This is a genomic window from Streptomyces sp. NPDC030814, from assembly GCF_055572155.1.
In genome coordinates this window covers 249,794-306,409 of record NZ_JBVIDX010000004.1, presented here as the reverse complement: position 1 = coordinate 306,409, position 56,616 = coordinate 249,794, and the positions used below count along the sequence as shown (strand labels likewise).

49 protein-coding genes and 1 tRNA gene (2 of these 50 only partly in view) are annotated in these 56,616 nt (G+C 70.5%); 30 read left to right on the top strand and 20 right to left on the bottom strand.

The window, feature by feature from the left end:
* The 5 genes from ACZ43N_RS11600 to ACZ43N_RS11580 all read right to left on the bottom strand — a co-directional run.
* On the bottom strand, positions 1-60 hold the 5' portion of the coding sequence (locus ACZ43N_RS11600; protein WP_468096839.1) for a peptidoglycan D,D-transpeptidase FtsI family protein. 1,413 nt of this gene lie to the left of the window's left edge; the window shows 60 of its 1,473 coding nt (coding positions 1-60); it begins with the start codon at positions 58-60; its stop codon lies beyond the left edge, outside the window.
* Positions 57-1,496, bottom strand: a complete 1,440-nt coding sequence (locus ACZ43N_RS11595) for an FtsW/RodA/SpoVE family cell cycle protein (RefSeq protein ID WP_468096838.1) — start codon at positions 1,494-1,496, stop codon at positions 57-59. Before ACZ43N_RS11595 ends, ACZ43N_RS11600 begins: the two co-directional genes overlap by 4 nt.
* 27 nt (positions 1,497-1,523) lie before the next feature.
* Entirely contained in the window at positions 1,524-3,056 is a 1,533-nt protein-coding gene (locus ACZ43N_RS11590; protein WP_468096837.1) for a Stp1/IreP family PP2C-type Ser/Thr phosphatase, read from the bottom strand.
* A gap of 128 nt (positions 3,057-3,184) precedes the next feature.
* Positions 3,185-3,706, bottom strand: coding sequence for an FHA domain-containing protein FhaB/FipA (locus tag ACZ43N_RS11585; RefSeq protein WP_468096835.1), 522 nt, complete (start codon positions 3,704-3,706; stop codon positions 3,185-3,187).
* A 10-nt stretch (positions 3,707-3,716) separates the two neighbouring features.
* The gene (locus ACZ43N_RS11580; RefSeq protein WP_468096834.1) at positions 3,717-4,559 is read right to left on the bottom strand and encodes an FhaA domain-containing protein; all 843 of its coding nucleotides are present in this window, start codon (positions 4,557-4,559) and stop codon (positions 3,717-3,719) included.
* 484 nt (positions 4,560-5,043) lie between these two features.
* Between ACZ43N_RS11580 and ACZ43N_RS11575 the strand changes: the two genes are divergently transcribed.
* Positions 5,044-5,127, top strand: a tRNA-Leu gene (locus tag ACZ43N_RS11575).
* Between the two features lie 229 nt (positions 5,128-5,356).
* On the opposite strand, the gene ACZ43N_RS11570 is transcribed toward ACZ43N_RS11575, so the two are convergent.
* Positions 5,357-5,593 (bottom strand): hypothetical protein, encoded by a 237-nt coding sequence (locus ACZ43N_RS11570; protein ID WP_468096833.1) that lies wholly within the window; start codon positions 5,591-5,593, stop codon positions 5,357-5,359.
* Between the two features lie 338 nt (positions 5,594-5,931).
* Here ACZ43N_RS11570 and ACZ43N_RS11565 point away from each other — a divergent pair, with 338 nt between their 5' ends.
* Positions 5,932-8,745: a beta-L-arabinofuranosidase domain-containing protein gene (locus ACZ43N_RS11565; protein WP_468096831.1), complete on the top strand. Its 2,814-nt coding sequence runs from the start codon at positions 5,932-5,934 to the stop codon at positions 8,743-8,745.
* A gap of 119 nt (positions 8,746-8,864) precedes the next feature.
* Here ACZ43N_RS11565 and ACZ43N_RS11560 read toward each other — a convergent pair whose 3' ends face one another.
* Positions 8,865-9,518, bottom strand: a complete 654-nt coding sequence (locus tag ACZ43N_RS11560; protein ID WP_468096830.1) for an FMN-dependent NADH-azoreductase — start codon at positions 9,516-9,518, stop codon at positions 8,865-8,867.
* Positions 9,519-9,620: 102 nt separating this feature from the next.
* Here ACZ43N_RS11560 and ACZ43N_RS11555 point away from each other — a divergent pair, with 102 nt between their 5' ends.
* The 4 genes from ACZ43N_RS11555 (at position 9,621) to ACZ43N_RS11540 (ending at position 13,388) form a co-directional block, all read left to right on the top strand.
* A complete protein-coding gene (locus tag ACZ43N_RS11555; RefSeq protein WP_468096828.1) occupies positions 9,621-9,998 on the top strand; it encodes a winged helix-turn-helix transcriptional regulator in 378 nt (125 codons plus the stop codon).
* Between the two features lie 177 nt (positions 9,999-10,175).
* The gene (locus ACZ43N_RS11550) at positions 10,176-11,693 is read left to right on the top strand and encodes a DUF2252 domain-containing protein (RefSeq protein WP_468096827.1); all 1,518 of its coding nucleotides are present in this window, start codon (positions 10,176-10,178) and stop codon (positions 11,691-11,693) included.
* Between the two features lie 286 nt (positions 11,694-11,979).
* On the top strand, positions 11,980-12,990 hold the full coding sequence (locus ACZ43N_RS11545; RefSeq protein ID WP_468096825.1) for a J domain-containing protein: 1,011 nt from the start codon (positions 11,980-11,982) through the stop codon (positions 12,988-12,990).
* A gap of 68 nt (positions 12,991-13,058) precedes the next feature.
* Positions 13,059-13,388 carry a rhodanese-like domain-containing protein gene (locus ACZ43N_RS11540; protein ID WP_468097080.1) on the top strand — a complete coding sequence of 110 codons (330 nt, stop codon included), beginning with the start codon at positions 13,059-13,061 and terminating at the stop codon, positions 13,386-13,388.
* Positions 13,389-13,459: 71 nt separating this feature from the next.
* Here the strand turns inward: ACZ43N_RS11540 and ACZ43N_RS11535 are convergent, their stop codons facing one another.
* Complete coding sequence (locus tag ACZ43N_RS11535) at positions 13,460-14,662, bottom strand: acyl-CoA dehydrogenase family protein (RefSeq protein ID WP_468096824.1); 1,203 nt, start codon at positions 14,660-14,662, stop codon at positions 13,460-13,462.
* Positions 14,663-15,416: 754 nt separating this feature from the next.
* Between ACZ43N_RS11535 and ACZ43N_RS11530 the strand changes: the two genes are divergently transcribed.
* From ACZ43N_RS11530 to ACZ43N_RS11520, 3 genes are read left to right on the top strand one after another with little or no spacing between them, the layout of a single operon-like run.
* Complete coding sequence (locus ACZ43N_RS11530) at positions 15,417-16,037, top strand: DUF5819 family protein (protein WP_468096822.1); 621 nt, start codon at positions 15,417-15,419, stop codon at positions 16,035-16,037.
* Positions 16,038-16,042: 5 nt separating this feature from the next.
* Positions 16,043-17,350, top strand: a complete 1,308-nt coding sequence (locus tag ACZ43N_RS11525) for an HTTM domain-containing protein (protein WP_468097079.1) — start codon at positions 16,043-16,045, stop codon at positions 17,348-17,350.
* Between the two features lie 19 nt (positions 17,351-17,369).
* Complete coding sequence (locus ACZ43N_RS11520; protein WP_468096820.1) at positions 17,370-18,143, top strand: TrmH family RNA methyltransferase; 774 nt, start codon at positions 17,370-17,372, stop codon at positions 18,141-18,143.
* Positions 18,144-18,203: 60 nt separating this feature from the next.
* On the opposite strand, the gene paaN is transcribed toward ACZ43N_RS11520, so the two are convergent.
* Complete coding sequence (paaN, locus tag ACZ43N_RS11515) at positions 18,204-19,895, bottom strand: phenylacetic acid degradation protein PaaN (RefSeq protein WP_468096818.1); 1,692 nt, start codon at positions 19,893-19,895, stop codon at positions 18,204-18,206.
* Between the two features lie 147 nt (positions 19,896-20,042).
* On the opposite strand from paaN, the gene ACZ43N_RS11510 reads away from it, so the two are divergent.
* Positions 20,043-21,560 (top strand): 3-hydroxyacyl-CoA dehydrogenase, encoded by a 1,518-nt coding sequence (locus tag ACZ43N_RS11510; RefSeq protein ID WP_468096816.1) that lies wholly within the window; start codon positions 20,043-20,045, stop codon positions 21,558-21,560.
* Positions 21,557-22,147 carry a TetR/AcrR family transcriptional regulator gene (locus tag ACZ43N_RS11505; RefSeq protein ID WP_468096814.1) on the top strand — a complete coding sequence of 197 codons (591 nt, stop codon included), beginning with the start codon at positions 21,557-21,559 and terminating at the stop codon, positions 22,145-22,147. Before ACZ43N_RS11510 ends, ACZ43N_RS11505 begins: the two co-directional genes overlap by 4 nt.
* A gap of 131 nt (positions 22,148-22,278) precedes the next feature.
* Here the strand turns inward: ACZ43N_RS11505 and ACZ43N_RS11500 are convergent, their stop codons facing one another.
* A complete protein-coding gene (locus ACZ43N_RS11500; RefSeq protein ID WP_468097077.1) occupies positions 22,279-22,764 on the bottom strand; it encodes an Lrp/AsnC family transcriptional regulator in 486 nt (161 codons plus the stop codon).
* A gap of 189 nt (positions 22,765-22,953) precedes the next feature.
* Here ACZ43N_RS11500 and pdhA (ACZ43N_RS11495) point away from each other — a divergent pair, with 189 nt between their 5' ends.
* The 6 genes from pdhA (ACZ43N_RS11495) to ACZ43N_RS11470 all read left to right on the top strand — a co-directional run bounded on the left by pdhA (ACZ43N_RS11495) (position 22,954) and on the right by ACZ43N_RS11470 (position 30,260).
* Positions 22,954-24,087 carry a pyruvate dehydrogenase (acetyl-transferring) E1 component subunit alpha gene (gene pdhA, locus ACZ43N_RS11495; RefSeq protein WP_468096813.1) on the top strand — a complete coding sequence of 378 codons (1,134 nt, stop codon included), beginning with the start codon at positions 22,954-22,956 and terminating at the stop codon, positions 24,085-24,087.
* Positions 24,087-25,091 (top strand): alpha-ketoacid dehydrogenase subunit beta, encoded by a 1,005-nt coding sequence (locus tag ACZ43N_RS11490; RefSeq protein WP_468096811.1) that lies wholly within the window; start codon positions 24,087-24,089, stop codon positions 25,089-25,091. Before pdhA (ACZ43N_RS11495) ends, ACZ43N_RS11490 begins: the two co-directional genes overlap by 1 nt.
* The gene (locus ACZ43N_RS11485) at positions 25,091-26,566 is read left to right on the top strand and encodes a dihydrolipoamide acetyltransferase family protein (RefSeq protein ID WP_468096810.1); all 1,476 of its coding nucleotides are present in this window, start codon (positions 25,091-25,093) and stop codon (positions 26,564-26,566) included. The genes ACZ43N_RS11490 and ACZ43N_RS11485 overlap by 1 nt, the downstream gene beginning before the upstream one ends.
* Positions 26,567-26,741: 175 nt before the next feature.
* Positions 26,742-27,698, top strand: a complete 957-nt coding sequence (locus tag ACZ43N_RS11480; protein ID WP_468096809.1) for a DUF6457 domain-containing protein — start codon at positions 26,742-26,744, stop codon at positions 27,696-27,698.
* A complete protein-coding gene (locus ACZ43N_RS11475; protein WP_468096807.1) occupies positions 27,695-29,056 on the top strand; it encodes a molybdopterin molybdotransferase MoeA in 1,362 nt (453 codons plus the stop codon). Before ACZ43N_RS11480 ends, ACZ43N_RS11475 begins: the two co-directional genes overlap by 4 nt.
* Before the next feature lie 112 nt (positions 29,057-29,168).
* A complete protein-coding gene (locus ACZ43N_RS11470; RefSeq protein WP_468096806.1) occupies positions 29,169-30,260 on the top strand; it encodes a potassium channel family protein in 1,092 nt (363 codons plus the stop codon).
* 60 nt (positions 30,261-30,320) lie between these two features.
* Here the strand turns inward: ACZ43N_RS11470 and ACZ43N_RS11465 are convergent, their stop codons facing one another.
* Both ACZ43N_RS11465 and ACZ43N_RS11460 read right to left on the bottom strand, forming a co-directional pair.
* Entirely contained in the window at positions 30,321-31,169 is an 849-nt protein-coding gene (locus ACZ43N_RS11465) for an ABC transporter permease (protein ID WP_468096805.1), read from the bottom strand.
* Positions 31,166-32,188, bottom strand: a complete 1,023-nt coding sequence (locus ACZ43N_RS11460; RefSeq protein WP_468096803.1) for an ATP-binding cassette domain-containing protein — start codon at positions 32,186-32,188, stop codon at positions 31,166-31,168. Before ACZ43N_RS11460 ends, ACZ43N_RS11465 begins: the two co-directional genes overlap by 4 nt.
* A gap of 219 nt (positions 32,189-32,407) precedes the next feature.
* Here ACZ43N_RS11460 and ACZ43N_RS11455 point away from each other — a divergent pair, with 219 nt between their 5' ends.
* Positions 32,408-33,388, top strand: coding sequence for an NAD(P)H-quinone oxidoreductase (locus ACZ43N_RS11455; protein WP_468096801.1), 981 nt, complete (start codon positions 32,408-32,410; stop codon positions 33,386-33,388).
* A 163-nt stretch (positions 33,389-33,551) separates the two neighbouring features.
* Here the strand turns inward: ACZ43N_RS11455 and ACZ43N_RS11450 are convergent, their stop codons facing one another.
* Positions 33,552-33,971: a hypothetical protein gene (locus ACZ43N_RS11450; RefSeq protein WP_468096800.1), complete on the bottom strand. Its 420-nt coding sequence runs from the start codon at positions 33,969-33,971 to the stop codon at positions 33,552-33,554.
* A gap of 188 nt (positions 33,972-34,159) precedes the next feature.
* Here ACZ43N_RS11450 and ACZ43N_RS11445 point away from each other — a divergent pair, with 188 nt between their 5' ends.
* Positions 34,160-34,702 (top strand): bacterial proteasome activator family protein, encoded by a 543-nt coding sequence (locus tag ACZ43N_RS11445; protein ID WP_468097075.1) that lies wholly within the window; start codon positions 34,160-34,162, stop codon positions 34,700-34,702.
* A 467-nt stretch (positions 34,703-35,169) separates the two neighbouring features.
* Here the strand turns inward: ACZ43N_RS11445 and ACZ43N_RS11440 are convergent, their stop codons facing one another.
* Positions 35,170-36,813 (bottom strand): protein kinase domain-containing protein, encoded by a 1,644-nt coding sequence (locus tag ACZ43N_RS11440; RefSeq protein ID WP_468096798.1) that lies wholly within the window; start codon positions 36,811-36,813, stop codon positions 35,170-35,172.
* A 390-nt stretch (positions 36,814-37,203) separates the two neighbouring features.
* On the opposite strand from ACZ43N_RS11440, the gene ACZ43N_RS11435 reads away from it, so the two are divergent.
* The 4 genes from ACZ43N_RS11435 (at position 37,204) to ACZ43N_RS11420 (ending at position 42,917) form a co-directional block, all read left to right on the top strand.
* Positions 37,204-38,775 carry a protein kinase domain-containing protein gene (locus ACZ43N_RS11435; RefSeq protein WP_468096797.1) on the top strand — a complete coding sequence of 524 codons (1,572 nt, stop codon included), beginning with the start codon at positions 37,204-37,206 and terminating at the stop codon, positions 38,773-38,775.
* Positions 38,776-39,214: 439 nt separating this feature from the next.
* The gene (gene pdhA / locus ACZ43N_RS11430) at positions 39,215-40,438 is read left to right on the top strand and encodes a pyruvate dehydrogenase (acetyl-transferring) E1 component subunit alpha (RefSeq protein ID WP_468096795.1); all 1,224 of its coding nucleotides are present in this window, start codon (positions 39,215-39,217) and stop codon (positions 40,436-40,438) included.
* Positions 40,439-40,440: 2 nt separating this feature from the next.
* Positions 40,441-41,454, top strand: coding sequence for an alpha-ketoacid dehydrogenase subunit beta (locus tag ACZ43N_RS11425; protein WP_468096793.1), 1,014 nt, complete (start codon positions 40,441-40,443; stop codon positions 41,452-41,454).
* Between the two features lie 11 nt (positions 41,455-41,465).
* The gene (locus ACZ43N_RS11420; protein ID WP_468096792.1) at positions 41,466-42,917 is read left to right on the top strand and encodes a dihydrolipoamide acetyltransferase family protein; all 1,452 of its coding nucleotides are present in this window, start codon (positions 41,466-41,468) and stop codon (positions 42,915-42,917) included.
* Between the two features lie 94 nt (positions 42,918-43,011).
* Here the strand turns inward: ACZ43N_RS11420 and ACZ43N_RS11415 are convergent, their stop codons facing one another.
* The gene (locus ACZ43N_RS11415) at positions 43,012-44,058 is read right to left on the bottom strand and encodes a BRO-N domain-containing protein (protein WP_468096790.1); all 1,047 of its coding nucleotides are present in this window, start codon (positions 44,056-44,058) and stop codon (positions 43,012-43,014) included.
* Positions 44,059-44,222: 164 nt separating this feature from the next.
* Positions 44,223-45,056, bottom strand: coding sequence for a D-alanyl-D-alanine carboxypeptidase family protein (locus tag ACZ43N_RS11410; RefSeq protein ID WP_468096788.1), 834 nt, complete (start codon positions 45,054-45,056; stop codon positions 44,223-44,225).
* A 313-nt stretch (positions 45,057-45,369) separates the two neighbouring features.
* On the opposite strand from ACZ43N_RS11410, the gene ACZ43N_RS11405 reads away from it, so the two are divergent.
* From ACZ43N_RS11405 to ACZ43N_RS11395, 3 genes are all read left to right on the top strand, one after another.
* Positions 45,370-46,056, top strand: coding sequence for a GntR family transcriptional regulator (locus ACZ43N_RS11405; RefSeq protein ID WP_468096787.1), 687 nt, complete (start codon positions 45,370-45,372; stop codon positions 46,054-46,056).
* The gene (locus ACZ43N_RS11400) at positions 46,053-47,366 is read left to right on the top strand and encodes an MFS transporter (RefSeq protein ID WP_468096786.1); all 1,314 of its coding nucleotides are present in this window, start codon (positions 46,053-46,055) and stop codon (positions 47,364-47,366) included. Before ACZ43N_RS11405 ends, ACZ43N_RS11400 begins: the two co-directional genes overlap by 4 nt.
* A 164-nt stretch (positions 47,367-47,530) precedes the next feature.
* Complete coding sequence (locus tag ACZ43N_RS11395; protein WP_468096785.1) at positions 47,531-48,070, top strand: TSUP family transporter; 540 nt, start codon at positions 47,531-47,533, stop codon at positions 48,068-48,070.
* A gap of 62 nt (positions 48,071-48,132) precedes the next feature.
* On the opposite strand, the gene ACZ43N_RS11390 is transcribed toward ACZ43N_RS11395, so the two are convergent.
* Positions 48,133-48,957, bottom strand: a complete 825-nt coding sequence (locus ACZ43N_RS11390) for a maleylpyruvate isomerase family mycothiol-dependent enzyme (RefSeq protein ID WP_468096783.1) — start codon at positions 48,955-48,957, stop codon at positions 48,133-48,135.
* Between the two features lie 233 nt (positions 48,958-49,190).
* On the opposite strand from ACZ43N_RS11390, the gene ACZ43N_RS11385 reads away from it, so the two are divergent.
* Entirely contained in the window at positions 49,191-50,009 is an 819-nt protein-coding gene (locus tag ACZ43N_RS11385) for a carbon-nitrogen family hydrolase (RefSeq protein WP_468096782.1), read from the top strand.
* A gap of 136 nt (positions 50,010-50,145) precedes the next feature.
* Positions 50,146-52,002 (top strand): NHL domain-containing thioredoxin family protein, encoded by a 1,857-nt coding sequence (locus ACZ43N_RS11380; RefSeq protein WP_468096780.1) that lies wholly within the window; start codon positions 50,146-50,148, stop codon positions 52,000-52,002.
* A 42-nt stretch (positions 52,003-52,044) separates the two neighbouring features.
* Here the strand turns inward: ACZ43N_RS11380 and ACZ43N_RS11375 are convergent, their stop codons facing one another.
* The 3 genes from ACZ43N_RS11375 to ACZ43N_RS11365 form a co-directional block, all read right to left on the bottom strand.
* Positions 52,045-52,284: a DUF6458 family protein gene (locus ACZ43N_RS11375; protein WP_468096779.1), complete on the bottom strand. Its 240-nt coding sequence runs from the start codon at positions 52,282-52,284 to the stop codon at positions 52,045-52,047.
* Between the two features lie 119 nt (positions 52,285-52,403).
* Entirely contained in the window at positions 52,404-53,702 is a 1,299-nt protein-coding gene (locus ACZ43N_RS11370; protein WP_468096778.1) for a M18 family aminopeptidase, read from the bottom strand.
* Between the two features lie 176 nt (positions 53,703-53,878).
* A complete protein-coding gene (locus ACZ43N_RS11365; RefSeq protein ID WP_468097074.1) occupies positions 53,879-55,705 on the bottom strand; it encodes an acyl-CoA dehydrogenase in 1,827 nt (608 codons plus the stop codon).
* 150 nt (positions 55,706-55,855) lie between these two features.
* On the opposite strand from ACZ43N_RS11365, the gene ACZ43N_RS11360 reads away from it, so the two are divergent.
* Complete coding sequence (locus ACZ43N_RS11360) at positions 55,856-56,359, top strand: SseB family protein (protein WP_468096776.1); 504 nt, start codon at positions 55,856-55,858, stop codon at positions 56,357-56,359.
* Between the two features lie 143 nt (positions 56,360-56,502).
* Positions 56,503-56,616 carry the beginning of a pirin family protein gene (locus ACZ43N_RS11355; RefSeq protein WP_468096775.1) on the top strand. Its footprint extends 858 nt past the window's final position, so 114 of the gene's 972 nt are visible here — the first part of the coding sequence; its start codon is at positions 56,503-56,505; its stop codon lies beyond the right edge, outside the window.

Below are 56,616 nucleotides of genomic sequence, written 5' to 3'. Positions count from 1 at the left end.
GAGCAGGGCGAGGACCAGGAGCCCACAGAAGATCGCGATGCGGCGCAGGGGCTTGTTCATGACGGGCGGACCACCTGGGTCATCTCGGCGTCGGGGTTCGGTGCGGGCGCCGGCGCGGGCCGACGCGCGGTGTCGCTGATTCTGATCAGGATGCCGATGAGTGCCCAGTTGGCGATGACCGAGGAACCGCCGTAGGCCATGAATGGCATCGTCATACCGGTCAGAGGGATGAGGCCCATCACACCGCCGGCGACAACGAAGACCTGGAGGGCGAACGCGCCGGACAGACCGACGGCGAGCAGCTTGCCGAACGGGTCGCGGGCGGCGAGGGCGGTCCTGATGCCGCGCTCCACGATCAGACCGTAGATCAGCAAGATCGCCATCACGCCGCTCAGTCCCAGCTCCTCACCGAAGGTGGCGAGGATGAAGTCGGAGTTCGCGGCGAAGCGGATGAGCTCGGAGTGGCCCTGGCCCCAGCCGGTGCCGAGGGTGCCGCCGGAACCGAAGGCCCAAAGGGCCTCCATGGACTGCGCGGAATGGCCGGCGACGGTCTTGGAGAGCTCCCACTCGCCCATGGGGTCCAGCCAGGCCTGCACACGCTGCTGCACGTGGATCTCGAACGAAGCCACACCCACCGCGCCTGCCGCGGACATCAGCAGACCGAAGACGATCCAGCTGGTCCGCTCGGTCGCGACGTACAGCATGATCACGAACATGCCGAAGAACAGCAGCGAGGTACCGAGGTCGGTCTCGAAGACCAGGATGAGGATCGAGATCGCCCAGACGACGATGATGGGCCCGAGGTCGCGTCCGCGCGGGAGGTAGAGGCCAATGAAGCGGCGGCTGGCCAACGCGAGCGCGTCGCGCTTCACCATCAGGTAGCCGGCGAAGAAGACCGCCAGCACGATCTTGGCGAACTCGCCGGGCTGGATGGTGAAGCTGCCGACCTGGATCCAGATCTTGGCGCCGTAGGTGAGTTCCGCGCCGAGGCCCGGCACCAGAGGGAGCAGCAGGAGGACCAGCGCGCCGACCATGGAGATGTAGGTGTAGCGCTGGAGGGTGCGGTGATCCTTGAGGAAGATCAGTACGGCGATGAGGAGCGCGATGCCCATCGCTGTGTAGACCAGTTGATTGGTCGCCTTGCCGCCGGCCTGTCCGATCTGCTGGAGCAGTTTCGACTGGTCCAGTCGCCAGATCGCCACCAGCCCCAGCCCGTTCAGCAGGGTGGCCAACGGCAGCATCAGCGGGTCGGCGTACGGCGCGAACTTGCGGACGACGAGGTGGCCGATGCCGGCCAATACCCCGAGGCCGATGCCGTAGGCGGCCAGCCCGGCCGGTACCTCGTCGTTGAGTGCGAGCCCCACGTTGGCGTAGGCGAACACCGGAATGACGACCGCGAAAGCCAGCAACGCCAGTTCGGTGTTGCGGCGGCTCGGCGCGCCGATCGCGCCGATCGTGGACGTGTGCTGCGTCGACGTGTTGGTAGTACTGCTCATCGTGTGACTGGGCCCCTCGCGGCTTGCCTACTGCTCACCGCACCGCGAGACCAGCTTCTGCTCCTCCTCCGAGAGGCTGGGGCCGGCTGACGGTGTGGGTGTGGACTGGGTCGGGCTCGGGGACGTCGATGGCGTCGACGTCGGGGACGGTGTGGCCTTGGACGTGAGGGAGCTCTTTGTGGTTCCCGTGACGCCCCCGGCCTCGCCCTCGCCGGTCTTGGCGTTCTTGTCCGCCGCCTCGCGGCGCTCGGCGTTCTTCTTGCACGCCGACGCCTGGGTGGCCAGTTCGTCGATCTTCTTCGTGGCGTTGTCCAGACCGCCCTCGGCGATCGTGGCCTCGACGAGCTTCTGCTGGTACGGCGGCAGGTACTTGAGTTCGATCTCGGGGTGGTCCTTCTCCACCTTCGAGAGCGAGATCCAGGCCAGGTCCTGGCTGATGCCGCGGTACAGAGCGACATGGTCGTCGTTGGCGCCGACGTAGTACTGCGTCTGCGTCCAGCGGTACCCGCCGTAAAGGCCCCCGCCGAGCACGGCGAGGGTGAGGATGCCGAAGAAGGATCTCTTGAGCCACCTGCCCTGCTTGCGTGGCTTGACGAAGTCGGTGTCGGAGTAGTTCCCGAAGCTGCCCGTCGCCGGCAGGTACCCGGTGGTGTCGCCGGAGCCGGGCGGGCCGAACTCGCCGCCACCGCCCTGCCCGTGCCCCTGGCGGCCGAGCCCGGAGGCGCGGCCGGCGGGGGTCTGCATGATGCCGTTGTCGTGGAGATGGAGCTGGTTCTCGGCGACCGCGCCCACCACGACCGGGGTGTCGTGGAGCTGCCCGGCGAGGGTGTCGCCCGTGTCGAGGTCGAGGACGTCGGCGACGATGACCGTGATGTTGTCCGGGCCGCCGCCGCGCAGCGCGAGCTCGATCAGCTGCTGGACGGTCTCCTCGGGGCCCTGGTAGCTGGCGAGGGTGTCCTCCATCGTCTGGTGGGACACGACACCGGACAGGCCGTCGGAGCAGATCAGGTACCGGTCGCCGGCGCGGACCTCACGGATGGAGAGGTCGGGCTCGACGTGGTCGCCGCTGCCCAGCGCGCGCATCAGCAAGGAGCGCTGCGGGTGGGTCGTGGCCTCTTCCTCGGTGATGCGGCCCTCGTCGACCAGACGCTGCACCCAGGTGTGGTCCTGGGTGATCTGGGTGAGGACGCCGTCGCGAAGGAGGTACGCGCGGGAGTCGCCGACATGGACGAGACCGAGCCGCTGGCCGGTCCACAGGAGGGCGGTGAGCGTGGTGCCCATGCCCTCCAGCTGGGGGTCCTCCTCGACCATGGCGCGCAGTTGTTCGTTGGCGCGCTGCACGGCGGTGCCGAGGGAGGTCAGGATGTCGGAGCCGGGGATGTCGTCGTCGAGTGTGACGAGGGTGGAGATCACCTCGGAGGAGGCGACCTCGCCGGCGGCCTGGCCGCCCATGCCGTCGGCGATCGCGAGCAGCCGCGGGCCGGCGTAGCCGGAGTCCTCGTTGCCCTCACGGATCATGCCTTTGTGCGATCCGGCGGCGAAGCGCAGTGACAGACTCATGCGCACCTCGCCCGTCGGCTCCGGGTACATCCGCACGGTGCCCACCCTCCGGTCGGGAGCGCGCCGGGGCCCTGGGTGGGGACCGCCGCTGCGTGCTCGCTCCGCTCGCGCTCATTCATGATGTAGCACTACTTCCGCAGCTCGATGACGGTCTTGCCGATGCGGATCGGCGCGCCCAGCGGAATCGGCGTGGGGGTCGTCAGTCGGTTCCGGTCGAGATACGTGCCGTTGGTGGACCCCAGGTCCTCGACGATCCACTGGCCGTCGCGGTCCGGGTAGATCCGGGCATGCCGGCTGGAGGCGTAGTCGTCGTCCAGCACGATCGTCGAGTCGTGCGCACGGCCCAGGGTGATGGTCTGGCCCTGCAGCGCGACGGTCGTCCCCGTCAGCGTGCCCTCGCTGACGACGAGCTTGGTCGGGGCGTTACGCCCGCGGCGGCCGCCGCCGGCGGCGGGCTGCTGGCCGCGTTGCTGCGGGGGCGCGGCCTGCCGGGCGGCGGTCTGCGGCCGCGCGCTCTCCCGGCGCGACCCCCGCTGGGTGACGCGCGTACCGAACAGGTCGCTGCGGATGACCTGCACGGCCACGATCACGAACAGCCACAGTACGGCCAGGAACCCCAGCCGCATGACCGTGAGGGTCAGCTCTGACATTGCCCCCGCTTCACCCTTCGGCTTGCCGGTAAATGATGGTGGTGCTGCCCACGACGATCCGCGAGCCGTCGCGGAGCGTAGCGCGGGTGGTGTGTTGCCCGTCCACCACGATGCCGTTGGTGGACCCGAGATCCTGGATCGTCGAGGGCGTTCCGGTCCGGATCTCGCAGTGCCGGCGGGAGACGCCGGGGTCGTCGATCCGCACGTCGGCTTCGGTGCTGCGACCCAGCACCAGCGTCGGGCGGGAGATCTGATGGCGGGTGCCATTGATCTCGATCCAGTAGCGCGTGCGTCCAGCGGCGCCCGGGGCTGCCCCGGCGCGCTGGAGGTAGGGGGCCGAGCCGGGACGGCCGCCCGGCGGCGGTGTGGCGGGCATGGGCGGGGCACCTGCGGGCGCGGCGGGGGGCGGGTAGCCGTAGCCGCCGGGGCGGCCGCCGGCGGGGTTCGCCGGGGCGCCCCCGGGGGCCTGCTGGTTGGTGGAGGAGGCGAGTGTACGGCTGCGCACCCGGTACAGGCCGGTGTCGAGGTCGTCCGCCTTCTCCAGGTGGACCTTGATCGGGCCCATGAAGGTGTACCGCTGCTGCTTGGCGTAGTCGCGCACCATGCCGGCGAGCTCGTCGCCGAGCTGGCCGGAGTAGGGGCTGAGGCGCTCGTAGTCGGGCGTGCTCAGCTCGACGATGAAGTCATTGGGGACGACCGTCCGGTCGCGGTTCCAGATGGTCGCGTTGTTGTCGCACTCACGCTGGAGCGCTCCCGCGATCTCCACGGGCTGGACCTCGGACTTGAACACCTTGGCGAAGGTGCCGTTGACCAGACCTTCGAGACGCTGCTCGAACTTCTTCAGGACTCCCATGGGGCACCTCCTCCGTCGTCACCGCTCTGCGTACTGCGTCCGTACTGCTTACTGATCGTATCCACGCGCCGGGAAATCGGCTGGTTCCCCCGGTCGGCCGGTCGACCGGTGTCACCGGTGTCCATGCCCACTGAGGTCACCTCCCGGCTTCCCACCGGAGCTCCTCTTCGAACTACTCCCGTCCGAACTCTGCCAAGGATCGTAGAGGGGGCGCGAGACCAGTGTCCCGCACCTGACTGTGCACCTTGCCCTCCTCCCATGGAGATGGCCGGGACCGGTACGAGGTTGATACGTGAACCAGTACTCGTCGATACATCGCGGAAGAGGGCAGGTGTGCGGTGCCTGCTGGGCGGTCCGGGGCCGGTGAGCCGGGGCGGACGCGGCCATGGATAAGGGATGTGAACCCACCCTCTCCCGCGTGCTAATCTTCTGGATGTCGGAAGGCGCCAGCACCGAAAGGGCAGGGCCGGAGGACACACCCAATGCGCGGGTGGCGGAATAGGCAGACGCGCTGGATTCAGGTTCCAGTGCCCGCAAGGGCGTGGGGGTTCAACTCCCCCCTCGCGCACAGCGAAGCGGTCCCATCGTGATCACGATGGGACCGCTTCTTTTTGCGCTCTGCGGGTCCCTGGGCTCCGGCCGCCGAGCCCGTGAAGTGTGAGGAGTCTCTCAGGAGAGTCAGTAAGGGCTTTCGTCCTTTGGTGGCGCGGGACGGTGTGGGGGCGTGCCGAGTCTCTTGTGCGCGGGCGGAGCCATGTTTCACGTGAAACGTCATACAGCGGTGTATTGGTGATGTTCTACGTGAAGCAGTGCGGGACGTGACTGGTGAGGCGACGCGCGCGGGTCAGTAGATCCAGGTAGACGGGATGCTCGGCGATGGCCGGCTGTGGTCCGTGCGGGAAATGGGGCGGAACGCGGTCGGAGCCGGCGATCAGGCCGGCGCGGTTGGGCCGTATGACCGCGTGGAACTCCTGGCGCTCCCCCTCGGGGAGGGGGTGGGGCCGGAGGGTGCTGAACTCGATTGGGCTATCCATGGTTCGGACAGGATCGGCCGGTTGCTCTCCGCTCAGGCCGCCCGCCGCTGGCGTGGGAGTGCGGGTGAAGGGGTTGACCAGCGTGTATCGCGGTCATCTGCCGGTCGATTCCCCATGGCTCCTGGGGGCGCGCGACACCGGGTTCGCGCCGGTTCGCGGGGCGCGCGCGGGCAAAGGGATGCTCTCTGTCTGGGTGTGAGCCTGTGAAATCCCGTCAGTACCGTTGACGCTCGCTCGCCTCGTTCCTATCTTCTGGTCGGTAAATCGCACAACGTTCGTCATTTCGAATGATGTGGTGTCCGGTTCCCCTCCCCCCACAAGCAAGAGACGAGGCGCACATGGCTCCGCCCCTCTCCAGACGCCTTCTCCTCCAGTCCGCGATCGTCGCCGCGGCAGGACCCGGGATCTCCCTCGGGACGGGCGGCGGTCGCGCTGCCGCCGCCACCGTTCCGGTGCCGTCCACCTGGTCGGTGCGGCCCTTCGAGCTCAACGAGGTGACGCTCGGCCCGGGCGGTGTGTTCGCCGGCAAGCGGCAGCTGATGCTCGACCACGGCCGCGGCTACGACGTGGACCGGCTGCTCCAGGTGTTCCGTGCCAACGCGGGGCTCTCCACGAAGGGCGCGGTCGCCCCCGGCGGCTGGGAGGGCCTCGACGGCGAGGCCAACGGCAACCTCCGGGGCCACTACACCGGGCACTTCCTGACGATGCTCGCCCAGGCCTACGCCGGCACCGGGGACACGGCGTACGCCGACAGGATTCGGACCATGGTGGGTGCCCTGAGCGAGGTGCGCGAGGCGCTGCGCGGCGATCCCAAGATGCTCGCCGTCACCGGGAAGTGGGGCAGCGCGCACGAGAACGTCCGGGGCTCGTACCAGTACATCGACCTGCCGGCCGCGGTGCTCGGCGGTGCCTCGGCGATCACTCTGTCGGTGTGGGTGAAGCCCGCGCACAACGCCGACTGGCAGCGGGTCTTCGACTTCGGCGACAACACCACCCGGTACATGTACCTGGCGACCCGCAACGCCGGTGGGGTGCCCCGGTTCGCCGTCACCACCAACGGGCCTGGAGGGGAGCAGGGGCTCAACGGCACGGCCGCGCTGCCGCTGAACCAGTGGAGTCATCTGGCGGTGACCATCTCCGGCTCCACGGGCACCCTCTACGTCAACGGCACCGCCGTCGCCCAGAACCCCTCGATGACGCTCGCCCCGTCCGTCCTGGGCACCCTGACGAACAACTGGCTGGGCCGCTCCAACTTCTCCGGCGACCCGGTGTATGCCGGCGCCTTCGACGAGTTCAACGTCTGGTCACGTGCTCTGACGGCGGCCGAGATCACCTCGCTGCAGACGAACGAGGCCAAGGACTCCTCCGCGGGGCTCGGCGACCTGGCGTCCTACTCCTTCGCCGCCACCAACGGCGGCACGTTCGCCGACGCCTCCGGGCGCGGCCTCGCCGCCACCCTGCGCCGCACCTGGGGCGGGCCGAGCCATCCCGGCTTCCTCGCCGCGTACCCGGAGACGCAGTTCATCGCGCTGGAGTCGATGACCAGCGGTGACTACACGAAGGTGTGGGCGCCCTACTACACCGCGCACAAGATCCTGAAGGGGCTTGTCGACGCCTATCTGGCCACTGACGACGCCCGGGCGCTGGACCTCGCTTCCGGCATGTGCGACTGGATGTACTCCCGGCTGTCCAAACTGCCCCACGCCACGCTGCAGCGGATGTGGGGCATCTTCTCCAGCGGTGAGTTCGGCGGCATCGTCGAGACCATCGTCGACCTGTACACGATCACGGGCGAGGCCGGTCATCTCGCGCTGGCCAGGCTCTTCGACCTCGACCGGCTCATCGACGCCTGCGCCGCGAACACCGACACCCTCGACGGCCTGCACGCCAACCAGCACATCCCGATCTTCACCGGGTACGTCCGCCTGTACGACGCGACGGGCGAGATCCGCTATCTCACCGCCGCGAAGAACTTCTGGGACATGGTCGTCCCGCAGCGCATGTACGGCATCGGCGGGACGAGCACGGCCGAGTTCTGGAAGGCCCGCGGGGTCATCTCCGGCACGATCAGCGACACCAACGCCGAGACCTGCTGCGCGTACAACATGCTGAAGCTGAGCCGGATGCTGTTCTTCCACGAGCAGGACGCGAAGTACATGGACTACTACGAGCGGGCCCTGTTCAACCAGGTGCTCGGCTCCAAGCAGGACAAGGCCGACGCGGAGAAGCCGCTGGTCACGTACTTCATCGGCCTCAAGCCCGGCCATGTGCGCGACTACACGCCGAAGCAGGGCACGACCTGCTGCGAGGGCACCGGCATGGAGAGCGCGACCAAGTACCAGGACTCCGTGTACTTCGCGAAGGCCGACGGCAGCGCGCTGTACGTCAACCTGTACAGCGCCACGACGCTGCACTGGACCGCCAAGGGCGTGACGGTCGACCAGACCACCGACTACCCGCGCGAGCAAGGCTCCACGATCACCATCGGGGGCGGCAGCGGCACCTTCGAACTGAAGCTGCGCGTGCCGTCGTGGGCGACCGACGGGTTCCGGGTGACCGTCAACGGCGGCGCGGTGGGCGGGACGCCGACCGCCGGGAGCTACTTCACGGTCCCCTCCCGCACCTGGCGCAACGGGGACGTCGTACGCGTGACGGTCCCGTTCCGGCTGCGGGTGGAGAAGGCGCTCGACGACCCGTCGCTGCAGACCCTCTTCCACGGGCCGGTCAACCTGGTCGGCAGGAACACCAGCACGAGCTACTTGTCGTTCGGCCTGTACCGCAACGCCGGTCTCTCCGGTGACCTGCTGCCCTCCCTCACGCCCGTGAGCGGAAAGCCGCTCCACTACACGCTCGACGGGACCGAGTTCGCGCCTTTCCACGAGGGCACCGAGGATCCCACGCACGCGTACATCAGGCGCTCCGAGCCGAAGGTCGTCTTCGGCGACACCGACTCGGGCGTGGCCAATCCGGCGACGTCCGACGGTACGACCCTGCTCGACGAGGTCTGGGCGGGGGCGCCGTTCGCCGACAAGGGCGCGCTGGTCGCGTGCGTGCGGTCGACCGTGAACTCCTGGGTGTCGGCCGGACTGCTCAGCCAGGCCGACGGGCAGAAGGTGGTCACGACCGCGCAGCAGGCGTCCTATGAGGCCTGAGGGCTGCACGGTGGTGCGCCGGTCCTGAGGGGGCGGCGCTGATCCGCTGGTCTCGCCGTGGCGGGGCCGGTCGGCGCGCGGTCGGCAGGTGTGCCGCCGTGCACCGGCCGGCCGTCGGGTCACGCGGCCAGACGCTCGGCGAGGGCCTTCGCCTTGGTGGCCGCGTCGTCGAGGGCCTGGGCGCGGGAGGCCTCGGAGAGCGGGATCAGCTCGCTCATCGCCGGGTTGTGCGGGGCCATGGTGAGCTCCGGGACGATGAAGTCGACGTCCAGGCCGAGGGTGTCGGAGAGCAGCGCTTTCAGGTAGTTCTGCACGTACTCGTAGGGCTCGCGCGGTGTGCCCGGCGCGTAGGAGCCGCCGCGGCTGGCGACGACGGTGACCGGGGTGCCCTTCACCTTCGAGTTCTCGTTCATGGCGGTACGGCCGATGAGGACCACGTTGTCCAGCCAGGCCTTCAGGGTCGACGGGATCGAGAAGTTGTACATGGGGGCGCCGATCAGGATCGCGTCGGCCTCCTCCAGTTCGGCGATGAGCTTCTCGCGCTCGGCGAAGGCGGCGGCCTGCGCCGGGGTGTGCGTGGCCGGATCGGCGAAGCCCGCGGTGTGTGCGTCGGCGCTGATGTGCGGCACGGGCTCGGCATCGAGGTCGCGGTAGATGACCGTGCCGTCGGGGTGCTGCTCTTCCCATGCCGTGCGGAAGGCCTCCGTCACGGCGCGCGACGCCGAGGCGCCGACAGGGAAGACGGACGAATCCACGTGGAGGAGGGTGGCCATGGTGAACTCCAAATAAGTCGCTTCGTTTCCGTTCGGGACTATGAATAACACAGCCACTTACTTTTTTTCACCCCCGAACGGGAGCCCAGTACGCTGGACCGCATGGCGGAAAAGCAGCAGGGGCTCCATGGCGCCGGTCCGTGTCAGCCGGTCGGCGAGGGCATCACGCGTGTGTTCGCTCTGCTCGGGAAGCGATGGACGGGCCTGATCGTGGCCGCGCTGATGCCGCACCCCGCGCACTTCGTCGACCTGCGCAGGGCGATCCCCGGCATCAGCGAGCGCATGCTCTCCGACCGCCTCACGGAACTCGCCGCGGCCGGCCTCGTCCGGCGCGAGGTCAACGAGGGGCCGCCTCTGCGGGTCACCTACCGGCTGACGGAGGCGGGCACCGCGCTGGACCCGGCGCTCCAGGAACTCGCGTCCTGGGCCAAGATCCATCTGCCGCAGGGCCGGCCGTGCATGGAGGCGGGGCGGGAGTAGGGCGTCGGGCGCGGTCGGGGCCGGGGCCCTGGGCGGGTGGGGGGCCGGTGGTTTTCCACAGGTGAACGGAGAGCCGGCGCCGAGTTGTCCACAGGGTCTGACGGGTTTCGGCCACCGGCTGTACCGTCATCACGAGTTGATGTTCGTGCGGGGACGTGTGCGGGGGAGGCGGTCGCTGTGACCGAAGACGATGCGACGACGACGGGGGCCGAAGCCGGTTCGGCGGCGGAGACCGAGGCCGTCGCGACGGCCGCGCCCGTGGGCGGTGAGGGGTCCGCGCAGTCGGCGGGGTCGGCGGTCCGGGCGGGGCGGACGCGGGTGCCGTGGGTGCCCGGGTTCGCGCGGTGGTCCTCGCAGGGTTCGCCCAAGGAGGAGGGCAAGGTTCTTCGGGAGCGGGTGCCGCGCAGCGCGCACGCGGACCTGACGCTCACCACCGACCGGCCCGACGCGGTGACCGCGGTCGAGGAGTCCAACCGCGGCCGCATTCCGACTCTCACCCCGATACGGGTCGGCCGGATGGCGGCCACGCCGTTCGCCTTCCTGCGCGGCTCGGCCGGACTCATGGCTCACGACCTCGCCCGTACGCCGATGACCGGCATCGGCACCCAGATCTGCGGCGACGCCCACGCCGCGAACTTCGGCCTCTACGGGGACGCCCGCGGCGGCCTCGTCATCGACCTCAACGACTTCGACGAGACCGTGCACGGCCCCTGGGAGTGGGACCTCAAGCGCCTTGCCACCTCGCTCGTGCTCGCCGGCCGCGAGGCGGGGGCCGACGAGGACACCTGCCGCAAGGCGGCGCTCGACACGACCGGAGCCTACCGGCGCACGATGCGGCTCCTCGCCAAGCTCCCCGCCCTCGACGCGTGGAACGCCATCGCCGACGAGGAACTCGTCTCGCACACCGACGCGCACGATCTGCTCGGCACGCTGGAACGGGTCTCGGAGAAGGCGCGCGCCAACACGAGCGGACGTTTCGCGGCCAAGTCGACCGAGACGGTGGAGGGCGGCGGGTGCCGCTTCGTGGACGCCCCGCCGGTGCTGCGCCGGGTGGACGACGCGGAGGCCGCGGCGGTCGCCGCCTCTCTGGAGCAGTACCTGACCACGCTCTCGGAGGACCGTCACCCGCTGCTCGCCCGCTACGCCGTGCACGATGTGGCGTTCCGCGTGGTCGGCACCGGCAGCGTGGGCACCCGCTCGTATGTCGTGCTGCTTCTGGACCACCGGGGCGAGCCGCTCGTGCTCCAGGTGAAGGAAGCCCGCCCGTCGGCGCTCGAACCGCATCTCAGGACGGCTGGTTTCGATGTCCCGGACGTGGCGCACGAGGGCCGTCGTGTGGTCCTCGGTCAGAAGCGCATGCAGGTGGTCAGCGACATCCTGCTGGGCTGGACGACCGTGCACGACCACTCCTTCCAGGTACGGCAGTTCCGCAACCGCAAGGGCAGCGTCGACCCCGCGGCACTCGCGGCCGACCAGATCGACGACTACGGCCGCATGACCGGCGCTCTCCTGGCCCGTGCCCACGCCCACAACGCCGACCCGCGGCTCATCGCCGGCTACTGCGGCAAGAACGATGAGCTCGACGAGGCCGTCGCGACGTTCGCCGTCACCTACGCCGACCGCACGGAGGCGGACCACGCGGACCTGGTGGCGGCGATCCGGTCGGGGCGGATCGAGGCGGAGGTCGGGGTGTGACCGGAGACCTGGGTATGACAGGGGTCGGCGAGCGGTAACGGTGCGGCGGTCCTCGGGTGATGCAGGTTCGGGGCACGGGGCTTTCCGGTGTCGGACCGTGGCCGGCGGGGCGCGGGTGGCTCGCCCCGGTTCCGGGTGCGGTGGCGGATCGGGAACGGTCTGGTGCGGGTGCTTTCCGGGCGTCGGCTGCGGCCACGAGCTGTCGGATCTCGTTGTTCCTCGGTCGGGCCGGGTGCCGTTCGGGCGGGCTCGGTGACGCTGGGAGTCGTGGCCTAGGCTGGGTCGGGTGACGAGCCCGGAAGCCGATCAGACCCAGTCCGAGCACCCCGCCGAGCCAGTGGAGCCCGCTGGGGGCACGGGGCAGGCCGAGGGCGTGTCCGCCGACAGCGCGGAATCCGCCGGGGGTGCCGCGTCCGGCGAGCGGGCGCAGGCCGGTGACGGCTCCGGGGGCGAGCGGCCTGAGGAGCGGCTGGAGCGGGCCGTGCGGGCGGCCGAGCAGGCGTTGATCGAGTACGAGATCGCGGTGGAGACCTTCCGGGTCGAGGTGGAGAACTTCTCCCGGCTGCACCACCAGAAGCTCGGACCGATGTACGCCCGGCTCGACGAACTCGACGCCCAGATCGCCGAGGCCAAGGCCGCACGGACCGGCGACCCCGAGGACGTGCGCAAGGCGCACGAGGCACGGGCGCGGGTGATGCCCATGCCGGGCGTGGAAGAGCTGTTCCACGGCTGGATGGACTCGGAGGGGCTGTTCCCCGAGGCCGCGGCGATGCTCACCGACCAGGCCGTACGGCCTCCGGAGCGGGTGCGGCCGAGTGACGAGGCCCGTCGGCTCTACCGCGAACTGGTCCGCAAGGCCCACCCCGACCTTGCCCAGGACGACAAGGAGCGCGAGCGGCGCGACGCGTTCATATCCCGGGTGAACGCGGCGTACGGACGGGGTGACGAGACGCTGCTGCGGGAGCTGTCGCAGGAGTGGGCCGCGGGTCCCGTGCCCGAGGAACGCAGGCCCAGCCGCAGCGAGGAGCTCTACGCCCGCCTCGAATGGCTGGCCCAGCGCAAGGAACTGCTCACCCTGGTCGCCCGCGACCTGGAGGAGGGCGCCATCGGCTCCATGCTCCGCATCGCCCCGGACGACCCCGACCGCCTCCTCGACGAGATCGCCGAACAGCTGCTGGCGGAGGTCGCGCAGCGGGAGGCGGAACTGGCGGGTCTGCTCGGGCAGGACACCCAGAGCGGGCAGGGCCACCCGGGAGAACAGGGCGGCCAGGCCGGAGCGGCCGGCCGGGTCGAATAGGCGGGTCACGTCGGCGCTGCGTGGGCGTGCGGTCGGGTAGCGTCGTAGCCATGCAATTCGGAGCTGGTGTGCCCACGGTCGAGGTCGCGGACCTCAAGGACGACGACTTCCTGCTCGACGTCCGGGAGGACGACGAGTGGCAGGCGGGTCATGCCGAAGGGGCGCTGCACATCCCGATCAGTGAGTTCGTGGCGCGGTACGGCGAGCTGACCGAGGCGGCGCCGCAGGACGGCAGGGTCCATGTGATCTGCCGCTCGGGCGCGCGTTCGGCGCAGGTCACCATGTACCTCGTCCAGCAGGGCATCGACGCCGTGAACGTCGACGGCGGTATGCAGGTCTGGGCGGCCGCCGGCCGGCCGGTGGTGGACGACAAGGGCCAGAGCGGGTTCGTTCTCTAGGTTCGGAGAACCTTCCGGCTCAGGGGCGTGCGGGTTGCTTCGCGCGCCCCTTTCGTCGTTGTGTGCGGCGCTCAGCCCAGCGGGTGTGCTGCCAGCAGGTCTCCCAGGGCCTCCTCGTGCGCCGCTGCCGGGCCGAGGGAGAGTTCGAGATGCTTGGCCCAGGCGTGGTAGCGGTGCAGCGGGTAGTCGACGTCGGCGCCGAAACCTCCGTGCAGATGGTGCGCGGTCTGCACGACCCGTCGTACGCCCTCCGAGGCCCAGATCTTCGCCACGGCGACGTCCCCGGCCGAGGGCAGCGCGCCCGTGGCCCCTGAGCTGATGCGCCAGGCGGCCTGCCACAGGGTGGCCTCCATGGCGCGGAGGTCGATGTAGCGGTCGGCGGTCTGGACGGCGACGGCCTGGAACGAGGCGATCGGGTGCCCGAACTGCTCCCGCTTACCGGTGTATTCGGCGGTCATGGTGAGGACGCCCTCCCCCAGCCCGAGGGCCAGCGCACAGGTGCCGGTGGCCAGCAGTTCGCGGAGCCCCTCCCAGGCACCCTCCGCGTCGATGACGTCCCGCGCGGCGATCCGGGCCGAGTCCAGCCGCAGCTCGGCGAGCCGCTCACCTGCCGTCGAGATCTGCTCGGCGAGGACGACGCCCTCGTGGACGCGGGGGACGAGCGCGAGCAGGACGCGGTCGGCTCCGGCCGCTTCCGGGGCGTCTGCGGTCCCCGCGCTTTCCGCGCTGCCCATGGCTCCGGTACCCGGCACGACCGTCGCGGGTACGACGATGCAGTCGGCGTTGTATGCCCAGGGCACTGCTGTCTGCACGCCGTCCAGCACCCAGGTCCCGTCGACGTCCCGCTGAGCGGTGACGGCGAGTTCGGCCGGGTCGTGGCCCGTGCGGCCGTGCGCGGCGACGGTCAGGACGACCTCGCCGCGGCCGACCCGAGTGAGCAGGTCCGTCCGCGCTTCCTCGCTGCCGTACGCCTGTACGGTCACGGCGGCCGCGCTGGTCTCCAGCAACGGCACCCGGGCCAGTACCTTCGCCGACTCGCGCAGCACCAGGCACAGTGCGATCGCGTCGAGCCCCGACCCGCCGTACGAGGGGTCCAGCAGGAGACTGAGCAGGTCCGAGTCGGCCAGCCGCGTCCACAGCGTCCGGTCGAAGTCGTCGGCCACGGCCCCCGGTACGAGCGAGGGGCTCGGTACCCCGTCCGGCGCGACCCCGGCGAACACCGCCCTCGCCGCCTCGGCCGCCGCCTGCTGCTCCTCGGTGAAGGTGAAGTCCACGGTTCCGCCCTTCCGTGTCGGCGATGACGGGGCGTCAAGATAGAACAGGTTCTAGAAGAAGGGAATGACGTGGCGGTCCGGAGAGGGGGGCCTGCCCCGGGGCCCGGTGAGGCGTCGGGTCTGCTCGGCCACTCACCTCACTGGTGCAGCACTGCGCCGTAAGGTGTCCAAGGCTGTGGATAACCTCATGGGTGCCGTGCGAGCGGTGTGACGATGTGACTGCTGTGACCACCGGGACTGTGCCGGATGCGCGCGGCTGAGTAAGTTCCGGTGGGGAAACGGACCGGGAGTGGGAATCGGGGAGCGGGGCGGAATGGACGCGTACGACGAGGTCTCGAACGCCCGGCGCGGGCCGGACGAGCCCGAGGGCTCCGCCTCCACAGACCCGGGAGATGAGGTCGCCGGAGGGGGTGACAGCGCCCGGGGCGACGCCGGCGAACCTGCTCCCGCGTCCGCGTCGGCTCCCGCGTCCGCGTCGGCTCCCGCGTCCGCGCCTGCTCCCGCGTCCGCACCCGCGGCCGCGTCGGAAGCCGCTTCCGACCAGGGCCCCGAGTCCGACGCCGTGCCGGTTTGCGCAGGTGTGGCGCCAGCCGACCGCGACTCCGCCCCGTCCCCGTCCCCGGCTCGTGCTCCCGTATGGGCGGCGAGGCCCAATCCCCACGCCCCGCCCCCTTCCCCCGGCGCCCCCGCCCCGCCGCAGCCGGCACCTTCGGCGTCCGGCATAGCCGCGCTCTCACTGCCGTATCAGATCGTCGTGGCGCTCGTGCTGGCCGTGGTCGCCGTGGTGGCCTGTGTGCACGTCGGCATGGTGTTCCTGCATGTGGCCCCCTCGAACACGATGACGAAGCAGCACGGTCAGGCGGTCGACGACTGGGTGTACCCGGAGTTCGAGCAGAACTGGAAGCTGTTCGCTCCGAACCCGCTGCAGCAGAACATCGCCGTGCAGGTCAGGGCTGAGGTCCGCAAGCCGGGCGGCGGTTCTCGCGAGACCGGCTGGTACGACCTCTCCGCGCTGGACGGCGCCGCCATCGACGGCAATCTGATGCCCAGCCACACCCAGCAGAACGAACTGCGCCGGGCCTGGGACTTCTACGTCTCCACGCACGACACCGAGAACCGCGCGACGAGCTCACGCGGCGAGCTGTCCGAGCGCTATCTGCGCCGCATCGTGGTGATGCGCCTCGACCGGGAACTCGACGCCGAGCAGGCCGGGGGCTCCGGCGGGGTCGTCCAGCGGATACAGGTCCGGTCCCGTACCACCAACGTGCCGGCGCCCGAGTGGAGCGAGGAACAGGTGTCAGACAAGCCCGTCGTCCGGGAGCTGTCCTGGTGGTCGGTGACCGACCGCGACCGCACGGGAGCGAGCGCCGAATGAGCTCCATGACTCCGACCGGCCCCACTGGCCCGACCAGAGGGACCCACCCGGCAGGCGGTCCCCTGGCGCGTCTCTCCGCCTTCATCGGATCCGGGATCACCAGGGTCACCGACAACGCGCTGGGCCCCTACCAGAGCGCGATCGTCCGTATCGGCTTCGCCGGGACCTGGCTGCTGTTCCTGCTGCGGGAGTTCCCGCAGCGGCGTGAGCTGTACGGGCCGCACGGGCCCTGGAGCTGGGACCTGGCGCAGCAGCTGATCGCGGACAACGGCGCGTTCACGGTCCTGATGTGGTCGGAGAGCGTGGTGTGGTTCGAGCTCGTCTACGCCCTCGGCGTGCTGTCGAGCCTGATGCTGCTGCTCGGCTGGCGCACCCGCACCGCGAGCGTGCTCTTCATGGTGGGTGTGCTGTCACTGCAGAACCGCAGCGTGTTCATGGGTGACGGCGGTGACAACGTCATCCACCTCATGGCGATCTATCTGGTCTTCCTCCGTTGCGGCCAGGTCTGGTCCCTGGACGCCCGGCGTGAACGGCGCACGCGCGAGCGCCTGGAGCGCGGGGCTGAGGCGCCGGCGGACCGTGTCGGCCCCTCCCTGTGGTGCGTGCTCGGCTTTCTGCTGCTGGTGGCGACGTTCGGCGGTCTGATCCCCGGTGGCTTCTGGGGCGGCTGGCTGACGGTCTTCTGGGGGCTGTGGGCCGTGCACGGCGTGTGGTGGGCCGTATGCCGCGTCGAGGCGGACGTCCGGCCCCGTGTCCTGCTCGGCATCGTGGGCAACCTCGCACACAACGCCGCCCTGGCCGTGATCATGGCCGAGGCGTGTCTGATCTACGCGACGGCCGGCTGGTACAAGATCCAGGGCTCCCGCTGGCAGGACGGTACGGCCGTCTACTACCCGCTGCACCTGGACTACTTCTCGCCGTGGCCCGCACTGTCCGAGCTGATGACGTCGAGCGGCACCATGGTGATGCTGGTGACGTACGGGACGGTCGCCGCCCAGGTCGCCTTCCCGTTCACGCTGTTCAACCGGCGCGTCAAGAACGTCCTGCTCGCGGTCATGATGACCGAGCACGCCGCGATCGCCGTCATCCTGGGCCTGCCGTTCTTCTCGCTCGCGATGATCGCCGCCGACGCCGTGTTCCTGCCGACGTCGTTCCTGAAGCGCCTGGGCGGCTGGGCGGCACGCGCGCGTGACGGTGCGGTGCGTCGGGTGCTGCCGGGGCGCGGCCGTACGCGGCCGGACCGGCCCGAGCAGGGGCCGCCGCCTCCGGAGAAGGAGACGGCCGGGCAGGCGCACGTAGGCTTCACCGCATGAACGATGCGGTGAGCGCGGTATGAGCGCGCCCGTGGCGGAACCGGCGCACGGGAGTGGCGATCCGGTACGGACGTGGCGCCGTCTCGCCGACACCTCCGTCCTGCTCGACGGCTTCCACGCCCTCAAGCACGCCCTGCGCTTCGAGGCCGAGGTCCCGGTGGCGGTCACCACTGACCGTGCGGCGGCGCTGGCCCTCGCCGCCGATCTTGCCCCGGACGTGCGGGAGCCGCTGGCCGTGCTGCTCGTGGAGGTGGCGGAGGAGACGTACCGCACGCTCGTGCCGCGCCCGCACCCCACGGCCGTCGCCGCCCTGGCCGTGCGCCCCCCGCGCGCGGCCCATCTCGCGGCGCTCGCGCACACCCCGCGCACCGCGCCCGTCGTCGTGCTCGACAACCCGCGCAATCTGGGCAACGCGGGAGCCGTGATCCGGCTGGCCGCCGGTTTCGGTGCGACCGGGGTGGTCACCACGGGCACCCTGGACCCCTGGCACCCCACGGTGGTACGCGGCGGGGCGGGACTGCACTTCGCGACCGCCGTGGAGCGGCTGGACGTGGCCGATCTGCCGTCGGGTCCCCTCTTCGCCCTCGATCCCGAGGGTGACGACATCCGGGCGCTGAAGCTGCCCGACGACGCGCTGCTGGCCTTCGGCTCCGAGCGCAGCGGGCTCTCCGCCGAACTGCGCGAGCGTGCCGACCATCTGGTGTCCCTGCCGATGCGCCCCCAGGTGTCCAGCTACAACCTGGCGACGAGCGTGGCGATGACGCTCTACCACTGGAGCGCGGGCGCCTGCTGAGCACGCGTGGCCCGGCGCCCTCCCCAGGGGGCGCCGGGCCACGGGCCGAGCAGCGGTGCGCTACGCCTCGCGCCGGATCTCGACCATCCGGAAGCGGTTCGCCACGAACGCCGTGTCGCACAGCGCCGCGTTGGCCGCCGGGTTGCCCCCGGAGCCGTGGAAGTCGGAGAACGCCGCGGTCTGGTTCACATAGACCCCGCCCGTGAGGTTCAGCGAGAGCTGAGCGCACTCGTCCAGGCAGACCTCCTCGACGGCGCCGGCGACCTCGCCGGACGTGGTGTACGCCCCGACGGTCATCGCGCCCTTGTCGCTGATGGTCCGCCGCAGCAGCTCGACGCCGTCCGCCGCCGAGTCGACGGCCACGGCGAAGGACACCGGCCCGAAGCACTCGCTCATGTACGCGGCCTCGTCGTCGGGCTTTGCGCCGTCGAGCTTGACGATCACCGGCGTACGGACGACGGCGTCGGGGAACTCCGGGTTGACGATCTCGCGGGAGGCGAGGGCGACCTCGCCGAGGCCGGCTGCGGCTTCCAGGCGGGCCTTCACATCGGGATTGACGATCGCGCCGAGCAGGGCGTTCGCGCGGGCGTCGTCGCCCAGCAGGCCGCCGACCGCCCCGGCCAGGTCGGTGACCACGTCGTCGTAGGACTTGGGGCCCTCGTCGGTCGTGATGCCGTCGCGGGGGATCAGCAGGTTCTGCGGGGTGGTGCACATCTGGCCGCTGTACAGCGACAGGGAGAAGGCCAGGTTGGAGAGCATGCCCTTGTAGTTGTCGGTGGACTCCACGAGGACCGTGTTGACGCCGGCCTTCTCCGTGTAGACCTGCGCCTGGCGGGCGTTGGCCTCCAGCCAGTCGCCGAACGACGTCGAGCCCGTGTAGTCGATGATCCGGATCTCGGGGCGCGTCGCGAGGGTCTTGGCGATGCCCTCGCCGGGACGCTCGGCGGCCAGCGCGACCAGGTTCGGGTCGAAGCCGGTCTCGGCGAGCACCTCACGGGCCACCTGCACGGTGAGCGCGAGCGGCAGGATCGCGCGCGGGTGGGGCTTCACGAGGACCGCGTTGCCGGTGGCCAGGGAGGCGAACAGGCCCGGGTAGCCGTTCCACGTCGGGAAGGTGTTGCAGCCGATGAGCAGGGCGATGCCGCGGGGGACGGCCTTGAAGCGCTTGTCCAGCTTGAGCGGGTCGCGCTTGCCCTGGGGCTTGGTCCACTCCGCCTCGTCCGGGGTGCGAACCTGCTCGGCGTACGCGTAGGCCACCGCCTCCAGCCCCCGGTCCTGCGCGTGCGGGCCGCCGGCCTGGAACGCCATCATGAAGGCCTGGCCGCTGGTGTGCATGACGGCGTGGGCGAACTCGTGGGTGCGGTCGCTGATCCGCTTGAGGATTTCCAGGCACACCACCGCGCGCGCCTGGGCGCCCGCGTCGCGCCACGCGCGCTGGCCGGCCTTCATGGCGGGCAGCAGCGTGTCGATGTCCGCGTGCGGGTAGGTGACGCCCAGCTCGATGCCGTACGGGGAGGTCTCGCCGCCCACCCAGTCGTCGGTGCCGGGCTGGTCGAGGTCGAGGCGGGTGCCGAGCAGCGCGTCGAAGGCGGCCTTGCCCTCGGCCATGCCCAGGCTGCCGTTCTCGCCGTACGCCTTGGGGTGCTCGGGGTGGGGTGACCAGTACGCGCGTGTGCGGATCGCCTCCAGCGCCTCGTCGAGCGTGGGCCGGTGCTTGGCGATCAGGTCGTGCGCGGACAGTTCGGCGGCCATGCGTGACCAACTCCTCACGTCAGAGGCTCTGCGTCGAGCCCTGACCTGGGCAGCGACAGGAGGACAGAGTTAGAGTAACCGAACGATCGGTCGGGACAAGGGGGTCCGCCGCATCTGTGGACAACCCCGTGCGGGAGGATCGCGCACATGACAGGACTCGACCTCAGCAGCCTCGTGGCCGTCGTCGGCACCGGCACCATGGGCCAGGGCATCGCCCAGGTCGCGCTGGTGGCCGGCCACCCCGTACGCCTGTACGACGCTGTGCCCGGCCGTGCGGGGGAGGCGGCCGAGGCCATCGGCGCGCGCCTCGACCGGCTCGTGGCGAAGAACCGTCTGACCGCCGCCGACCGGGACGCCGCCCGTGCCCGGCTGCACGCCGCGCAGGACCTCGCCGACCTCGCGGACTGCGCCCTCGTCGTCGAGGCCGTCGTCGAGCGCCTCGATGTGAAGCAGGAGCTGTTCCGGGCGCTGGAGGACGTCGTCGACGACGACTGCCTGCTCGCCACCAACACCTCCTCCCTGTCCGTCACGGCCATCGGCGGCGCCCTGCGCAACCCGGGACGCCTCGTCGGCCTGCACTTCTTCAACCCGGCGCCGCTGCTTCCGCTGGTCGAGGTCGTGTCCGGGTTCGCCACCGATGTCAGCTCCGCCACCCGCGCGTACGAGACGGCGCGCGCCTGGGGCAAGACGCCGGTCGCCTGCGCCGACACCCCCGGCTTCATCGTCAACCGCATCGCACGGCCGTTCTACGCCGAGGCCTTCGCGGTGTACGAGTCGCAGGCCGCCGACCCCGCCACCATCGACGCGGTGCTGCGGGAATGCGGTGGCTTCCGGATGGGCGCCTTCGAGCTGACCGACCTCATCGGTCAGGACGTCAACGAGTCCGTCACCCACTCCGTGTGGCAGGCGTTCTTCCAGGACGTGCGGTTCACGCCCTCGCTGGCCCAGCGGCGGCTCGTCGAGTCCGGCCGGCTCGGCCGCAAGACGGGCCAGGGCTGGTACGACTACGCGGACGGCGCCGAGCGCCCCGAGCCGCACACCGCCGAGCCCGCACCGGCGCCCGCGTACGTCGTCGCCGAGGGCGACCTGGGGCCCGCATCCGAGCTGCTCGGGCTGATCCGGGAGGCCGGCATCGGCGTGCGCGAGGAGGAGGAGGACCACGGCACGCGGCTGGTTCTGCCGAGCGGCGGCCAGCTGGCCCTCGCGGACGGGCAGACCTCCGTGGAGTTCCGCGACGTCGTCTACTTCGACCTCGCACTCGACTACCGGCGGGCCACCCGGATCGCCCTGTCGGCGTCCCAGGACACCTCGTCGCAGACGCTCACCGAGGCCATCGGGCTCTTCCAGGCGCTCGGCAAGGACGTCAGCGTCATCGGGGACGCCCCCGGCATGATCGTCGCCCGCACGGTGGCCCGGATCGTCGACCTCGCGCACGACGCCGTGGCCAAGGGGGTGGCGACGGAGGAGGACATCGACACCGCGATGCGGCTCGGGGTCAACTACCCGCTCGGTCCCTTCGAATGGGGCCGCAAGCTGGGCCGGAACTGGGCGTACGCCCTCCTGGACGACCTGCATCTGCGCGACCCCTCCGGGCGCTACGCGCCGTCCCTCGCGCTGTACCGCCATGCCTACGCCTCCGACAAGCGGGAGGGGACCTCCTCATGACCACCGCCAAGCGCGACACGTACACCCCGGAGACGCTGCTCTCCGTCGCCGTGCAGGTCTTCAACGAGCGTGGCTACGACGGCACGTCCATGGAGCACCTCTCCCGGGCCGCCGGGATCTCCAAGTCGTCGATATACCACCACGTCAGCGGCAAGGAGGAGCTGCTGCGGCGGGCGGTGAGCCGGGCGCTGGACCAGCTCTTCGGGATCCTCGACGAGGAACCCGCCCGCGAGGGGCGGGCCGTGGAGCGGCTGGAGCACGTCGTCCGGCGCATGGTCGAGGTGCTCATCGCCGAACTGCCGTACGTGACGCTGCTGCTGCGGGTGCGAGGCAACACCGACACCGAGCGCTGGGCGTTGGAGCGGCGCCGCGACTTCGACCACCGGGTCGCCGAGCTGCTGAAGGCAGCGGCCGCCGACGGGGACATGCGCGGGGACGTGGAGATGCGGCTGGCCACCCGGCTGGTGTTCGGGATGATCAACTCGATCGTGGAGTGGTACCGGCCGGACGGACGGGGGATGGGCGAGCGCGAGGTGTCCGAAGCGGTGGCGCACCTGGTCTTCTCGGGACTGCGCGCCCAGCACTGACGGTCATCCGTCCGGATTCCGCCGCAGCGTACCGGTCGGCCGTTCCGGCTTTCGCCGGTGCGTGTCGGTTCCCCTTCCGGCTCCCGCCGACGCGTGCCGGGCATCCACCCGGCCTCGCGGGGGTGCGCCGGTCACCCCTCCGGCTCGACGTGCTCCTCCTCGAAGACCAGCAGAGTGCGGGTGCTGAGAACCTCCGGGATGCCCTGGATCTTGGTCAGGACGACCTCGCGCAGGGCCCTGTTGTCCGCCGTGTGCACCAGCAGGAGTACATCGAAGTCGCCCCCCACCAGGGCGATATGGGCGGCGCCGGGCAGTTGGCGCAGCTGTTCGCGGACGGTGCGCCAGGAGTTCTGCACGATCTTCAGCGTGATGTAGGCGGACGTGCCCTTTCCGGCGCGTTCGTGGTTCACGCGCGCCCCGAAACCGCGGATCACGCCGTCCTCGATGAGGCGGTTGATCCGGGCGTAGGCGTTGGCGCGGGAGACATGGACACGCTCGGCGACCGACCGTATCGACGCGCGGCCGTCGGCCTGGAGCATGCGCAGGATGTCCTGATCTATGGCGTCCAGCGGTCTGGGGGGCGGCAGGGCGGGGTCGTGCTCCGGCGGCTCGGCCATTTGTTCAGATGCCATGTGCCCCCGCCTCTCTGCTATGGACGTGTTGCGTTCATTTGAGGCTGTGCAGAACCGTTTGTCCACAGCCTCGGGGTGCCTGTAGCCAAAATGCGCCATCGACCGAACAATCGGTAGGTGAGACGCGTCACAACCGTGCCGCGTCCCAGAGCCACTCCCACGAGGAGGTGCCGTATGACGGTCATGGAGCAGCGGGGTGCGTACCATCCGACACCGCCCCCCGCCTGGCAGCCTCGCACCGACCCTGCGCCCCTGCTGCCCGACGAGCGTCCGTACCGCGTGCTCGGTACCGACTCGGCGGCTGACGTCGACCCCGCGCTGCTGCGCCGCCTCTACGCGGAGCTGGTGCGGGGTCGCCGGTACAACACCCAGGCCACGGCCCTGACCAAGCAGGGCAGGCTCGCCGTCTACCCCTCCAGCACCGGCCAGGAGGCCTGTGAGGTCGCCGCCGCGCTCGTCCTCGAGGAGCGCGACTGGCTCTTCCCGAGCTACCGCGACACGCTCGCCGCCGTCGCCCGCGGCCTCGACCCCGTGCAGGCGCTCACGCTGCTGCGCGGTGACTGGCACACCGGCTACGACCCGCACGAGCACCGGGTCGCGCCCCTGTGCACCCCGCTCGCCACCCAGCTCCCGCATGCCGTGGGCCTCGCGCACGCCGCCCGCCTCAAGGGCGACGACGTGGTCGCACTCGCCCTGGTCGGCGACGGCGGCACCAGCGAGGGCGACTTCCACGAGGCGCTCAACTTCGCCGCCGTCTGGCAGGCGCCGGTCGTCTTCCTCGTCCAGAACAACGGCTTCGCGATCTCCGTGCCGCTGGAGAAGCAGACCGCCGCTCCCTCCCTCGCCCACAAGGCCGTCGGCTACGGCATGCCGGGCCGCCTGGTCGACGGCAACGACGCGGCAGCCGTGCACCAGGTGCTCGGCGAGGCCGTGGCCCACGCCCGCGCGGGCGGCGGCCCCACCCTGGTCGAGGCGGTGACGTACCGCATCGACGCCCACACCAACGCCGACGACGCGACCCGCTACCGCGGTGACTCCGAGGTGGAGGTCTGGCGCGCGCACGACCCGATCACGCTCCTGGAGCGCGAGCTGACCGAACGCGGACTCCTCGACGAGGCCGCCATACAGGCCGCGCGCGACGCCGCCGAGACGATGGCCGCCGATCTGCGCGAGCGCATGAACCAGGACCCGGTGCTCGACCCCATGGACCTCTTCGCCCATGTCTACGCCGAGCCCACCCCCCAACTGCGCGAACAGGAGGCCCTGCTGCGGGCCGAGCTGGCGGCGGAAGAAGAAGGGGCGCACTGATGACCACCGTCGCTCTCAAGCCCGCCACCATGGCACAGGCGCTCACCCGCGCCCTCCGGGACGCCATGACCGCCGACCCGACGGTGCACGTCATGGGCGAGGACGTCGGCACCCTCGGCGGCGTCTTCCGGGTCACCGACGGACTCGCCAAGGAGTTCGGCGAGGACCGGGTCACCGACACCCCGCTCGCCGAGGCGGGCATCCTCGGCACGGCCGTCGGCATGGCGATGTACGGGCTCCGGCCGGTCGTCGAGATGCAGTTCGACGCGTTCGCCTACCCGGCGTTCGAGCAGCTCATCAGCCATGTCGCCCGGATGCGCAACCGCACCCGCGGGGCCATGCCGCTGCCGATCACCATCCGGGTCCCCTACGGCGGAGGCATCGGCGGCGTCGAGCACCACAGCGACTCCTCCGAGGCGTATTACATGGCGACCCCGGGCCTGCATGTCGTCACCCCCGCCACCGTCGCGGACGCCTACGGGCTGCTGCGCGCCGCCATCGCCTCCGACGACCCCGTGGTCTTCCTGGAGCCCAAGCGCCTGTACTGGTCGAAGGACTCCTGGAACCCCGAGGAACCGCAGTCCGTCGAGCCGATCGGCCGTGCGGTCGTGCGCCGCGCTGGCCGCAGCGCCACGCTCATCACCTACGGCCCCTCCGTGCCCGTCTGCCTGGAGGCCGCCGAGGCGGCCACGGCCGAGGGCTGGGACCTCGAAGTGGTCGACCTGCGCTCACTGGTGCCCTTCGACGACGAGACGGTCGCCGCGTCCGTACGGCGCACCGGGCGGGCCGTCGTCGTCCACGAGTCCGGAGGCTTCGGCGGGCCGGGCGGCGAGATCGCGGCCCGTGTCACCGAACGCTGCTTCCACCACCTGGAGGCGCCCGTGCTGCGCGTCGCCGGGTTCGACATCCCGTACCCGCCGCCGATGCTGGAGCGGCACCACCTGCCCGGCGTCGACCGGATCCTCGACGCGGTCGGGCGTCTGCAGTGGGAGGCGGAGAACTGATGGCCCAGGTCCTGGAGTTCAAGCTGCCCGACCTTGGTGAAGGGCTCACCGAGGCGGAGATCGTCCGCTGGCTGGTCCAGGTCGGCGACGTCGTCGCCATCGACCAGCCCGTCGTCGAGGTCGAGACGGCCAAGGCGATGGTCGAGGTGCCGTGCCCGTACGGAGGTGTCGTCACCGCCCGTTTCGGCGAGGAGGGCACGGAACTTCCCGTGGGGGCGCCGCTGCTGACGGTGGCCGTGGGGGCTCCGGTCGGCGGCGGTTCGGCGGGGGCCTCGGGCGCCGGGGAGACCACGGGCGCCGCGCAGGGCTCCGGCTCCGCCGGGAAGGCCGAGGGCTCCGGGAACGTGCTGGTGGGCTACGGCACTTCGGAGGCACCCAAGCGGCGCAGGAGGGTGCGTCCGACACGTCCGACGGCTGCCACGGGGGCTGCCGGCGCCGCGGCGAACGGTGGTGTGACCGCCGCAGTCGCTGAAAGGTCGCTTGCCGGCGCCGGGCCGCTCGCTGGTGACCCGGTGCGTGGTGACGGGCCCGTGCCCGTGATCTCCCCTCTCGTCCGCCGTCTCGCCCGCGAGAACGGTCTGGATCTGCGGAAGCTGCGTGGATCGGGCCCCGACGGGCTGATCATGCGGGCCGATGTGGAGCAGGCCCTGCGGGCCGCCTCCGCCACCGGCACCACGTCCGCCGTCACCACCGTCGGCATGGCGACACCGTCGGCGTCGGCCGTCTCCACCTCCGCCACGGCCGCCGCGCAGCATCTCACGAGGCCCGCGCGTGCGGAGATCTCCTCCGGCACCCGGGTCCCCCTGCGGGGCGTACGCGGCGCTGTCGCCGACAAGCTCTCCCGGAGCCGGCGTGAGATCCCGGACGCCACCTGCTGGGTGGACGCCGACGCGACGGAACTGATGAACGCCCGCGCGGCCATGAACGCGGCCGGCGGCCCGAAGATCTCCCTCCTCGCGCTGCTCGCCCGGATCTGCACCGCCGCGCTGGTCCGTTTCCCGGAGCTCAACTCGACGGTCGACATGGAGGCCCGCGAGGTCGTACGCCTCGACCAGGTGCACCTCGGGTTCGCCGCGCAGACCGAACGAGGGCTCGTGGTGCCCGTCGTACGGGACGCCCACGCGAGGGACGCGGAGTCGCTCAGCGCGGAGTTCGCCCGGCTCACCGACGCCGCGCGGACCGGGACGCTCACGCCCGCCCAACTCACCGGCGGCACCTTCACGCTGAACAACTACGGCGTGTTCGGTGTCGACGGCTCCACGCCGATCATCAACCACCCCGAGGCGGCCATGCTCGGCGTCGGCCGCATCGTTCCCAAGCCATGGGTCCACCAGGGGGAGCTGGCGGTACGGCAGGTGGTGCAGCTCTCGCTCACCTTCGACCACCGGGTGTGCGACGGCGGTACGGCGGGCGGCTTCCTGCGCTACGTCGCGGACTGCGTCGAACAGCCCGCGGTGCTGCTGCGCAGCCTCTGACCAAGCGCGTCGCCGGGTCCCGGGCCGCCGACTTCGCCTCCGGCGTCGGCGGCCCTCGACCGTCGTCCTCACCCTCCGGGCCGGCCTTCGCGAGCGGCCCTGATCGCATGGCGTCCCCGGGATCGCGCGGCATCCCCGCGTTCCCTGTGATCGCCGGGACACGCATACTCGGGGGATGACCGCGTACGAGCCGCCGGACGGCCCCGGTACCGAGGCGTACGACGCCGTCGTGCTCGCCGGGGGTGCCGCCCGGCGGCTCGGCGGCGCCGACAAGCCCGGGGTGCGCGTCGGCGGACGTGCCCTGCTCGACCGGGTACTGGCCGCCTGCGCCGGAGCCCGGACGACCGTCGTCGTCGCCGATCCCCGCCCCACCGCCCGGCCCGTGCTGTGGGCCCGCGAGGAGCCCCCGGGTGGCGGCCCCCTCGCCGCGCTGGACGCCGGCCTCCGCCACACCACCGCCCTGTACGTCGTCGTCCTCTCCGCCGACCTGCCCTTCCTTGCCGAGGAGACGGTACGGCGGCTGCTCGGCACCCTCCGGGGCAGCGCCGTCGCGCCCGACGGCTTCCCCACCGCCCCGGCCGACGGCGTCCTCGTCACCGACCCCGACGGCCGTGATCAGCCCCTCGTGGCCGCGTACCGGGCCGACGCACTGCGCCGGGAGCTGGCGCGGCTCGGTGTCGAGCACGGGGGGACGGCCGGGCTGCCGCTGCGGCGCCTGGTCGGGGCACTGCGCCTCACCCGTATCACCGACCCCGTCGCGTCGTTCGACTGCGACACCTGGGACGACATCGCCGCCGCCCGCGCACGGATCAGGGAGCATGGCCACGTGTTGGATGAATGGATTTCCGCAGTCAAGGACGAGCTGGGCATCGACCTCGACGTCGACACCCGAGAACTGCTCGACCTCGCCCGTGACGCCGCCCACAGCGTGGCCAGGCCCGCGGCTCCGCTGACCACCTTCCTCGTCGGCTACGCGGCGGCGAAGGCCGGGGGAGGCCCCGAAGCGGTCGCCGAGGCCGCCCGCAAGGCCACGGCCCTGGCTCTCGGCTGGGCCGACGAGGCAAGCGGCGGCAAGTCCGGCGCCCCCGACGGCAAGTCCGGAGCCTCCGACTCCGCCCCGGACGCCGGATGACCGCCCAGGACGCCGAGGAACTCGACGTGGATGTGGAGGAGGCGCTGGCCGTGGCCAACGACAGACCCGTCCGAGGGCCCCGCGAACCCCGCCCCGCCGACGAGACTCCGGCCGAGGGCGGTCCCGGCGCGCGCCGGGCCAAGGAGGACGCTCACCACCGGGCCACCTCCTGGCCCGAGGCCCGCGCCGCAGCCGAGCGCGCCGCCCGCTCGTCCGGACGCCGCTCCCCGGTCTCCGTGACCGTCGAGGACGCTCTCGGTCTGGTGCTCGCCGCACCCCTCACCGCACTCACGGACCTGCCTTCCTTCGACACCTCCGCGATGGACGGCTGGGCCGTCGCGGGGCCCGGTCCCTGGGAGGTACGGGAGGACGGCGTGCTGGCAGGGCACGCCGAACCCGAGCGGCTCACCGACGGCGAGGCGGTCCGGATCGCCACCGGCGCACGCATCCCGCTCGACACCACCGCCGTCCTGCGCAGCGAACACGGCCGCACCGACGAGAAGGGCCGGCTGCACGCCATCAGGGACATGGCTCACGGTCAGGACATCCGTCCCCGGGGCCAGGAGTGCCGCCGCGGTGACCAACTGCTGCCGCTCGGCACACTGCTCACCCCCGCCGCACTGGGACTCGCTGCGGCCGCCGGATACGACACCCTCACCGTGCTGCCGCGCCCCCGCGTCGAACTGCTCGTCCTGGGCGACGAATTGCTCACCGAGGGACTTCCGCGCGACGGCCTGATCCGCGACGCGCTCGGTCCGATGCTGCCGTCATGGCTCCGGGCCCTCGGCGCCGAGGTCACCGCCGTACGCCGACTCGGAGATGCCGCCGACGCCCTGCACAAGGCCGTGCGGTCCTCCTCCGCCGACCTGATCGTGACCACGGGCGGCACGGCCGCCGGACCCGTCGACCATGTCCACCCGACGCTGCGCCGCATCGGTGCCGAACTTCTCGTCGACGGCGTCAAGGTGCGCCCAGGCCACCCCATGTTGCTGGCCCGCACCAAGGCGAACCAGCATCTCGTCGGTCTGCCGGGCAACCCGCTGGCCGCTGTCTCGGGGCTGTTCACCCTCGCCGAGCCCCTTCTGCGGACCCTGGCCGGACGGGCCGCGCCCGAGCCGTACGGGATGCCGCTGAAGGAGGCCGTGCACGGGCACCCGTACGACACCCGGCTCATCCCTGTCGCCCTGCGTGGGGACGATGCCGTCCCCTTGCACTACAACGGCCCCGCCATGCTCCGCGGCATCGCCACCGCGGATGCCCTTGCCGTCGTCCCACCCGGCGGCGCCCGTCCCGGTCAGGAGCTGGAACTGCTGGATCTGCCCTGGACGACCGCGGGGATCCAGGTGTGTTTCACGTGAAACGTCCATATGCCCAACCGGCCTTGCGGGCGAGGGGGTTTCACGTGAAACAACGGGCACACGTGGATGTAGTACAGCCAGGGGATGTACGGGGAAACGGGGAGTGTTTCACGTGAAACTTCCGGGCTATGACGTGATCGCCCGCACTGCGGAAGAGCGTCACGTGACCCATCCGGTGAAACTGCCGAAGAGACAGGTCGAGCGCCCGATCCGTCAGGTCGGCAAGCGACTGGCGATGGCGTTGTTCGTGCTGGTCGCGACGGCCTTCATCGTTTACGCCGACCATGAGGGCTACCACGACAACTCGGATGGCAGCGTCGACCTGCTGGACGCGTTCTACTACGCCACGGTCACCCTCTCGACCACCGGATACGGCGACATCACGCCGGTGAGCGACGCCGCCCGGCTCACCAACATCTTCGTGATCACACCGCTGCGCGTGCTGTTCCTGATCATCCTGGTCGGCACCACGCTGGAGGTCCTCACGGAGCGCACGCGCGAGGAATGGCGACTGAACCGCTGGAGGGCGGCCTTGAGGGAGCACACCGTTGTCGTCGGCTTCGGGACGAAGGGGCGGTCGGCGATCCAGACCGTCTGTGCGACGGGGCTGAAGAAGGAGCAAATCATCGTCGTCGACCCCAGCTCCAAGGTGATCGAGGCGGCGATGGCCGACGGATACGCGGGGATCGTGGGGGACGCGACCCGGAGCGATGTGCTGCTACGGGCCGAGGCGCAGAAGGCACGGCAGATCATCATCTCCACCGCTCGGGACGACACCGCCGTGCTGGTCACGCTGACGGCGCGCCAGATGAATCGCGGCGCGAAGATCGTGGCCGCCGTTCGGGAGGAGGAGAACGCGCCGCTGCTGAAGCAGTCCGGGGCCGATGTCGTCATCACCAGTGCCAGCGCGGCCGGACGCCTCCTCGGTCTTTCGGTGCTCAGTCCCGCCGCCGGCATGGTCATGGAGGATCTCATTCAGCAGGGCAGCGGTCTCGACATCGTCGAACGGCCCGTCATAAAGGCCGAGGTGGGGCGGAAGGTGCGGGAGACGGAGGACCTGGTCGTCAGCGTGCTGCGCGGCCACCGCGTGCTCGGCTACGACGACCCGTCCGTCGGCGAACTCCAGGTCACGGACCGGCTCATCACCATCGTCCGCGCCACACCGAGCACGAAGGTCACCCCTGAGACCAAGCATCTGCCGTAGTCGGATCATGAGGATGCCCCCTGGGACGTACTGCCTGGGGGCACCCTCATGTCGCGATCGCTACTTGCGGTTGTACAGCCGCATCGTGATCGGTCCGAAGACCAGCACGAACAGGGCGGACCAGCCCAGCGACCAGGCGATCTCCGCCGTGGGCCACTCACCCGCCATCAGCTCGCGCACCGCCGAGGCCAGATGGGTGATCGGACTGTTGTTGACGAACGCCTGGAGCCACCCCGGCATGGTGCGCGGGTCGACGAAGACGTTGGACAGGAAGGTCAGCGGGAAGATCACCATCATGCTGACCCCCATCACCGACTTCTCGGTGCGCAGCATCAGCCCGAACATCGTCCAGATCCACGAGAACGCGAACGAGAAGACGATGAGGAGTGCGACCCCGGCGACCACGCCCACGACTCCTCCGTCCGGGCGGTAGCCGAGGATCAGACCGACGGTGAGCATCACCACGGACGCGATGGCGTACCGCAGGGCGTCGCCCAGGAGATAGCCGACCATCGTCGAAGGCCGCCAGATCGGCAGCGAGCGGAACCGGTCGAAGACACCCTTCTCGATGTCCGTGTTGACCGAGACGCCGGTGTACATCGTGATCATCACGACCGACATCACCAGGATCCCCGGCAGCAGGAACTGGATGTACTCCTTCGGGGAGCCGGCCAGGGCACCGCCGAAGAGGTACGTGTACATCAACACCATCATGATCGGGAAGGCGGTGACGTCGAAGAGCTGTTCCGGGACGTGTTTGATCTTGAGGATGGCCCGCCAGCCGAAGGTCAGTGACGCCGACAGGGCGCTGGGCCTCGGCGGCCGCTCCTTGGCGATGAGCAGCGCGGCGAGCGACTCGGTGCTCACGGGGGCGAGTTCCTTGTTGTCGGTGCTGGTCGCGGTGCTCATGCCGCCGCCTCGTCCTTCTTGTCGACGTATCGGGAGTCATGGGCCTTGGTGTCGTGTCCGGTGAGGGCGAGGAACACCTCGTCCAGGCTGGGCTGCCCCAGCGAGAAGTTGTCGACGACGACGCCGGCGCGGGCCAGCTCGGCGAGGGCACGGGCCGCGGACTCGGCGGCACCCCGGCCGTTGGCGGATCCGCCGCCCACCCGCGCCGTCAGGGCCACCGGGTCCGGCTCCCGCTGTACATCGGCGTCGAGCGCGAGCCGCAGGACCTCCTCGGCCTGCGGGCGCTGGGCCGCGTCACGCAGCCGCAGATGGACGGAACCGGCGCCCACGGACGCCTTCAGCTCGCCCTTCGTGCCTTCCGCGATCACCTTGCCGCGGTCGATGACGGCGATCCGGGACGCCAGCTGGTCCGCCTCGTCCAGATACTGCGTGGTCAGCAGCACTGTCGTGCCCTGGGCGACCACCGCGCGCACGATGTCCCACACCTGATTGCGGCTGCGCGGGTCGAGACCGGTCGTCGGCTCGTCGAGGAACAGCAGGTCCGGGGTGTTCAGGATGGACGCGGCGATGTCGATCCGGCGCCGCATGCCGCCCGAGTAGTGCTTGACCTGCTTCCCGGCGGCCTCGCTCAGACCGAACGCCTCCAGCAGCTGCTCGGAGCGCAGCCGTGCCGCCCGTTTGCCGTGGCCGAGGAGCCGGCCCAGCAGCACCAGGTTCTCGGTGCCGGTCAGATCCTCGTCCACGGAGGCGTACTGGCCCGTCAGGCTCACCCTGCCGCGCACCTCGTCGGCCTCCCGGACGACGTCGTGACCGAAGACATGTGCCTCGCCGCCGTCGGGTCGCAGCAGTGTGGCCAGCATTTTCACTGTGGTGGTCTTGCCGGCGCCGTTCGGGCCGAGGACGCCGTAGACCGTACCGGCCGGCACGGCCAGGTCGACGCCGTCGACGGCCCGGGTCTCGCCGAACGTCTTCACCAGACCCGCGGTCTCGATGGCGAGGCCGGATGTCTGTGCGCTCATGTCTGAGATCCTTCCGCGTGCGGGGCCCGTGTCCGGGGCTGCGCAAAGGGAGACCGCCGGGTCTGGCGAAACTCATCGGTCGTGCGGGCGTGATTTCTCCAGGGTCTCGCCCGCGGAGATCGGGCGCACCCGATTAAGGGGTCCGACGACGCAGCGGCCTCGGACTCTCTGCGGCAGGCGCTCTGGGAGAGGCGGAGCGGCGGGGAGTAGCGTCCCCTCATGCATGCGATCACGATTCCCGAACCCGGTGGACCCGAGGCCCTGGTGTGGGACGAGGTCCCCGACCCGGTGCCCGGCGAGGGCGAAGTGCTCATCGAGGTGGCGGCGAGCGCGGTGAACCGCGCCGATCTGCTTCAGCGGCAGGGCTTCTACGACCCACCGCCGGGTGCCTCCCCCTACCCCGGCCTTGAGTGCTCCGGACGCATCGCGGCAATCGGGTCCGGCGTGTCCGGGTGGGGCGTCGGCGACGAGGTGTGCGCGCTGCTCTCGGGCGGCGGCTACGCGGAGAAGGTCGTCGTCCCGGCCGGCCAGTTGCTGCCCGTCCCCTCCGGCCTCGACCTCCAGCAGGCGGCGGCGCTGCCCGAGGTGGTCTGCACGGTCTGGTCGAACGTCTTCATGATCGCCCACCTCCGTCCCGGCGAGACCCTCCTCGTCCACGGCGGCTCCAGCGGCATCGGCACGATGGCCATCCAGCTGGCGAAGGCGGTCGGAGCCAAGGTCGCCGTCACCGCGGGCACCGAGGAGAAGCTGCGCCGGTGTGCCGCGCTCGGCGCGGACATCCTGATCAACTACCGCGAGCAGGACTTCGTCGAGGAGGTCCGCAAGGCCACGGACGGCAAGGGGGCCGACGTCATCCTCGACAACATGGGGGCCAAGTACCTGGACCGCAATGTCCGGGTGCTCGCCGTCAACGGCCGTCTCGCCATCATCGGCATGCAGGGCGGCGTCAAGGGAGAGCTGAACATAGGGGCACTCCTCGCCAAGCGGGCCGCCATCAGCGCGACCTCGCTGCGCGCCCGGCCCCCGGAGGAGAAGACGGCCATCGTCGCCGCCGTACGCGAGCACGTGTGGCCGCTGGTCGCCGGTGGCCGGGTACGCCCCGTCGTCGACCGGGAGATCCCGATGAACGACGCGGCCACGGCCCACCGGGTCCTGGAGGACAGCGGCCACGTGGGCAAGGTGGTGCTGGTGGTGCCCTAGACACGACGAAGGCCGGGCCGCGCCCCGGGATGCCCCGTACGAGTGACCGTACGAGCCACTCGAACGCCGTGCGAGGAGCCGTACGGCGGCGGTGGTCGCGGCCGGGCGCCCCAGCCCCACACAGCCCCGGGCGCCGCTCCACCCCGGCTCCCCCGACCGCCCGTCAGCCCCTCCGGAGCCGCAGGCCCACGAAGGCCAGGCCCAGGCCGAGGCCCATCAGCATGAGACCGCCGCCCAGGGCGAGGACCTCCAGCACGGGGCCCTCGGCGGCTTCGGCGCCCGGCCTGCCGACGGGTGACGCGGCGGGCGGCTCGGCGTTCTGCGGCGGCTCGGGGACGACGGCGTCCTCCGTGCCGTCCGGCTCCGCGGAGGCCTCGTACAGGTCCTCCGGGTCCGTCAGTTCCGCCTCCTGGCGCCCCGGCCGCTCCCGCCCCTCTCCCGCGCGGCTGCCGGCCCGGGAGGAGGCGGGGTCGGGCTCGACGGCCGCGTGTACGGGCGGCACCGTGCCCGCCACCGGGACCGTGAGGAGCCCCGTGACGAGGACCAGTCCCGTCACACGCGACGCGCAGAGCCGAGGGATCACGAACTCAGCGTCACACGCCGCCCGCATCCCGGCACCTCGGCCCCCGCCCGCCGGTAACCGGCGAGAACCCCCTGGGACGAGCCGTCGGGCATTGCCGCGAGACGCCTGGACCTCGTACGCAATCGGTGGATCAGCCCGTGTCGGGGGCACCACGGTGGTGAGGTGTACACGTGCGAGAGAATGACGGCATGGAGATGCCGAGGAACGAACGGTCGCCCGAACAGCCCCAGATCCTGGTCGTGGGCCAGGACGGAATGGCGGTGGGCGGCGGAGGAGACGAGGACTCCCGCGAGGTTCCGGTGACGGAGATGGTGGAACAGCCCGCGAAGGTCATGCGCATCGGCAGCATGATCAAGCAGCTGCTGGAGGAGGTGCGGGTGGCACCCCTCGACGAGGCGAGCCGGGCCCGGCTGAAGGAGATCCACGCCAGCTCGGTCAAGGAACTGGAGGACGGGCTGGCGCCCGAGCTGGTCGAGGAACTCGAGCGGCTCTCCCTGCCCTTCACCGACGAGGCGATCCCCAGCGACGCGGAACTGCGGATCGCGCAGGCCCAGCTGGTCGGCTGGCTCGAAGGACTCTTCCACGGGATCCAGACCACGCTGTTCGCCCAGCAGATGGCCGCCCGCGCCCAGCTGGAGCAGATGCGCCGCGCCCTGCCCCCCGGCGTCGGCGGCCACGAGGACGGCGACGACCCCCGTACCGTCGGCCGCTCGGGCGGCCCGTACCTCTAGGGGCTGTGTGAAAGTCCCGCACAGCACCCGCGGCGCCCGGCACGCACCCTCGGCGCACCGGCCAAAGGCCCAAGTAGCGCCGCTACGAGGGCCTTCGTCCGGCGCGCCGAGGGCACGCACCGAACACCGCGGGCACCGCACAGGACTTTCACACAGCCCCTGGTGCGGTGACCGGAAAGGTTCACCGGCTCGCGACGCCCGGCACCCAGCCGCGTTGTCGCATCACCCGCGTACGTCCCGTACGCGGGTGATACTCCGCCTTGCGATGCTCCCCCACTGCCTGAACGGCGTGGGAGGTGCCCCCGGCACCGGACGCCGCGAGCCGTCCGGCAAACCTTTCCGGTCACAGCACTGGCCTCGCCGGCCCGCGAGCCTGGCCCTGAGGCCCGGCACCCCCTCCACCGAACGCACGAGAAGGGCCCGGCACGCCGAGTGCCGGGCCCTTCCCCGTCGGTGGGCGGCCGGTGTCAGGCCGGGTTGCCCGAGGAGACCTTGAGGATGATCGTCGGCATCTGCTTGGGGTCGACGTCCTCGCTCGCCGCGGGGTACTGCTCCATGACGGTGCCCTCGCCGTAGGTGTTCTCGTCGACGTCCTTGGTGTCGTACTCCCAGCCCGCGGCCTGGAGGCACTTCTTCACCGAGTCGATGTTCTTGAAGGTGAAGTCCGGGAGTTCGACCTTCGCGGGGTCGTTGTAGGACTCGGACGGGTCCGTGCACTCGGAGGTCTCGATGACCTTCGACGTGTCGGGGCCCTTGTGCCCCTCGACCACGCTCGGCGAGGAGGACGCCTTCGCGTCGTTGCCGCCGCCCTCGGACTCACTGCCGCCGCTCAGCGAGAGGGCCGTGATCAGACCGCCGATCGCGATGAGCGACACGACGATGGCGCCGATGACGACACCCTTGTTGCTCTTGCCGCCCCCCGAACGCCCGGCCGAGAGGGAGGACTGCTGCGGCGTGATGTTGTACGGCGGCGGGGTGGCCGCACCCTGCTGGGGTGAGTACGCGGCGGTCTGCGGCGGCGTCGCGTACCCGCCCTGCTGCGGATAGCCGTACGACGGGGCGGGCGCGGGCGTCGGGTGGCCGAAGCCGCCCGTCGCCGGCGGCTGGTACGGGGTCTGGACACCGCCCGAATGCGGCGTACCCGACTGGTCGACGGGCGGGAAGACCGCCGAGGACACCCCGGCGCCGTTCGACGTCTGGGCGCCCGGCACGATGCTCGGCGCGACGGGCTGGAGGGACGCGGCGACCCGAAGGCACTCGTCGCGCATGGCCTCGGCGCTCGGGAACCGCTCGTTCGGGTTCTTCTTCAGCGCGCGGGCGATGAGGGCGTCCACGGCCGGCGGCAGCGAACGGTTGATCGAGGAGGGAGCGACCGGCTCCTCCTGGACGTGGGCATAGGCGATGGCCAGCGGCGAGTCCGCCTCGAAGGGCAGCCGCCCGGTCGTCAGCTGGAACAGCATGATGCCGACCGAGTACAGGTCGGAGCGCGCGTCGACCCCGCGGCCCAGGGCCTGCTCGGGCGAGAGGTACTGGGGGGTGCCGACGACCATGCCGGTCTGCGTCATCGACGTGACACCGGACTGCATGGCGCGGGCGATGCCGAAGTCCATGACCTTGACGACATTGCGCTTGGTCATCATGACGTTGCCCGGCTTGATGTCCCGGTGGACCAGCCCCATCTCGTGGCTGATCTCCAGGGCCGCCAGCACATCCGCGGTGATCTTCAGCGCCTTGTCGGCGGGCATCGCACCCTGCTGCTGGATGTCCGCGTCGAGGACCGAACCGAGCGGCCTGCCCTCGATGTACTCCATGACGATGTACGGCGTCGCCATGCCGTCGACTTCGTCCTCGCCGGTGTCGAAGACCGAGACGATATTGGTGTGGGTGAGCTTCGCCACGGACTGCGCCTCGCGGCGGAAGCGCTCACGGAAGGCCTGTTCGCGGCCGAGCTCCGTGTGAAGTGTCTTGATAGCGACCTGTCGGTCGAGCACCGAGTCGTACGCGAGGTGGACGGATGCCATGCCGCCCTCGCCGAGCAGGTCACGCAGCTGATAGCGGCCGCCGGCGAGCGAACGCCCCGCATACCGGCCTTGTGCGGCGTCCTGGCTCATCTTCCTGCGTCCCCCATCGGCGCGCGCGGAGCCCTTCGACGGGGCGCCCGCGATCGGTGATCCTGGTGATCCTTTGTGCTATTCCCGGCCAAGTCTGCCCCAGGGCACTGACACGTCAAGCGCGGTGCCCGTTCCGTGACCGTACGCGAAAGAAGCGTCGCGGAAGCGTTACAGCGGGCGTACGCCCGGTACACAGAACTTGCACGAGTGCGCGCGCGGCGGGTTTCATGGCCGATCAACCCTTGAACTGACCTTGAATCCGTCGCGAGCCCCTGGACGCCGCTCGCGCGTCCAAGTCGGACCGGGCCCTTGCGTGAAGGCTGTAGCGTGGCCGACGGAGACCGTAACAAGAACCGCGCGGACCGCGGGCAGAAACGACGGCGAGGACTGATGGCACAGCAGCAGCGCTCTCAGGGCCCGTCCGACCCCGAGGCGACTGGCGGCGGAATGTCAGATGCGCCGGAGTTGTGGGGCAACGGCGGGCTTGTCGGCGACGGTCGGTACCGGCTGACCCACAGACTCGGCCGGGGCGGCATGGCCGAGGTGTTCGCGGCCGAGGACGTACGCCTCGGCCGTACGGTCGCGGTCAAGCTGCTCCGCTCCGATCTCGCCGAGGACCCCGTCTCCAAGGCGCGCTTCACGCGCGAGGCCCAGTCCGTGGCCGGCCTCAACCACCACTCCATCGTGGCGGTCTACGACTCCGGCGAGGACGTCGTGAACGGCACCCCCGTGCCGTACATCGTCATGGAGCTGGTCGAGGGACGCACCATCCGCGACCTGCTGCTCAACGCGGAGGCACCCGGCCCCGAGCAGGCGCTGATCATCGTCTCGGGTGTCCTGGAGGCGCTCGCCTACTCCCACCAGCACGGCATCGTGCACCGTGACATCAAGCCGGCCAACGTCATCATCACCACCAACGGCGCGGTGAAGGTGATGGACTTCGGCATCGCGCGCGCCCTGCACGGCGCGTCCACCACGATGACCCAGACCGGCATGGTCATGGGCACGCCTCAGTACCTGTCGCCGGAGCAGGCGCTCGGCAAGGCCGTCGACCACCGCTCCGACCTGTACGCCACGGGCTGCCTGCTCTACGAACTGCTGGCGCTGCGCCCGCCGTTCGTCGGCGAGACCCCGCTGTCCGTGGTCTACCAGCACGTCCAGGACATCCCGGTCCCGCCCTCCGAGGTCGCCGAGGCGGCGCCGCCGGAGCTCGACGGCCTCGTCATGCGCTCCCTCGCCAAGGAGCCCGACGACCGGTTCCAGACGGCCGAGGAGATGCGCGGCCTCGTCCAGTACGGCCTGCAGATGCTGTACGACCAGGGCAGCCACACCGGCACCTGGAACACCGGGCCCGTGACCATGCACGAGGGCCGGCACACCCCGCCGGGCGGTATGGCCGGTACGACCGCCATGCCCCACCCCGGCGACATGGGCACCTCGCAGATCCCGCAGCCGATCCTGCCCGGCTACGGCGGCGGCCGCGACGACGGCGGCTTCGAGGGCAACGGCAACCGGGGCAGCGGCCGCGGCAAGCTGTGGATCCTCGCGGTCCTCGCGGTGATCGCCATCGCTGCGGGCGTCGCTCTGGCGTTGAACGGCAACGACAAGAAGTCCGGCAACGACACCGAGATCACCAAGTCGCCGTCGGCCTCCTCGTCCAGCAAGGACAAGAAGGACGACGAGACGCCGAGCGCCGAGGAGACCCACGACGACTCGGGCGGCAGCACCGACTCGGGCAACAACCAGAACTACTCGCCGTCGGTCCCCCAGACGCCGAGCTTCAGCGAGAAGCCCACACAGAGCGAGCCGGCCGAGGACCCGACGAGCGAGGAACCCCCGCCGGATGAGCCGACGACTCCGCAGGAACCGGAGCCCACGGACAGCCCGCCGCCGGACGAGGAAAGCGGCGGCGCCGACTCCGGCGGTCTGACGAGCGGTGTCACCGGCGGCGACGAGCAGTGACGGATCGAGGCCCCCTTCACGGGGGCCTCTTCCGTTGGGGGGTTTCGTACGAGGTTCGTACGGGGACGGGCGACCCACCCCTAACGGCCCTCGAAAGAGAAGTCTTCCCGTGGCCGGGGTGGCCGGGATAACGTGCCGGTGTTCCGGCCCCCTGCCAGGCTGTAACCAGTGCTGTGACCAGCAGGTGTTCCCCACCGACACGACTTACTTGGATCCCCTAGTACCGAAATACTTGGAAATCCAAGGAAAATCGCAGGTCAGTAGGGGTTTCACAGGAATGTCGCGCACTGGGTAACGTGCCTCGTGCAGGGCGCTCGCCGGGGCACCTGTCACGTCTGTTCCCGGCCAAGGGCACCCACCCCGTGCACGGATTCCGGGATCAGGCGAGCCGCACTGGTCTTCCGGCAATCCCGGGGGCCGGACCGACGGAGGAGCACACGTGACCGTGGAGAGCACTGCCGCGCGCAAGACGACGCGACGCAGCGCCGCAGGCAAGACCGGCAGCACCGGCAGCAAGGCGGCCGGCACCACCGGCACCAGGCGCGCCACTGCGAAGAAGACGACCGGCGGCGCCGAGCCCGAGCTCGTCCAGCTGCTGACGCCCGAGGGCAAGCGCGTCAAGAACGCGGAGTACGACCCGTTCGTCGCCGGCATCACCGACGACGAGCTTCGCGGCCTGTACCGCGACATGGTGCTGACCCGTCGCTTCGACGCCGAGGCCACCTCCCTGCAGCGCCAGGGCGAGCTGGGCCTGTGGGCGTCGCTGCTCGGCCAGGAGGCCGCCCAGATCGGCTCCGGCCGGGCCACCCGCGAGGACGACTACGTCTTCCCGACCTACCGCGAGCACGGCGTCGCATGGTGCCGTGGTGTCGACCCGACCAACCTGCTCGGCATGTTCCGCGGCGTGAACAACGGCGGCTGGGACCCGAACGGCAACAACTTCCACCTCTACACGATCGTCATCGGCTCCCAGACGCTGCACGCCACGGGCTACGCCATGGGCATCGCCAAGGACGGCGCCGACTCGGCGGTCATCGCCTACTTCGGTGACGGCGCGTCCAGCCAGGGCGACGTCGCCGAGGCGTTCACCTTCTCCGCGGTCTACAACGCCCCCGTCGTGTTCTTCTGCCAGAACAACCAGTGGGCGATCTCCGAGCCCACCGAGAAGCAGACCCGCGTCCCGCTGTACCAGCGCGCCCAGGGCTTCGGCTTCCCGGGCGTCCGCGTCGACGGCAACGACGTCCTGGCCTGCCTCGCGGTCACCAAGTGGGCGCTGGAGCGCGCCCGCCGGGGCGAGGGCCCCACCCTGGTGGAGGCGTACACGTACCGCATGGGCGCCCACACCACCTCCGACGATCCGACCCGCTACCGCCACGACGACGAGCGGGTGGCCTGGGAGGCGAAGGACCCGATCGCGCGCCTGCGCAGCTACCTCGAGTCCGAAACGGACACGAACGAGGGATTCTTCGCGGAACTCGAAGCGGAGAGCGAGGCGTTGGGAAGGCGAGTGCGCGAAGTGGTGCGTGCCATGCCGGACCCCGATCACTTCGCCATCTTCGAGAACGTGTACGCGGACGGGCACGCGCTGGTGGACGAGGAGCGCGCGCAGTTCGCCGCGTACCAGGCGTCGTTCGCCGACGTGGACGTAGAGGAGGGCAAGTAGCGATGACCACGCAGACCGCGACATCGGCGTCGATCTCGGCGCCGAAGAACATGGCGCTGGCCAAGGCGATCAACGAATCGCTGCGCAAGGCCCTCGAAGCCGACCCCAAGGTCCTCGTCATGGGCGAGGACGTCGGCAAGCTCGGCGGCGTCTTCCGGGTGACGGACGGCCTTCAGAAGGACTTCGGCGAGGACCGGGTCATCGACACCCCGCTCGCCGAGTCGGGCATCGTCGGCACGGCCATCGGACTCGCCCTGCGGGGCTACCGCCCGGTGGTCGAGATCCAGTTCGACGGCTTCGTGTTCCCCGCGTACGACCAGATCGTCACCCAGCTGGCCAAGATGCACGCCCGCTCGCTGGGCAAGGTCAAGCTGCCGGTCGTCGTCCGCATCCCGTACGGCGGCGGCATCGGCGCCGTCGAGCACCACTCGGAGTCCCCGGAGGCGCTGTTCGCGCATGTGGCGGGTCTGAAGGTGGTCTCCCCGGCGAACGCGTCGGACGCCTACTGGATGATGCAGCAGGCCATTCAGAGCGACGACCCGGTGATCTTCTTCGAGCCGAAGCGCCGCTACTGGGACAAGGCCGAGGTCAACCCGGACGCGATCCCCGGCCCCCTGCACAAGGCCCGCGTGGTCCGTGAGGGCACCGACCTCACCCTCGCCGCCTACGGGCCCATGGTGAAGCTCTGCCAGGAGGCCGCCGACGCGGCCGCCGAGGAGGGCAAGTCCCTGGAGGTCCTGGATCTGCGGTCGGTGTCCCCCCTGGACTTCGACTCGATCCAGGCGTCCGTGGAGCGGACCCGCCGGCTGATCGTGGTCCATGAGGCCCCGGTCTTCTTCGGCTCGGGCGCCGAGATCGCCGCCCGTATCACCGAGCGGTGCTTCTACCACCTGGAGGCCCCCGTCCTCCGGGTCGGTGGCTACCACGCCCCGTATCCGCCGGCGCGTCTCGAGGAGGAGTACCTGCCGGGTCTGGACCGGGTGCTCGACGCCGTCGACCGCTCGCTGGCGTACTGAGGGAGAGGTCCGTGACGACGATGACAGACACGTCTCTGCGCGAGTTCAAGATGCCCGACGTGGGCGAGGGACTCACCGAGGCCGAGATCCTCAAGTGGTACGTCCAGCCCGGTGACACCGTCACCGACGGCCAGATCGTCTGCGAGGTCGAGACGGCCAAGGCCGCAGTCGAACTGCCCATCCCGTACGACGGCGTCGTACGCGCCCTGCATTTTCCCGAGGGCACCACCGTCGACGTCGGCACGTCCATCATCGCGGTGGACGTGTCGGGCGGCGCCGCCCCGGCACCGGCCGAGGAGGCCGCGCCCGCGAAGCCCGCCGTCGAACCGGTCGCCGAGCCGAAGCCGGCGCCCGCTCCGGCCAAGCCGGAGGGCCGCAAGCCGGTCCTCGTCGGCTACGGCGTCGCAGAGTCGTCCACCAAGCGGCGCCCGCGCAAGGGCGTCCCGGCCGCCGTGCCGCCCGCCGAGGACACCCTGTACGGCGCCACCGCCCTCCAGGCCGTCCAGGGCGAGCTGAACGGACACGGCCAGCACGGCGTCACAGCGCCGCGCCCGCTGGCCAAGCCGCCGGTGCGCAAGCTGGCCAAGGACCTCGGCGTCGACCTCACGACGGTCACCCCGTCCGGCCCGGACGGCATCATCACCCGCGAGGACGTCCACGCGGCGGTGGCCCCGCCGAAGGCGCCCGAGCCCGTCGTGGAGGCGCCCGCCGCACCCGCGGCCCCCGCCGCCGCTCCGGCGCCGGCGGTGTCGTACGACGGCGTCCGGGAGACCCGTGTCCCCATCAAGGGCGTCCGCAAGGCGACGGCCGCCGCGATGGTCGGCTCGGCGTTCACCGCGCCGCATGTCACGGAGTTCGTCACCGTCGACGTGACGCGCACGGTGAAGCTGGTCGAGGAGCTCAAGCAGGACAAGGACATGCAGGGCCTGCGGGTGAACCCGCTCCTGCTGATCGCCAAGGCCCTGCTGGTCGCGATCAAGCGCAACCCGGACATCAACGCCTCCTGGGACGAGGCGGCCCAGGAGATCGTCGTCAAGCACTACGTGAACCTGGGTATCGCCGCCGCCACTCCGCGCGGTCTGATCGTGCCGAACATCAAGGACGCGCACGCGAAGACGCTCCCGCAGCTCGCCGAGTCCCTGGGCGAGCTCGTCTCCACGGCGAAGGAGGGCCGCACCTCCCCGGCCGCCATGCAGGGTGGCACGGTCACCATCACGAACGTCGGTGTCTTCGGCATCGACACCGGTACGCCCATCCTGAACCCCGGTGAGTCGGCGATCCTCGCCGTCGGCGCCATCAAGCCGCAGCCGTGGGTCCACAAGGGGAAGGTCAAGCCGCGTCAGGTCACGACCCTGGCGCTCAGCTTCGACCACCGGCTGGTGGACGGGGAGCTCGGTTCCAAGGTCCTGGCGGACGTCGCCGCCATCCTGGAGCAGCCGAAGAGGCTGATCACCTGGGCGTGAGACCGCGTTCCACCGGATAGGCTCACCGTGAAGGGGTCGGTCGCAACTTCGTCATGCGACCGGCCCCTTCGTTCATGTTTGCGCTCAGGGCCGGTCAGCGCTGGCTGAGCACGTACACCGGCGCTCCGTCCTCAGCCGCGCCCCGGGGGCGGATGCAGGCGTGCTTCCGCAGCAGCCGCAGGCAGTCGTTGACGCGGTGCACCGACAGCCCCGTACGGGCGGCGATCGCCTCCAGCGGTTGACGCAGCTCGCCCTTCTCGACGAGCACCGGCGCGATCACCACGGCCACCGTCCACACATCCGCGGTCACCGACAAGCGCTCCCGCCAGTCGGCCAGCACGGACTCGATGGTGGGGTGCGCTTCAAGGGCGTCCTCGGCGGGCGCCGACCGCTCGACGGAGAGGACGTCGAGCCGGTTGGCGATGCGTTCCATCGCCTGGGCCATGGCCTGCTGGGCGGCGAGACCGAGGCGCTGCATCTCGACCATCTGCTGCTGCGTCACCACCATCTGCTGCTGCGTTTCCAGCATCGTCTGCTGCGTCTCCAGCATCGTCTGCTGCGTCTCCACCATTTGCTGTTGCAGCGAGAGGGACTTCTGCTGGGCGATGGCGAGTTGCTCGTCCGCTTGGAGGTTGCGCTCTTCGAGCCGGACGATGGCTTCGGCGATCTGCTCGGGCATGGCGTACGCGATGGGTGCGCCCGGCCCGGCGGGCTGTACCTCGGCCTCCTCCAGGGTGTAGGAGCCTTCGCGCTGAATGGTCTCGATCACCTCGGCGACCCACTGCTTGAAGGGGGCGCACTCCGGCTTGGTGCAGGCGCCGACAAGCAGGATGAGACCTTGGAGAGAGATGACGTTCAGGTCTCGGCGCCACTCTCTACCTGCGGGAATGCCGAGACCGTAAGCTCCGGTTACGGTCTCGAGAATGTCTCGGTGCTCGTTGGGCACGTGGTCCGAGAGTGCCTGTCGTGAGTTGGTGTGCCCCAATTGCCTGCAGACATCCACCGCCGGAAACCAATGCGTCCCGTCCGGCATGGTGAGCCGTCGGACCCGGGCGCCGGTGGCCGCGTACACGAAGTCGCCGGCGTCGATGGCGTCGTGCCACGTCCGGGGGTCGGGTTGCTGCTTGCTGGGCTCGATCATGTGAACCACCTCCGCTGCGGAACGTAGGGCGGAGGAAATCGAATATGCCAGCTGACTGGGTGATGTTCACTATCGCGAGCGAAGATCGCAGGATCGGCTTGCGGGCGGAACGGCCAAGGGGGCCACCGCTGTCGGGCGGTGACCCCCTTCGTCGACTCGGAAGGTCAGACCTTCCAGCTGTAGTCCAGGATCCTCTTCGCGTCTACGGCGCGCTGGTCCTTGGAGGTTGAGGCGAGGACCGTGCCGATGACCGTCTTGCCGTTGCGGGTGGCGGCGAACACCAGGCAGAACTTGGACTGCGGACCCGAACCGGTCTTCACGCCGATGGCGCCGGTGTAGGTGCCGAGCAGTGGGTTGGTGTTCGTCCAGGTCGTCTTGCGCGTGCCGCCGCTCTTGGCGATCGTCTTCGCCGTGTACGTCTTGGTCTTGACGACGGTTCGGAACGTGGAGTTCTTCATTGCGCTTCTGGCCAGTTTCGTCAGATCGCGCGGCGTGGAGTAATTGGCACCGTTGCTGAGGCCGTCGAACGAGTCGAAGTGCGTGTTCTTCAGGCCAAGGCTCTTGGCGGTGGCGTTCATCTTGCCGATGAACGACTTCAGACGGGCTGACCGCGTCGATCCGCTGCCGAACTTGTCGGCGAGGGCGAATGCCGCGTCGCAGCCGGACGGCAGCATCAGGCCGTGCAGCAGCTGACGGACGGTCACCTTGTCGCCGACGTAGAGGCCGGCCGACGACGGGAACCCCTCGTCGACGATGTAGTCGCTCACCGCTTTGGGGACGGTGTACTTCGCTTCCAGATTCAGGTTCGACTGCTTCAGCACCACGAGGGCGGTCATGATCTTGGTGGTGGAACCAGTGGAGAGTCTGGTGTCAGCAGCCTTCGTGTACAGCGTCGTGCCGGTCGCGCTGTTCATCGCGAAGCCGCCCTTGGCGGCAATCGTCGGCTTGGCGGGAGCGGCCTGCGCGGGAACGGAGCCGATGACCCCGGTCACGGTCATCGCGCCGGTGGTGACGACTACAGCAGCGGCTCTGCGAACACGTGCGCCCTTTATGGCGGTAATCAAGTCAAGTACCCCGATTGCGTCAAATGTCTGTGGAGTGCGGCCATTTGGAGCCGGGTCTGCAGGCACAGCAGGGCCGCTTCTCGTGTGACAAGTGAGTAGCACAAAAGGTTGTGCTGCGGGTGGCGCGAGGGTCAATTCAAGTCCATGTCACAGCCCCCCGGGGGTCGGAGGGTGGGCTTCGGAGGGGGTTCGTCCCGGATCGTGGACGAGGCGAGCCATGCGTACGTGTTGTATCTATGCTGTGGGCATGGCCTCCGCAGCACCCTCGAAGCCCCGTCCGTCCGCCGTCCCGGCCGTGAAGCAGCCCCCGGCCGCCGACCGGGTGTACGCGCACGTCAAACAGGGCGTCCTGGAGCGCCGTTACGAGGGCGGCACGCTGCTCACCGAGGGCGAGCTGGCCGAGGCGGTCGGCGTGTCCCGGACGCCGGTGCGGGAGGCGCTGCTGCGGCTGGAGGTCGAAGGCCTGATCAGGCTCTATCCGAAGAAGGGCGCGCTGGTCCTGCCGGTCTCCGCGCAGGAGATCGCGGACGTCGTGGAGACCCGGCAGCTCGTCGAGGAGCACGCGGTCCGCAAGACCGTCCCCGCCTCACCGCGGCTCATCGCCCGGCTCGAGGAACTGCTCGAACAGCAGAAGGCGCAGGCCGCCGCCGGTGACCTGGCCGGGGCGGCGGTGACCGACCGCTGTTTCCACGCGGAGATCGTCCGCAGCGGCGGCAACGAGATCCTCTCCCGGCTCTACGACCAACTCCGTGACCGGCAGCTGCGTATGGGTGTCGCCGTGATGCACGCGCACCCCGACCGCATCACCAAGACCCTCACCGAGCACGAGGAGATCCTCCGGGCGCTGCGCGCGGGCGACGCCGAGGCGGCCGTGAGCCTCGTCCACCGGCATGTGAGCTGGTTCTCCAACCTGGCGCGGGGGGAGGTCCGTTGAGCCGCCCCGCCCTGTCCCGGTCCGCCGCGCTGCCCGGAGACCCGCCCGGTGGCCGCCGTGCCCTCGCCGTCTGGGGCATCGGTGTCTCGGTCTACTTCGTCGCCGTCATCTTCCGTACGTCGCTCGGGGTGGCCGGCCTCGACGCCGCCGACCGCTTCCATGTGAGCGCCTCCGCGCTGTCGACGTTCTCGATCCTGCAGCTGCTGGTGTACGCGGGCATGCAGATACCGGTGGGCCTGCTGGTGGACCGGCTCGGCACCAAGAAGGTGCTGACGCTCGGGGTCGTGCTGTTCACGGCCGGCCAGATCGGCTTCGCGCTGGCACCGTCGTACGGCATGGCGCTGGCCTCGCGGGCGCTGCTGGGCTGCGGTGACGCGATGACGTTCATCAGCGTGCTGCGGCTCGGCACCCGCTGGTTCCCGGCCCGGCGCGGGCCGCTGATCGCGCAGTTCGCGGGGCTCGTCGGCATGGCGGGCAACCTGGTGTCGACGCTGGTGCTGGCCCGGCTGCTGCACGGGGTGGGCTGGACGGCGGCGTTCGCGGGCAGCTCGGTCGCCGGGCTCGTCGTCCTCGTTCTCGCCGTGCTGTTCCTGAAGGACCACCCGGACGGGCACGAGCCGGAGCCGTTCCCGCACCAGGGGGCGGCGTACGTGCGGCGGCAGATCGCGGCGTCCTGGCGGGAGCCCGGCACCCGGCTCGGGCTGTGGGTGCACTTCACCACGCAGTTCCCGGCGATGGTGTTCCTGCTGCTGTGGGGGCTGCCGTTCCTGGTGGAGGCACAGGGGCTGAGCCGGGCCACCGCCGGTGACCTGCTCACCCTCGTCGTCCTGTCCAACATGGTGGTCGGACTGGTCTACGGCCAGGTCGTCGCCCGGCACCACGCGGCGCGGCTGCCGCTGGCGCTGGGCACGGTGCTCGCGACGGCGGCGGTCTGGGCGGCCACGCTGATCCACCCCGGCGAGCACGCGCCGATGTGGCTGCTGATCGTCCTGTGCGTGGTCCTCGGCGCCTGTGGCCCGGCCTCGATGCTCGGCTTCGACTTCGCCCGTCCCGCGAACCCGCCGGAGCGTCAGGGCACGGCCTCCGGAATCACCAACATGGGCGGCTTCGTCGCCTCCATGACGACTCTGCTGGCCGTGGGCGTCCTCCTCGACCTCACGGGCGACAACTACCGCATCGCCTTCTCCGTCGTCTTCGTCCTCCAGGCGCTGGGCCTGACCCAGATACTCCGCCTGCGCGCCCGAGCCGCCCGCCGCGAACGCGAACGCCTGGTCGCCAGCCGGGTGGAGACGGTGCACGTACCGGTGTAAGGACCCGTCCGGCGTCATGGGCAGAGTGATGGGTTGATGGATGGGCTGATGGCCATCGCACCCCTGACCGAAAGTGTCAGGGGTGCCGGCGCTTTCTGGCCCTAGCGTCGAGGTGATCGCCTTCCCGTGGCTCGATCGAGCTGAGCGGGGCTACGGAGGGCCGCATGGATGTACCAGCGGCGCGCGCGGCCGGATCGCTCGGGCCTCGTCCCCGCCGCGGCGCTCGGGGCGCCTTCGGCGCACTGGGCGCCCTGTCCGCGTCGAGCGTGCCCGCCGACTACTTCCGTCCCGTCATCATGGCGCCGCTCGTCACGGTGGCGCTCCGCGTCGCCCGCCGGCCTTCGTTCGGCGTGCGACAGGGTGCCCTGGTCGTGACCCGGCGGCGGCGCGTCACCGCCGTCCTCTTGGCCGGTGGCGGCATCGGCTTCCACGACGGTGTCTTCGGCCCCGGCGTCGGCACCTTCCCCGTCTTCTCGTTCACCACGCTCCTGGCCACATGGTTCCTCGAGGGCGCGGCCATGGCGAAGGTCGTCGACGCGGCGTCCAAGCCGGGCGCACTCGCGGTGATCGCGTGGCAGGGCAACGTGCTGTGGACCCTCGGCCTGGGCATGGCCGTCGGGAACGTCGCCAGGGCCGTGCTCGGTTCACGGACCGCGCTCGAGCGAGGCTCCGGCTTCGCGCGCGTCGTCCTGGTGGTGTGGTGACGGGCATGGTGAAGAAGAGGGCCTACGACCACTTCGCGTGACCGGCCTCCGGAAGAGCGGCCCTACACCGTCACCGCGAAGGCGTGGAGGATGGCCGCGACGAGGTGGGGATCGCCCTCCGCCTTGATGCGGTCGGCGACCGCGTCGGCGGTGACACGGCCGCAGGCGAGGCGGACGTAGGTCTCCCAGTCCAGGGTGAGGGTGGCGGCGGGGCCGAGCGCGGGGGCGGTCTCCAGGGTGCCGCGGCCCTGGATGTCGACGCGGACCGTGCGGATGAACTCCACCGGGCCGTGCACGTCGAAGGCGACGGCCGAGCTGCGCGGGGCCTGCGCGTCCTCCGCGACGACCTTCGGCAGGACGGAGAGCAGCTCGTCACGGACGATGTACGCGCCCGGCGAGTCCAGGTTCCCCGGCCGGCCGAGCGCCGCCCGCAGGTCCTGCTCGTGGACCCATGTGTCGAACGCGCGATTGCGCATCGCCTGTTCGAGGGTCAGTTCCGTGCCGAGCGGGCCGCGCACCTTGTGGTCGGGCTGCCGCGACTCGTTCCGCAGCTGGCGGTTGCGGCGGATGATCGTGTACTCCAGCTCGGACGTCATCTCCGGCGCCGTGTGGTGGCGACGGGCGTCCACCTGCATCTCCATGTACCGCTGGTGCTCGGTGCGCACGTGGTACAGGTCGCGCGGCAGGGTGTGGATCGGGCGAGGGTCGCCGAGCATCTCGCAGTCCATGCCGATGACATGGGAGACCACGTCGCGTACCGACCAGCCGGGGCACGGCGTCCGCCTGTTCCACTCGCCCTCCACGAGCGGTGCCACCAATTCGGCTATCGCATCCACTGCGTGGGTCCAGGCGTCGGCGTAGGGCTGAAGAGTGGGATGCAGACTCACGGAACGGGACCCCTCGGGCGGTCGGTACGTGTCAGTACGGTCGGTACGTGTCGGCTACGTGGCGGGTGGTCTTCAGTAGGGGCGTCGGCGTTGACGGCGGGGGGTGGGCGTCGGCGGCGGTCAGTGGGTGCTGTGGAACGTTAAGTTACGCTGCTGCGAGGCACCCCGGCAGTGCTTTCGTGTGACGATCGTAGGCCCGTGTTTGACGGCTCGAATGCCAGGACGGTGGTAGTGTGCGCGCCTCGCTCCTTCAGATCGGTGTAGACGAGGACGAATCGGTCGATTCACGCAGGCGTCGGGTGGCTTCACTGGTCCGTGAGCAGGCCGGTGCCGATCTCGTCGTCCTCCCGGAGCTGTGGACCACCGGCGCATTCGCGTTCGAATCCTTCACCGCGGAGGCGGAGCCGCTCGACGGGCCGACCCATGAGGCGATGGCCAAGGCGGCGAGTGACGCGGGCGTCTGGCTGCACGCCGGCTCGATCCCCGAGCGCGCCGCACCCGACAGCGGCTCCACCGCGGGCGAAGGCACCCTCTACAACACGTCTCTCGTCTTCTCCCCCGCCGGAGAGCTCGCTGCCGCCTACCGCAAGATCCACCGCTTCGGCTTCGACAAGGGCGAGGCCGTGCTGATGGGCGCGGGCGCGGAACTGGTGACGGTCCGGCTGCCCGACACCACACTGGGCATGGCCACCTGTTACGACCTCCGCTTCCCCGAGCTCTTCCGCGGCCTCGTCGACGCCGGCGCCGAGACCTTCGTCGTCCCCGCCGGCTGGCCCGAACGCCGCCGCGGCCACTGGACGCTGCTCGCCCGGGCCAGGGCCGTCGAGAACCAGTCGTACGTCCTCGCCTGTGGAACGGCGGGCACGCACGCGGGGGTTCCGCAGGCCGGTCACTCGATCGTGGTCGACCCGTGGGGAGAGGTGCTGGCCGAGGCGGGCGCCGACGAGGAGGTCCTCACCGTGGACTTCGACCCGGCGAAGGTCGCGACGACCCGCGCGCAGTTCCCGGCCCTGAAGGACCGGCTGCTGGGCCTGGAAGCACCGCGCCGCTGATCCCCGGGCAAACCTCGCGCCCGCCCCGGCCAGCGGTACCGATCAGCACGACGTACGGCCTCCCGCGTGCAGCCCTCCAGCCTGCCCGCGTCGGACGGGCGTGACCCGACATTCGCGCAAATGGCAAGCTTGAAGCATGAACGATGCGGCCCCGGCGTACACCCCCACGCCCCGACGACGTGCCCGTGTCCGTGCCCCCCAGCTGATCGGCAAGGGCGGCTGGCTCAATACCGGAGGCAAGGACCTGACCCTCGCTGACCTGCGAGGTAAGTGCGTTGTTATTGATTTCTGGACGTTCTGCTGCATCAACTGTCTGCATGTCCTGGACGAACTGCGCGAGCTGGAGGAGAAGCACCGCGACACCGTGGTCGTCATCGGGGTGCACTCGCCGAAGTTCGCGCACGAGGCGGAGCACGCGGCGGTGGTCGACGCCGTCGAGAGATACGGGGTCGAACACCCGGTCCTCGACGACCCGGAGCTCGCCACCTGGAAGCAGTACGCGGTACGGGCCTGGCCGACCCTCGTGGTGATCGACCCGGAGGGGTACGTCGTCGCCCAGCACGCGGGCGAGGGCCATGCGCACGCCATCGAGCGGCTCGTCGCCGAGCTGGAGGCCGAGCACGCGGCGAAGGGCACACTGCGGCGCGGCGACGGACCGTATGTGGCGCCGGACCCCGAACCGACGGTGCTGCGCTTCCCCGGCAAGGCGCTGCTCCTGCCCGACGGGGACTTCCTCGTCAGCGACACCACCCGCCACCAACTGGTACGGCTCGCCCCCGACGGCGAGACGGTCGTCCGCCGGTACGGCGCCGGTGAGCGCGGCTTCGTGGACGGCAGTGCCGAGCACGCCCGCTTCAGCGAGCCGCAGGGTCTGGCGCTGCTGGACAGCGGGGCCGTGGTGGTCGCCGACACCGTGAACCATGCGCTGCGCCGCCTCGACCCGGCCACCGGCGAGGTCTCCACCCTCGCGGGCACGGGCCGCCAGTGGTGGCAGGGTTCGCCCACCTCGGGCCTCGCCTGGGAGGTCGACCTGTCCTCACCGTGGGACGTGGCGGTCTTCGGCGGCAAGGTGTGGATCGCGATGGCGGGTGTCCACCAGCTGTGGACGTACGACCCGGAGGACTGCACCGTCACCGTGGCGGCGGGCACGACGAACGAGGGGCTCGTCGACGGGCCGGGCGCCGAGGCATGGTTCGCACAGCCCTCGGGTCTCGCGGCCACCGCCGACCGGCTGTGGCTCGCCGACTCCGAGACCTCGGCGCTGCGCTGGATCGATTCCGACGGCGCGGTCCACACCGCGGTCGGCACCGGCCTGTTCGACTTCGGGCACCGGGACGGCACCGCCGAGCAGGCGCTGCTCCAGCATCCGCTCGGGGTCACCGCCCTGCCCGACGGCTCGGTGGCGATCAGCGACACCTACAACCACGCGCTGCGCCGCTACGACCCGGCAACGGACGAGGTGACGACCCTCGCGACGGACCTGCGGGAGCCGAGCGACGCGGTGCTCGTCGGGGACGACATCGTGGTCGTCGAATCCGCCCGCCACCGGCTGACCCGGCTGCGGCTGCCGGAGGAGACGGTGAAGGTCGAGGCCGTCGCCCACCGCACACGGCGCGCCGCCACCGAGGTCGCCCCCGGCAGCCTCCGGCTGGACGTCGTCTTCCGGGCGCCGGCCGGGCAGAAGCTCGACGAACGGTACGGCCCGTCGACCCGTCTGCTGGTCTCCTCCACCCCGCCAGAGCTGCTGCTCAGGGGTGCGGGAGCGGACACGGCCCTGTCGCGCACGCTGGACCTGAGCCCCTCCCTGTCCGAGGGGGTCCTGCACGTCTCGGCGATGGCGGCTTCCTGCGACGACGACCCGGCCAACGAGTACCCGGCCTGCCATGTCCACCAGCAGGACTGGGGTGTGCCGGTACGGGTCGTACCCGGTGGCGCGGACCGGCTGCCGCTGGTGCTCGCGGGAATGGACGAGGACGCGGACGGCCTCGGCTGAGACCGTTCGCCCTCGTCGCCCGCACCATCACCCGGGGAGCGGTCACACTCCGCCGTACCCGTCCCGGTGGTGGTGCCGCTCCTCGTCGATGACGGGTGTCGCGGACGGCACCACGACCCGCCTGCGCCTGGCGATGCTGCTGAACGTCGCGACGCCGATCAGTCCGACGATCATGAAGATGACGCCGACCAGGTCGAGGTTGACCCCCTGCATGTCCCAGTCGGTGGCGAACGTGAGGATGGCGCCCACGGCGATCAGAATGATGCACCCGCCCAAACCCATGAGTGTTCCCTCCCAGTCCGGTTGGGTCGGCCGGTCGTTCCGGTCGTTCGGTCCTACCGGTGGACTCCGGGTACCCGGACTGGCTTGCCAGTAACAGGCGGGGGCGGGGCGCGCGCCGGTCAGCCCTCCAGGAACGCGGCCAGGGCGTTCGCCAGAAGGTAGGGGTCCTTGGCGCCGCAGAGTTCGCGGGCGCTGTGCATGGACAGGATGGCGACGCCGATGTCGACCGTCTGGATACCGTGCCGGGCCGCGGTGATGGGGCCGATGGTCGTGCCGCACGGCATGGAGTTGTTGGAGACGAACGTCTGGAACGGCACGCCTGACTTCTCGCACGCGGCGGCGAACACCGCGCGGCCCGAACCGTCCGTGGCGTAGCGGTTGTTGACGTTCACCTTGAGGAGCGGGCCGGCGTCCGCCCGCGGGTGGTGCGTGGGGTCGTGCCGCTCCGCGTAGTTGGGGTGGACGGCGTGCCCGGTGTCCGAGGAGAGGCAGATCGTGCCGGCGAAGGCACGGGCCCGGTCCTCGTACGAGCCGCCGCGGGCGAAGACCGAGCGCTCCAGTACGCCGCCGAGGAGCGGTCCGTCGGCGCCGGTGTCGCTCTGGGAGCCGTTCTCCTCGTGGTCGAAGGCGGCGAGGACGGGGATGTACGACGGGCCGTCACCGGAGGTGGCGACCGCGGCGAGCGCCGCCGTACCGGCGTGCACGGAGAGGAGGTTGTCCATACGGGGGCCGGCCAGCAGTTCCTTGTCGCGGCCCAGGTAGGCGGGCGGCTCGACGGAATGGGTCATCAGGTCCCACCCGGTGACCTGGCCGGCGGGCAGGCCCAGCTCCTGTTCGAGGAAGGCGATCAGGTCGCCGTCGCGGACATCGTCGCCGAGGCCCCAGACGGGCTGGAGGTGGCGCTGCTTGTCGAGCTTGAGCCCCTCGGAGGAGACGGAACGGTCGAGATGGATGGCGAGTTGGGGCACCCGGAGCAGGGGCCGGTCGATGTTCACGAGGCGGTTGGTGCCGTCGCGCAGCGAGAGCCGGCCGGCGAGGCCGAGGTCGCGGTCCAGCCAGGAGTTGAGCAGCGGGCCGCCGTAGATCTCGACGGCGACCTGGCGCCAGCCGTGGGCGCCGCTGTCGGGGCGCGGTTTCACCCGCAGATTGGGCGAGTCGGTGTGGGCGCCGACGATGCGGAACGGGGTGTGGGGTTCGGCGCCCTCCGGCACGTACCAGGCGATGATCGCGCCGCCGCGCAGTACGTACCTGCCGCCCAGGGAGCCGTCCCACGCGTCCGTCTCGGAGACCTGGCGGAAGCCGGCCTTCTCCAGCCGCTCCGCGGCGTTCGCCACCGCGTGGTACGGGGACGGGCTTGCCGCGAGGAAGGTCATCAGGTCGTCGGTGTGGCCGCGATCGAAGCGTGGGGGTGTGCTCATGGGGTTCACCTTAACGACGTACGAGGGCCCGCTCCCGGCGTTGGGAGCGGGCCCTGGTGTGAGGCGCGGGGGACGGGGGTGGTGGACGGACGGGCAGGGCCCGTCCACCACCCGACCCTGTCCGCGGGCGACCTCGGCCCCCGGCGGCAACGCCGCCCGGGGCCGGGGCCGGGCGGTCAGAACGCCGCTTCGTCCAGCTCCATCAGGTCGAGGTCGACGCCCTCCGAGACCTTGCGGGCCAGGGTGACGCCGGGCAGGACGTTGGCGGCGAAGAACTTGGCCGCGGCGATCTTGCCGGTGTAGAAGGCCTTGTCCTTGGCGGACGCGTTCGGGAGCTTCTCGGCGGCGACGGCGGCGCCCTTGAGGAGCCGGTAGCCGACGACGACGTCACCGGAGGCGAGGAGCAGTCGGGTGGTGTTGAGGCCCACCTTGTAGATGTTCTTGACGTCCTGCTCGGTCGCGGCGAGGTCGGTGAGCATCAGGCCGACGATGGCCTCCAGCTCGACCGCGGCCTTGGCGAGGTGCTCACGGGCGCCTGCCAGCTCCTCGCCGCCCTCGCCCAGCGCCAGGAACTTCTTGATCTCCTCGGCGAGGCTGTTCAGCGCGGCACCCTGGTTGCGGACGATCTTCCGGAAGAAGAAGTCCTGGCCCTGGATCGCGGTGGTGCCCTCGTACAGGGTGTCGATCTTGGCGTCGCGGATGTACTGCTCGATCGGGTACTCCTGCAGGAAGCCGGAGCCGCCGAAGGTCTGCAGGGACTGGGCGAGCTGCTCGTAACCCTTCTCGGAGCCGTAGCCCTTGACGATCGGCAGGAGCAGGTCGTTGAGGGCGTGCTCGGCGGACGCGTCCTCGCCGGCCGCCTCCTTGACCGCGATCGAGTCCTGGACGGAGGCGGTGTAGAGGACGAGCGCGCGCATGCCCTCCGCGTACGCCTTCTGCGTCATCAGCGAGCGGCGGACGTCGGGGTGGTGCGTGATGGTGACCTTGGGCGCGGTCTTGTCCATGAAGTTCGCCAGGTCGGGGCCCTGGACGCGCTCCTTGGCGTACTCGAGGGCGTTGAGGTAGCCCGTCGAGAGGGTGGAGATCGCCTTTGTGCCGACCATCATGCGGGCGAACTCGATGATGCGGAACATCTGGCGGATGCCGTCGTGCTTGTCGCCGATCAGCCAGCCCTTGGCGGGGTGGCGGTCGCCGAAGGTCATCTCGCAGGTGTTGGACGCCTTGAGGCCCATCTTGTGCTCGACGTTCGTGGCGTAGACGCCGTTGCGCTCGCCCAGCTCGCCGGTCTCGAAGTCGAACAGGTACTTCGGGACGAGGAAGAGGGAGAGGCCCTTGGTGCCGGGGCCGTGGCCCTCGGGGCGGGCGAGGACGTAGTGGAGGATGTTCTCCTCCATGTCGTGCTCACCGGAGGTGATGAAGCGCTTCACGCCCTCGATGTGCCAGGAGCCGTCCTCCTGCTGGATCGCCTTGGTGCGGCCCGCGCCGACGTCCGAACCGGCGTCCGGCTCGGTGAGCACCATGGTGGAGCCCCAGGTCCGCTCGACCGCGATCTGGGCGATCTTCTTCTGTACGTCGTTGCCCTCGTCGTAGAGGATGCCGGCGAACGCCGGGCCGGAGGAGTACATCCACACGGCCGGGTTCGAGCCGAGGATCAGCTCCGCGAAGGCCCAGATCAGGGAGGAGGGAGCGGTCGTGCCGCCGATGCCCTCGGGCAGGCCGAGCCGCCAGTACTCCGACTCCATGAAGGCCTTGTAGCTCTTCTTGAAGGAGGCCGGGACCGGGGCGGTGTTCGTCTCCGGGTCGAAGACCGGCGGGTTGCGGTCGGCGTCCGTGAAGGACTCCGCCAGCTCGTTCTCGGCGAGACGGGTCAGCTCCTCCAGGATGCTCTTGGCGGTGTCCGTGTCCATCTCCGCGAACGGGCCGGTGCCGTACAGCTTGTCGCGCCCGAGCACCTCGAAGAGGTTGAACTCGATGTCGCGGAGATTCGACTTGTAGTGCCCCATGGCGACGGCTCCGTAGAAGAGAGATCGGCGAGGCACTGGATCCTCGCGCTAGTTCACATACCAACAAGTAGCTTCTGATTGATGATGCTACCCACCGGTAATAAGAAGCAACCCCGATTGGGTCATCTGTGACTCGTTACGCTTTGCCGCATGTACGGCTACGACCAGAGCGCTGGCACTCAGCAGCAGTACGCCCCGCCGCAGCAGCCCATGGCCGGGCAGATGCCGGGGCAGATGCCCGGCGGCCCGATGGGCGGGGGCTACGGGCAGCAGCCGCCGCTGTATCCCGAGCCGTCCCCGCCGTCCCTCGCGGACGCGGTGCGCGCCTTCACCACGGGGCAGATGGCCGCCGAGGACTTCCAGCAGGTCTTCGCGACGTCCAAGGTCTACTGCCCGCGCGGTGACAACCCCGGGTTCCTGGCGCTGCACAACACGCAGCAGCCGGTGATCCCGATGTTCACCTCGCTCAAGGAGCTGCGCCGGTACGCCGGCAAGGAGTCCAAGTACTTCGTGATCACCGGCGCCGAGGTCATCGACCTGCTCCCGACCGGCTACGGCTTCGTCCTCGACATGGAGGGGGAGCATCGGATGGTCTTCGACGCGAAGGCGGTGGAGCAGATGGTGGAGTTCGCGATGCGGCGCATGTACGGCTGAGGTGGCGCCGTGTCCTGATGTGGGACTGATGGTCGCCGGTCGGCGTGTGGGACGCCCGGAGGGAATGCCCTCCGGGCGTTCGTCGTTAGGTCTGGCAGAAAGTTCAATAATCAACTAAAGTGAGCGTACAAGGAGGTACCGACATGCCCGCAGTGACCGTCCAGAACCCGCTGACCCTGCCCCGTGTCGTCGCGCCGACCGACGCGGTGGCCCGTCCGGTGCTCGCCGTGACGACCGCGCCCAGCGGTTTCGAGGGC

Excerpts from the sequence above, each read along its gene's own strand:
- ACZ43N_RS11510 (WP_468096816.1), top strand. The coding sequence starts at position 20,043 with ATGACAGGACTCGACCTCAGCAGCCTCGTGGCCGTCGTCGGCACCGGC.
- ACZ43N_RS11490 (WP_468096811.1), top strand. The coding sequence starts at position 24,087 with ATGACCACCGTCGCTCTCAAGCCCGCCACCATGGCACAGGCGCTCACC.
- ACZ43N_RS11595 (WP_468096838.1), bottom strand. The coding sequence starts at position 1,496 with ATGAGCAGTACTACCAACACGTCGACGCAGCACACGTCCACGATCGGC.
- ACZ43N_RS11565 (WP_468096831.1), top strand. The coding sequence starts at position 5,932 with ATGGCTCCGCCCCTCTCCAGACGCCTTCTCCTCCAGTCCGCGATCGTC.
- ACZ43N_RS11570 (WP_468096833.1), bottom strand. The coding sequence starts at position 5,593 with ATGGATAGCCCAATCGAGTTCAGCACCCTCCGGCCCCACCCCCTCCCC.
- ACZ43N_RS11520 (WP_468096820.1), top strand. The coding sequence starts at position 17,370 with ATGAGCGCGCCCGTGGCGGAACCGGCGCACGGGAGTGGCGATCCGGTA.
- ACZ43N_RS11425 (WP_468096793.1), top strand. The coding sequence starts at position 40,441 with ATGACCACGCAGACCGCGACATCGGCGTCGATCTCGGCGCCGAAGAAC.
- ACZ43N_RS11410 (WP_468096788.1), bottom strand. The coding sequence starts at position 45,056 with ATGACCGTGACCGGGGTCATCGGCTCCGTTCCCGCGCAGGCCGCTCCC.
- ACZ43N_RS11415 (WP_468096790.1), bottom strand. The coding sequence starts at position 44,058 with ATGATCGAGCCCAGCAAGCAGCAACCCGACCCCCGGACGTGGCACGAC.
- pdhA (WP_468096813.1), top strand. The coding sequence starts at position 22,954 with ATGACGGTCATGGAGCAGCGGGGTGCGTACCATCCGACACCGCCCCCC.
- ACZ43N_RS11555 (WP_468096828.1), top strand. The coding sequence starts at position 9,621 with ATGGCGGAAAAGCAGCAGGGGCTCCATGGCGCCGGTCCGTGTCAGCCG.
- ACZ43N_RS11370 (WP_468096778.1), bottom strand. The coding sequence starts at position 53,702 with ATGAGCACACCCCCACGCTTCGATCGCGGCCACACCGACGACCTGATG.
- ACZ43N_RS11405 (WP_468096787.1), top strand. The coding sequence starts at position 45,370 with ATGGCCTCCGCAGCACCCTCGAAGCCCCGTCCGTCCGCCGTCCCGGCC.
- ACZ43N_RS11435 (WP_468096797.1), top strand. The coding sequence starts at position 37,204 with ATGGCACAGCAGCAGCGCTCTCAGGGCCCGTCCGACCCCGAGGCGACT.
- ACZ43N_RS11380 (WP_468096780.1), top strand. The coding sequence starts at position 50,146 with ATGAACGATGCGGCCCCGGCGTACACCCCCACGCCCCGACGACGTGCC.
- ACZ43N_RS11500 (WP_468097077.1), bottom strand. The coding sequence starts at position 22,764 with ATGGCCGAGCCGCCGGAGCACGACCCCGCCCTGCCGCCCCCCAGACCG.
- ACZ43N_RS11395 (WP_468096785.1), top strand. The coding sequence starts at position 47,531 with ATGGATGTACCAGCGGCGCGCGCGGCCGGATCGCTCGGGCCTCGTCCC.
- ACZ43N_RS11525 (WP_468097079.1), top strand. The coding sequence starts at position 16,043 with ATGACTCCGACCGGCCCCACTGGCCCGACCAGAGGGACCCACCCGGCA.
- ACZ43N_RS11365 (WP_468097074.1), bottom strand. The coding sequence starts at position 55,705 with ATGGGGCACTACAAGTCGAATCTCCGCGACATCGAGTTCAACCTCTTC.
- ACZ43N_RS11455 (WP_468096801.1), top strand. The coding sequence starts at position 32,408 with ATGCATGCGATCACGATTCCCGAACCCGGTGGACCCGAGGCCCTGGTG.
- ACZ43N_RS11505 (WP_468096814.1), top strand. The coding sequence starts at position 21,557 with ATGACCACCGCCAAGCGCGACACGTACACCCCGGAGACGCTGCTCTCC.
- ACZ43N_RS11465 (WP_468096805.1), bottom strand. The coding sequence starts at position 31,169 with ATGAGCACCGCGACCAGCACCGACAACAAGGAACTCGCCCCCGTGAGC.
- ACZ43N_RS11585 (WP_468096835.1), bottom strand. The coding sequence starts at position 3,706 with ATGTCAGAGCTGACCCTCACGGTCATGCGGCTGGGGTTCCTGGCCGTA.
- paaN (WP_468096818.1), bottom strand. The coding sequence starts at position 19,895 with ATGGCCGCCGAACTGTCCGCGCACGACCTGATCGCCAAGCACCGGCCC.
- ACZ43N_RS11475 (WP_468096807.1), top strand. The coding sequence starts at position 27,695 with ATGACCGCCCAGGACGCCGAGGAACTCGACGTGGATGTGGAGGAGGCG.
- ACZ43N_RS11440 (WP_468096798.1), bottom strand. The coding sequence starts at position 36,813 with ATGAGCCAGGACGCCGCACAAGGCCGGTATGCGGGGCGTTCGCTCGCC.
- ACZ43N_RS11375 (WP_468096779.1), bottom strand. The coding sequence starts at position 52,284 with ATGGGTTTGGGCGGGTGCATCATTCTGATCGCCGTGGGCGCCATCCTC.
- ACZ43N_RS11485 (WP_468096810.1), top strand. The coding sequence starts at position 25,091 with ATGGCCCAGGTCCTGGAGTTCAAGCTGCCCGACCTTGGTGAAGGGCTC.
- ACZ43N_RS11360 (WP_468096776.1), top strand. The coding sequence starts at position 55,856 with ATGTACGGCTACGACCAGAGCGCTGGCACTCAGCAGCAGTACGCCCCG.
- ACZ43N_RS11445 (WP_468097075.1), top strand. The coding sequence starts at position 34,160 with ATGGAGATGCCGAGGAACGAACGGTCGCCCGAACAGCCCCAGATCCTG.
- ACZ43N_RS11480 (WP_468096809.1), top strand. The coding sequence starts at position 26,742 with ATGACCGCGTACGAGCCGCCGGACGGCCCCGGTACCGAGGCGTACGAC.
- ACZ43N_RS11590 (WP_468096837.1), bottom strand. The coding sequence starts at position 3,056 with ATGAGTCTGTCACTGCGCTTCGCCGCCGGATCGCACAAAGGCATGATC.
- ACZ43N_RS11580 (WP_468096834.1), bottom strand. The coding sequence starts at position 4,559 with ATGGGAGTCCTGAAGAAGTTCGAGCAGCGTCTCGAAGGTCTGGTCAAC.
- ACZ43N_RS11560 (WP_468096830.1), bottom strand. The coding sequence starts at position 9,518 with ATGGCCACCCTCCTCCACGTGGATTCGTCCGTCTTCCCTGTCGGCGCC.
- ACZ43N_RS11460 (WP_468096803.1), bottom strand. The coding sequence starts at position 32,188 with ATGAGCGCACAGACATCCGGCCTCGCCATCGAGACCGCGGGTCTGGTG.